The sequence below is a fragment of the Bacteroides sp. RTP21281st1_H5_RTP21281_210402 genome (assembly GCF_040918965.1).
GTDB lineage: Bacteria > Bacteroidota > Bacteroidia > Bacteroidales > Bacteroidaceae > Bacteroides > Bacteroides congonensis.
The window spans coordinates 230,687-288,357 of the sequence record NZ_JBCOWR010000004.1 but is presented as its reverse complement, the minus strand read 5'-3'; the positions used below and the strand labels follow the sequence as shown (position 1 = coordinate 288,357).

The following is a 57,671-nucleotide window of genomic DNA, read 5'->3' as shown; positions in this document are numbered from 1 at the left end:
TGAAATCCATCCTGCTCTCCTTTCCGAAGAACTTAAAGAAGAATTATCCGTTCTCCCTAAAGGTTTATTGCACCTGGAAGCCGGCATTCAGAGCTTAAAAGAGTCTGTCCTGCAACAAAGCCGGCGCATCGGAAAGTTATCCGATGCCCTTGAAGGATTAAAATATCTCTGCTCTCTAAAAAACATGGAGACGCATGCCGACCTGATAGCCGGACTCCCACTCTATCACTTATCCGAGATATTCGAAGATGTCCACACCTTGGCAGAATATGGTGCAGGAGAAATCCAACTGGAATCTCTGAAGCTACTTCCCGGCACTGAAATGCGAAGAAGAGCAGAAGAATTAGGCATCCAATACTCACCGCTTCCACCGTACGAAGTACTGCAAACCCGTGAAATATCCGTAGATGAGTTACAGACAGCACATTATCTGTCCCGCCTTTTAGACGGATTCTACAATACTCCTACCTGGCAAAGCATTACCCGGACACTCATTTTGGAGAATCCTTCTTTCTTACATGAATTCCTCAACCATTTGGTGCAAACAGATGTTATCGACACTCCTTTAAGTTTAGAAAGAAGAGGATTGATTCTATACGATTTTTGTAAAAGTCAATACCCCGATTACTTGACGCAAGTCAGCATCGCATGGATAGAAGCAGGAATGTCCTTAAAGAAAGCCCCCGCCGAAAGAGTAAGAACCAAACGGCAAGTCCCTCCCGAAAGTTGGGAAGTTATATACGGTTCATACCGTGAGAATCTACGTTTATGCTTCCTTCCTACTGACGAAGAAGGGCACGGTTACTGGTTCGGTTTTGAATCGGAGATTCAAAAGATACAACCGGTATTCAAAGCAACAACTTAATAAAAAGCCACCCTCAAAACCCAAAAACTGTCCAAATAAAAAAAAGAAAAGTATTCCCATATTTTGTGAAATAATTCCTATTCGCAAATCATTCAAAGCAGCATTTCCTGTTTTTCACCGTCCATACAATAAACTTTACTAGCACACACAGTATGGATGTCCGAAAATATCAGTTGATGATTGTCTGCCTGTCATTACTCCCTTTATCCGTAGCAGGACAAGAATGGAGTAAGCAGGACTCATTGAGATTACAACAAATACTAAACTCTGAACAGGAAATCAAAATAAACAGAAAGCTCATTGAAAACACAGAACAGAATATATATCCCCAAAAGTCCTTTATGGATTTTGACCCGACATTGCCAACTATTAAAAATTCGACCATCTTTTCAAAACCATCCATTAATACCTATAATATACTCCACAAGTCTGCCTCTACCTTTTTACCGACTTATTCTTTAATGAGAATAAATAGAAATCTCATCCTGCATAGCAAAAGTAACTTTGCAGAAAGCCCCAGTCACTTCCATATCCAAACTCTTATTGAATATAAGTTCTCACAAAAATGGTCTCTTAATATATACGGCTCACAAAACCTTAATACCCGAAAATACCGGGGACTCCCTTCCGAAGTAGAGCCCACCCAACTAGGCGGCAACGTTGTACTGAAAATAAATAAAAACTGGAAAATCAAAACCGGCATGCAATATCAATACAATGCCTTGCGAAAAAGATGGGAATGGATACCTCAAGTTAGTGTTTCATATGAATGGTAGATACAATAAATCTGTATAATATCTCATCTTCCCGTAAAGACAGAAAAGTTTTAGAAAGTAAGAAAGCATATCTTCCATTAATTCTCGTACCTTTGTAACACGATTAAAAAACATCTTATAATAATGAAGAATTTTATCAAGGGATTCCGGTTTACCCCTTCTAATTATCCGGCAGCAGTAGAAGAGAAAATACAAAAATACAGAAAGCAAGGTTATAAACTCCCTCCACGCAAAGTGCTTCGTACACCCGAGCAACTGGAAGGGATTCGTGAAAGTGCCAAAATCAATACAGCATTGTTGGATTATATCTCGGAGAATATTCGTGAAGGGATGTCTACTGAAGAGATTGATGTGATGGTTTACGACTTCACAACCGGACATGGAGCCATCCCCGCCCCGCTCAATTATGAAGGATTTCCCAAAAGCGTTTGTACAAGTATCAATGATGTAGTGTGTCACGGGATACCAAGTAAAAACGAAATCCTTAAAAGCGGTGACATTGTCAATGTAGATGTTTCTACGATTTACAATGGCTATTTCTCCGACGCGTCCCGCATGTTTATGATTGGCGAGGTAAGTCCCGAAATGCAAAAGCTGGTTCGGGTAACCAAAGAATGTATGGAAATAGGAATTGCTGCCGCACAGCCCTGGAAACAACTGGGCGATGTAGGCGCAGCGATTCAGGAACATGCCGAAAAGAATGGATATAGCGTTGTCCGTGACCTTTGCGGACACGGTGTGGGGATGAAGTTCCATGAAGAACCGGATGTAGAACATTTCGGACGCCGCGGCACAGGAATGATGATCGTACCCGGCATGACTTTTACCATCGAGCCGATGATAAACATGGGAACCTATGAAGTATTCATAGACGAAGCCGACGGATGGACTGTCTGCACCGACGACGGACTACCCTCAGCCCAATGGGAAAACATGATACTGATTACTGAAACTGGAAACGAAATTCTAACTTATTGATGGAACTGATTCTACTTATTGTAATTGCCGTATTAGTGACAGTCCTGCTAGTATTATCACTGACCAAAGGCAACAATCAAACTCAAGCGGAACAATTACAGATAGCTTTGCGCCAACAGATGCAGGAGAACCGGGAAGAACTGAACCGTAGCATCCGGGAACTTCGCATGGAAATGACGCAAACGCTCAACCAGAATATGCAGCAACTCCAGGATGTACTGCATAAAAACATGATGACCAGCGGAGAGTTGCAACGCCAGAAATTCGACACGATGGCACGCCAACAGGAAGCACTGATGAAATCTACCGAGAAACGCCTGGACGATATGCGCCTGATGGTAGAAGAAAAGCTGCAAAAGACACTGAACGAACGAATCGGCCAGTCGTTTGAAATCGTCCGTTCACAGCTTGAGAACGTACAAAAAGGACTCGGAGAAATGAAATCCCTGGCACAGGACGTCGGCGGACTGAAAAAAGTATTGAGCAACGTAAAAATGCGGGGAACATTCGGTGAAGTACAGCTCGGAGCATTACTCGAACAAATGATGAGCCCCGAACAGTATGACGCAAACGTCAAGACGAAAAAGAGTGGAACCGAATTCGTCGAATTTGCCATCAAACTTCCGGGAAAAGATGATGCCAACAGCACCGTTTACCTTCCGATTGACGCCAAATTTCCGAAAGACATATACGAGCAATATTATGATGCTTTCGAAGCGGGAGATGCCGCGCTGATGGAATCATCCGGCAAGCAGTTGGAAAGCACGATTAAAAAGATGGCCAAGGATATTCACGATAAATATGTGGATCCCCCTTTTACTACCGATTTCGCCATCATGTTCTTACCTTTTGAAAGCATTTACGCTGAGGTAATCCGAAGAACAAGTCTTGTAGAGACGCTTCAGAAAGAATATAAGATCGTAGTGACCGGACCGACGACACTAGGAGCTATCTTGAACAGCCTTCAAATGGGATTCCGAACTCTTGCCATCCAAAAGCGTACCGGCGAAGTTTGGACTGTATTAGGAGCCGTCAAAACGGAATTCGGCAAGTTCGGCGGATTGCTTGAGAAAGTACAGAAGAACCTGCAAAGCGCCGGAGACCAACTGGAAGAAGTAATGGGAAAACGGACACGCGCCATCGAACGGAAACTGCGGCAAGTAGAGCAGTTACCACATGAAGAAAGTCAGAAGATTCTGCCGATTGACGGAATAGATGATGAACTTACAGATGAATAGAATAATCAAAAATAACTCTGCATATTATTACAAGAGTTTCATATTTTAAACTAATAATCCCGCCATTCAAGCTTTATCCCCTTGACAGGAATAAAGGTAGAATGACGGGATTATTATATTTTATCAACGCCCCTGCCCCTTTGCAAGCACCACCCGGAGCACAATATAACCCAATAATCCGGAAAGTATGGAACCCGACAACACTCCAAACTTAGCCTGATTCAACAAGACCGGATAATCAGCACCGAAAGAAAGGTTGGCAATGAAAAGCGATACGGTAAAACCGATGCCGCCTAACAATGCAACTCCGGTAAGATTCATCCAGTTCATTCCCAATGGTCTGGGAGTCAGTCCTGTTCTGATAGCCAACCAGGTGAACGAATAAATACCGATGAATTTTCCCAATAACAATCCGGCTGCCACCGCAATACCCACGTTGCCGACCAACTCGCCACCCCCGCTAAACACAACGCCGGCATTGACAAAAGCAAAAAGCGGAAGAATCAGGTAATTGACCGCCCCATGCAGATTGTCTTCCAATGATTGCAACGGACTAATCACACGGTCGGAAGCCGACTCCACCTCTTTCAGTTTGGCAATCTGCTCATTAGTCAACACAATACTTCCCGACTCCATTGTCGGGAAGCCGGCTATTATACGACGGATATCTTCAATATACTTTCCTACGTTCAAACGAGGCTTTGCGGGAATAACAAAAGCCAGGATAACCCCGGAGATTGTACTATGAATACCCGATTGCAAAAATAAATACCAAATAACGCCCCCAATCACTAAAAAGAAAATCTTATTTGTCGCCCCCCATTTTCCAATAAAGTAAAGCAAAACATAAAGCAATGCAGCCACCAGAAGATAACCGTAAGAGACATGTGAACTATAAAAAATGGCAATCACCAGAATACCGCCAATATCATCAACAACCGCAAAAGCCGTCAGAAAGATTTTCAGACTCAGCGGAACACGATTCCCTAGCAAGCTCAACACACCCAATGAAAAAGCAATATCCGTCGCCATCGGAATGGCAAGTCCCCGTCCACCATCACTACCCGGCGGGCAAAACAGCATATAAATCAACACCGGAAACACCATACCGCCGCAAGCGGCAATAAAAGGCAATGACGCTTTGCGGAAAGAAGAAAGTTCGCCAACCAATAACTCCCGTTTGATCTCCAGTCCCACCAGCAAAAAGAAAATCGTCATCAATCCATCATTGATAAACTCAATCATCCGTAGATTTTCCCCGCCATGCGAAAGTAAATTAAAACTACCAATCTGCAAATGAAGCTCATGAGACAGAAACTCCTGATAAACCGGAGCCACAGAAGAGTTCGCAATGATGGCTGCCGAAATAGCAGCCAGAAATAGAAGAATACTCGCTGTGATATTCATGGATGAGAAATTCCGCATAGTCCGCAAAATAGTCATAACGAAATGTATTTATAATATTAGACTCGCAATATACGGATTTTTCTAATTAATATAGCTCCTCAAAGCCAGGTTTTTCACCCAAAGCACAAAGATTCCTGTCAAAATCAGGTTCAACACCAAAGTCAGCACAGAAATCACCAACGCAGGTCCTCCCAAATTGTATCCCAACGCAATGAAAATAATTCCGGCACCCACTTCCCCACGGGTAAACATTCCGATAGAAAGAGCCAGCCGTTCACTCAATTTCCGGTCACGATAAAAGAACATCGGGCAGAGTTTTCCTACATTCGACAACAAAGAGACAATCACCACATGAAACATAATCATTCCCCAAGACATCATCTCCTGCGAACCCGTTACGGAATGCGTGCCCGCATGAGTCTCCGCATAGTTCACCCCGATAAAATGAGGCATACTCATCCCCACCAGGAACATAAACAAGAAAGAGATTCCGGTTGACACCTTCCGTTCCACGGGCGTATCATGCTCCCTATGTTTCATAATCATACCCAGGACAAAAGCCGGCAACAGCACTTCAATATGGATACTACCCTCTTCTCCATACAATTCCTTGCTGCCCAGATAAAGAATCTGCGTAGCCAGGAATATGATAACCGAATAAAAGAGAATAGCCTTCCAGTCCTGGCGCCAGTCATATTTATTCAACTTCTGCCAGCCGACAGCCAACAACATAAACACGACCACCACCACAATAATCAATTGCCAGCGCAATCCGATCATCATTATCTGAAGAGGAATCATCAGGATAATCGTATCCAAATCATCAAAGATAGCCAGCACTTGAATCTTCTTATAAATCCAACTGGACTTCAGCCCGATAGCAGCCAGCATCGTAAATAAGATACCCGCCGATGTCGGCGCCGCAAAACGGCTCAACAACAGATTCTCCTTCCACGCTTCCCAACTATTCCAATAATCGGGCGGCAACAATATAAACACATAATAAATGGCAATCATAAACCACGGCAGGGCTGCCGTCGCCATCGCTATGAAATAATCCTGAGCATAGCTTTTCCACCGAACCTTGTCGAGAACAAACTCCCGGCCCACATTAATCATTATAAAACTAAGACACACATAAAGCAGTACATTCGAAATGGATTTAACGGCTCCATAACCTTGCCCTGCCAGTACCGGCAGGAATTGTGAAAGAATGAGCCCCAACATAAGGAAGCCCGAAAAAGACAGAACTTTTCTCATATTTATAGTCGTTTGTTTTTTAAAAGTGATTGCCAAGGAAAGCTCTGCGGACAGAAGGCGATCACCCTGGTGTATTAAAAAACTAACCGCAAGTCAATTTGTTCAGGATATACTCTGAAAAAACTGCTTGCGGCAATATTCTTAATCCAGTTTCAGTACAGCGAGGAAGGCTTTTTGAGGAACCTCCACGTTACCGATTTGTTTCATTCGTTTCTTACCTCTTTTCTGCTTTTCAAGCAGTTTACGTTTACGGCTGACGTCACCACCGTAACATTTTGCAGTCACATCCTTACGAACTGCCTTAATCGTTTCACGGGAAATAATCTTCGCACCGATAGCTGCCTGAATGGCAATATCAAATTGCTGGCGGGGAATCAGTTCCTTCAACTTCTCACACATCCGTCTGCCCATGTCATAGGCATTGTCAATATGCGTCAGCGTAGAAAGCGCGTCCACAGGCTCGCCGTTCAGAAGAATATCGAGCTTCACCAACTTGGAAGTGCGGAAACCGTTCGGATGATAATCAAACGAAGCATACCCTTTGGAAATACTCTTCAGCCTATCATAAAAGTCGATCACAATCTCACCCAAAGGTATATTATAATATATCTCCACACGATTACCGGAAATATACTCCTGCTTGATAAGCTCACCCCGTTTACCCAGGCAAAGCGTCATGATAGGGCCTATATAATCGGTCGTCGTAATGATGGAAGCCTTGATATACGGTTCCTCGATATGATCTATCATCGTCGGATCGGGCATACCGCCCGGATTGTGCACTTCCTTCATATTGCCCTGCTTGTCAAATATATGATAGGATACATTCGGCACCGTAGTAATCACATTCATGTCAAACTCACGATCCAACCGTTCCTGCACAATCTCCATATGAAGCAATCCGAGGAAACCACAACGGAAACCAAAGCCCAAAGCCAACGAAGACTCCGGCTGGAACGTCAAGGAAGCATCATTCAACTGCAACTTTTCCAAAGACGCACGAAGGTCTTCAAAGTCTTCCGCCTCAATCGGGTAAACTCCCGCAAACACCATCGGCTTCACTTCCTCAAAACCGGCAATAGCCTTGTCGCACGGACGGGCGATATGCGTAATGGTATCTCCCACTTTCACCTCCTTGGAAGTTTTGATACCCGAAATAATATATCCTACGTCTCCCGTACGAAGCTCGTTACGAGGAACCAAATCCATTTTCAGCACCCCTACCTCGTCGGCATCATATTCCTTGCCCGTATTGAAGAATTTCACCTTGTCACCCTTGCGGATTATACCGTTTTCAATCTTGAAATAAGCGATAATTCCACGGAAAGAGTTGAACACAGAGTCGAAAATCAATGCCTGCAACGGAGCATCTTCGTCTCCTTCGGGATGAGGGATACGTTCGATAACAGCCGCAAGGATCTCTTCCACACCCATACCGGTTTTACCCGATGCACGAATCACCTCCTCACGCTTGCAGCCCAGCAATTCCACGATCTCATCTTCCACCTCTTCCGGGTTGGCACTCACCATATCACATTTATTGATAACCGGAATAATTTCAAGATCGTGCTCGATAGCCATATACAAGTTGGAAATGGTCTGTGCCTGTACACCCTGCGACGCATCGACAATCAGCAATGCACCTTCACAAGCCGCAATGGAACGGGACACCTCGTATGAGAAATCCACGTGTCCCGGAGTGTCGATCAGGTTAAGGACATACTTCTCGCCCTTATAGATATATTCCATCTGAATAGCATGACTCTTGATGGTAATCCCTCTCTCCTTCTCCAGATCCATATTGTCAAGCATCTGTCCCGAAGTCACCTGAATAGTCTTGGTAAACTCCAGCAGGCGGTCGGCGAGCGTTGACTTACCGTGGTCAATATGAGCAATAATACAAAAATTGCGTATATTCTTCATTCGAATTCTTATTATTTTATCTTTTTGGTGTGCAAAGATACGTAAATGGCGGAATAAAAAAAAATGCGTTGATAACATTCTGACAATGTACCAACGCATTTTTTTATTGCTTAAGTGAGTTACTCGCTTAGATCAATTTGATGAAGAGTTCACCTTCAACTTCTTCCACAGAGACTTTGTCTTCTCTCAATAACCAGCCAAGTCCGAGGAACAGGTCTTTGTCAACCAACTTAGTTGCTTTCTTCAGTTGCTTGGCAGTCATTCCTTCTGTTTCATTCAGTGCATTCCAGATATTTCCTGCGATTACACCTGCTTTTTCTTTCAACATTTGCTTTGAAATTTTAGTTAGACATGCTTAAAATCATCCGTGCCATAAAGACTTTCAGATTTTATTTCGGGGACAAAGATAGTTATTTTTATGTTATATAACACTTTATTGAATGTTTTTTTATTGATTTTGTAATAAAAAAGCATTTTTCCGCTCATTTCGGATGCTTTTCGAGGTATTCACACCAGATTCTTGCCGCTTCTTCCACCATTTTCGCGCAAGGGCGCTTGCTATAATATTGAGCAGTACGCTCTTCCGGAACGGTAGAAACCGGTTCTTTTTTCTTTAATCCCAACAATTCGCCGCAAATCAGCGAACCGTTGCGTTTCTTGAACTCAGCCGCCAGTTCCTGCACTACCGCATAGTTGGCAGTCTTGCCTTCCCGGTCGGTTGCTTCCGTCGCCCCTGTCTCCAAGCCTGCAACCAGAAACATTCCGCAGGCCGCCCCGCAAGTTTCACGCATCCGGCCTATCCCCCCACCGAAGGACGCACCCATGCGCAAAGCCTGTTCCTGTGTGAATCCGTACATATCCGCAAAGGCAGCCACTACCGACTGCGAACAATTATATCCGCTCTTAAAAAGCTCCACCGCTTTTTCTATTCTGTCTTCCATACTATTTATCGCTTTTTATTTTCATGCAAAAATATAAAAAAGTATCTTTGTTAGCGGAAATTACACCAAGATTAAAATCTAAATTTGAAAATATGGGCAAATCAATATCATATAAGGAATCGACGGCCATAGCCATCCAGGCTATGATGAGTTCCGCACGTAAGGACGAATACGCCGACAGGAAAAGAAAAATCAATTTTCCCCAAAACAGAAAAAAGCGTGAGGTCACACTCAAGGATATACGCAAGTGGAACAAAAGAAGGACATATAAAGAAGATACAGGAATCACTGTGGACGCAATGATGGAGTCAGCCATCAAAGATCCTTATGTGGATTTAAATCCGCCATCCAAATACTAAAGGATAAAACAAGGTGCCTACCTCCGCGAATTTCACGCCTGAGGAGACACCTGTAAGTCAAATATTGCCAATTTCAGCTCAACGTTCGATTTCCAGCACCATCGGACAGTGATCGGAATGCACAGCATCATTCAGAATCCGTGCACTCTTCAGCAAAGGACGTACCGGTTCGCTCGTCATGCAGTAATCTATCCGCCAACCCTTATTCTTGGCACGCGAATTAAAGCGGTAGCTCCACCACGTATATTCCTGCTTTTCGGGATAAAGCAACCGGAAAGAATCAATAAATCCCGCAGAAAGGAAACGGGTCATCCATTCCCGTTCTTCAGGAAGGAAACCACTGTTCTTCGCATTCCTCACAGGATCGTGAATATCAATCGGTTCATGGCAAATATTATAATCCCCGCAAAGAATCAGGTTCGGACGGGTTTTCCGCAACTCCGTCACATAGTTCTGAAAGTCTTCCAGCCACACCATCTTAAATGCCTGGCGTTCATCCCCGCTCGTTCCCGAAGGATGATACACGCTGACTACCGACAAATCTCCGAAGTCGGCACGGATAAAACGGCCTTCATTATCATAGGCTTCCATCCCCATCCCATATTCCACATGATCCGGTTCCTGCTTGGTAAGTATCGCCACTCCGCTATACCCTTTCTTCTGTGCCGAATACAAATAAGACTTGTACCCCAGTGCTTCAAACACCTCTGCCGGATATTGATCCGGTTGTAGTTTTGTCTCTTGCAGACAAAGAACATCGGGATTCTCCTGCGCCAGCCATTCCGCGAAACCCTTGGAAACAGCAGCACGTAGCCCGTTCACGTTATAAGTAATAATCTTCATTGTCACATATTTATTAATTCATGTTCATTTTATGAGAATAACAGCATGATATTCAGCACCGACACGATGATGGCAATGGTGTACAGCACAAAGGTGCTCCAACGGCTGTTCACATAATCCCCCATCACCTTCCGCGAAGAAGTCAACCCCACCTGCAAGAACACCGTGAAGGGCAACTGGATACTAAGTATCATCTGCGATATAATCAACCCCTTGAAAGGATCTCCGATAAAGAAAATCAGCAGCAAGGCAATCCCTAAAGACAGAAGAACACCGACTTGCGAGTGGCTGTCCTTGATATGATACGATTCACCGAAAATACCCGCGAAGATAGAACCTGCAGCCATCCCGCTTGTGATAGTCGACGAAATTCCCGCCATCAACAGCGCCAACGCGAATACAATAGCGGCATTGCTTCCCAATAACGGTTCGAGCAGCGATTTCGCCTGCTGCAATTCTTCCACCTGGATACCGCTCTTGAAGAACGTAGCAGCAGCCAGCAGAATCATCGCACTGTTAATCGCCCAACCGACAATCATCGAAAACAGCGTATCGAACAACTCATATTTCAGTACCTTCTTGATGGACGCATCGTCTTTCTTATTATACTCATGGCTCTGTATCACTTCCGAATGAAGGAACAGGTTATGCGGCATCACCACCGCACCCAATACACTCATAATAATCAGCATACTTCCTTTCGGAAACGACGGAGTCACCCATCCCGCTGCCGCAGCCGGCCAGTCTATCTCCACCAGAAACAACTCATAAATAAACGAAAGCCCGATAACGGAAACGAACGCAATGATGGAACGTTCTATCTTCTTATAAGAATTGGTGAAAAGCATGATAGAGACAAAAAGCGTTGTCAATACAGCCCCCCATATGATGGGAATATCCAACAGCATTTCCAAAGCAATGGCACCACCCAGAATCTCCGCCAGCGAAGTAGAGATGGAAGCCAGCACCGCCGTACCCAATATCGGACGGGATACCCATTTGGGAGTATATTTAGTGGCCGCTTCCGAAAGGCAAAGTCCGGTGACAATCCCCAGGTGGGCAACGTTGTGTTGAAGCACAATCAACATAATAGTGGACAAGGTAACCACCCAAAGCAATGAATACCCGAATTCGGAACCGGCAGCGAAATTAGACGCCCAGTTTCCCGGATCAATAAATCCTACCGTCACCAAAAGCCCCGGCCCGATATATCTGAACACATCCAGCCCGCCCAAATAACGTTTATGATCTTTGCGTTTTAAATCTTGAAAAATATTCTTCATTTCTTGCATAATAGTTTATCCAGTACAAATATACTTATAAATAACGACTGGAGTTCGATTTTGGTTCAAAATACCGACAAATAAGTAAATAAGATTCAGGCACGGATTTCACGGATTTCACGGTTCTAAATCAATCAAAACCGTGTTATCCGTGTAATCCGTGCCTGAATAAAAATCAAAAGGGAGTTTTTTGCCACTCCCTTCTGATATAACTATAAAAAAAGGAAACGTTGTCCGTTAATATCCCATCTCATGCAATGCACGACATAACTGGTCGGGACAAGACGTCGGTCTGCCACCGCAACGCACACCCTCAAGCTTGGTAATCACCTCTTCCACTTTCATGCCTTTTACCAGGCGCGAAATACCTTGCAGGTTGCCGTTGCATCCGCCCCAAAAGGCCACTTCCTTCACAACTCCATCTTCCACATTCAGTTCGATGTTCGTGCTGCAAGTGCCTTTGGTTTTATAAACATACTCCATACCGGCTTATTCTTCGCTTTCTTCAGGTTTCATGTTTGTATAAACAGTCTGCACGTCGTCAAACTCTTCCAGACGTTCAATCATCTTATCCAGAGTTTCGCGTTGTTCGGGAGTCACATCCTTCATATCGTTCGGGATATAAGTGAAGTCTCCACCGACATCTTCGAAACCACATTCTTCCAAGTGCTTCTGAATAGCTGCATAACTCTTGGGATCACCGTAGATAGTGATTGTACCTTCTTCTTCATCCTCGTCATATTCATCTTCCACATCATAGTCGATCAGGTCGAGAATCAGCTCTTCCATATCCAGTCCGTCTTTCTTCTTGAAAGTGAACATACACTTATGGTCAAAAAGGAATGCCAGGGAACCCATTGTACCCAGGTTACCGCCAAACTTGTTGAATACCGAACGGACGTCAGCCACCGTACGGGTAGTATTGTCTGTCAACGTATCCACAAAGACAGCAATTCCGTGAGGGCCGTATCCTTCGTAAGTCATACTCTTGTAGTCGCTCTGGTCTTTACCCATCGCGTTCTTGATAGCACGTTCGATATTATCCTTCGGCATATTCTCACGCTTACAAGTAGCGATTACCGAACGCAGCGTCGGGTTATTCTCAGGCTCCGGGCCGCCCGCCTTCACAGCGATAGCGATTTGCTTACCCAGTCTTGTAAATGTTTTAGCCATGTGGCCCCATCTTTTCAGTTTGGCGGCCTTTCTATATTCAAATGCTCTTCCCATTGGTTTATATTTTTATAATAACAATTCTAAGTTTATCTGATTATCTTAGTTTGGCACCCAGTTTATCTTCCAGGTTCTTCACCAGTTTCGACATGATCTTGTCAATCATCTTGTCGTTCAATGTCTGGTTCTCATCCTGAAGCAAGAAGCTCACTGCATAAGATTTCTTGCCTGCTTCCAGGTTCTTGCCTTCGTACACATCGAAAAGTTCCACTTCTTTCAGCAACTTCTTCTCCGTATCGTAAGCAATCTTCTCGATTTCGGCAAACTGTACATTCTTGTCAAGCAACAAAGCCAGGTCACGCTTCACAGCCGGGAACTTGGAAATTTCCTTGTAGCTGATCTTCACCGAACGGATAGCCTTCATAAGCTCCTTCCAGTTCAAGTCGGCGAAATAAACTTCATTATCGATATCGAATGCCTTCAGCAATTTCCTGGTCACTACACCGAAAGACGCAAGACGCTTGCCCCCCTTCGTGTTCACAGAAAGCGCAGCAGCAAAAACATCATCGGTCAGATTACCTACAACCAGATTATGCAAATCCAGTCCCAGACGTTTCAATATATTCTCCACATAAGCCTTCAATTCATAAACAGAACTGTTCTCGTCTGCATGCGCCCACGAGTTGGAAACCTTCTTGCCGGTTACCCACAATCCCAAGTGATAATCTTCCGAGTAAGGAGCCAATACCTTTTCCTCATTCTTCTTGTCTCCATCGAAATAATAGCAATTACCGAATTCGAAGAATTTCAGATCGGCATTCTTACGGTTCGCGTTGTGAGCGATGCTTTCCAGTCCACCGAACAACAAAGTCTGGCGCATAGCGTTCAAATCCGCGCTCAACGGGTTCAGCAGCATCACCAGGCGGTTTGACGGATACGTCTCCAAACCATCATAGTAAGCGGCACGGGTCAATGAGTTGTTCAGTATTTCATTGAATCCGCAGCCCACCAACTGTTCTGCCACCAGATTCTGCAATTTATTTGATTTGTCATGCTCACCTTTCGTAGTCAGACTGGATTTCAGTGTAGACGGAATCTCCACATTATTATATCCGTAGATACGGAGAATATCCTCAATCACGTCACAATCACGCTGCACATCCACCCGGTAAGGCGGAACAGCCAATGTCAGACCTTCAGCCGTTTCATTGGTGATTTTCATTTCCAGACTGGTCACAATGCTCTTGATTGTCTCTACCGGAATCACTTTGCCTATCAGTGAATTGACTTTGTCATACGCCAAGTCTACGATAAAATCCTGCGCGGGAGTAGTATATATATCCTTAATATCAGAAGAAATCGTACCGCCGGCCAGTTCTTTCACCATCATGGCAGCCAGTTTCAGGCAATAAATCACGCCGTTCGGATCGATACCACGCTCGAAACGGAAAGAAGCATCCGTGTTCAGACCATGACGTCGTGCAGTCTTACGCACCCATGTAGGATGGAAGTAAGCACTTTCGATGAATACATCCGTCGTAGCTTCCGTAGAACCGGAGTCCAGTCCGCCGAATACGCCGGCAATACACATGCCTTCCTCCTTATTGCAGATCATCAGGTCGCGTTCGTTCAGTTTGCGTTCCACTTCATCCAGTGTGACGAACGGAGTTCCTTCGGGCATTGTCTTTACAATCACCTCATTACCTTTTATCTTGGCGGCATCGAAGCAGTGCAAAGGCTGACCGAAAGCATGAACGATATAATTGGTAATATCCACTACATTATTAATAGGACGCACACCGATCAGTCGCAGTTTGTTCTGCAACCATTCCGGGCTTTCCTTCACCGTCACCCCTTTCACGGTAACTCCGGCATAGTGCGGACAAGCCTCGCTGTTTTCAACCTTCACTTCAATATTCAAGTCATGGTTTTCCACTTTGAAGTCATCCACTGACGGGCGTTGCAAAGTGGCCTGCTTACCGTTCTGAATCAGATAGGCATACAAGTCACGGGCTACCCCATAGTGTGAGCAGGCATCCGCGCGGTTGGGCGTGATGTCCACTTCAAGCACATAGTCGCTCTTGATATTATAATAATCCTTGGCGAGCGTACCCGGAACAGCAGTTTCCGGCAATACAATGATGCCCGCATGATCCGTACCGAGACCTATTTCGTCTTCAGCGCAAATCATACCGGTAGATTCCACACCACGGATTTTTGATTTCTTGATGGTAAAACATTCGTCACCGTCATAGAGTTTTGTTCCCAAAGTAGCTACCACCACTTTTTGTCCGGCAGCCACATTCGGAGCACCACAAACGATCTGCACCGGATCGCCTTCTCCCAGATTGACAGTAGTAATATGCAAATGGTCGGAATTCGGGTGTTCCACGCAAGTCAGCACTTCGCCGATCACAAGACCTTCCAAACCACCTTTAATGGTTTGCACTTCTTCCACACCACCTGTTTCCAAGCCGATAGAAGTCAACGCAGCCGCCGTTTCTTCGGGCGTCAAATCGAAGTTGACATACTCTTTCAGCCAGTTGTAAGAGATATTCATATCATTATTTTTTTATTGTTTCTCAAAAAGATTCGCAAAGTTAATAAGATTTTTCGGTTGACCGAAAAGGATTCAAAAGAAAATGCAAAAGGAGTGCTAGAATGGCAACGGCCCGTCCCCTCCTATCGGCGCGGCAAACGGATTCTCCGCCTGCGGAGCAAAGTCAGGCGCCGGCGGCGGTGGAACGGAACCCGCTCCTCCTGTATTCATTTTAGAACCCAGCATGGCACCGGCAGGCTCGCCCGGCATCGGGATAACCATGTCGTCTTCCGGATTCGAGAACCGGGTAAACTCACCCTTAAACCGGAGCAACACCTCGCCTACCGCACCATTACGGTGCTTGGCTATCACAATCTCCGCCATACCACGCAAGTCATTTCCCCTGTCATCCTGGAAGATCTTATAATATTCCGGACGGTGGATAAAGCACACCATATCGGCATCCTGCTCGATGGCTCCCGATTCACGAAGGTCACTCAACTGCGGACGCTTACCGTCGATACCTTCACGGCTTTCCACACCACGATTCAACTGCGACAGCGCGATAATCGGAATATTCAACTCCTTCGCCAATCCCTTCAACGAACGCGAAATGGTACTCACCTCTTCCTGACGGCTTCCGAATGCCATACCGCTCGCATTCATCAACTGAAGGTAGTCAATGATAATAATTCTCACCCCATGCTCACGCACCAGACGGCGTGCTTTCGTACGAAGCTCGAAAACCGACAAAGACGGGGTATCATCCACGTAAAGCGGCGCGTCCAGCAAGTCCTTCAGCTTGTAATCCAATTGCTGCCACTCGTAATTCGCCAACTGTCCGCTCTTGATTTTCTCACTCGGAATCTCGCAGACATTCGTAATCAAACGGTTCACCAACTGGACGTTACTCATTTCAAGAGAGAACAACGCCACCGGATTCCGATAATCAACAGCTATATTCTTCGCCATAGAAAGCACGAAAGCTGTCTTACCCATGGCAGGACGGGCAGCAATAATAATAAGGTCGGAATTCTGCCAGCCGGAAGTCATCTTGTCCAGTTTCGTGAAACCACTTTCAAGACCGCTCAAACCGTCGGTTCGTGCCGCAGCCTTCTGAATCAGCTTATAAGCTTCGTCAATCACCGGATTGATCTGCGTATAGTCTTTCTTCATGTTCTGCTGCGAAATCTCGAAAAGCTTGCCTTCCGCTTCCTGCATCAAGTCATCCACATCCAGCGTCTCGTCAAAAGCCTTGCTCTGGATATTGCTTGTAAATGTAATCAACTCACGCGCCAGTGACTTCTGCGCAATGATACGCGCATGGTATTCAATATGCGCCGAAGAAGCGACCTTACTACTCAACTGAGTAATATAAAACGGCCCCCCGACCTCATCCAAATCTCCCCGTTTGCTAAGCTGTTCCTTTACCGTCAGAATATCCACCGGTTTCTGGTTGACGGCAAGGTCGGTAATAGCTGCATAAATCAACTGGTGACGGTGCTCATAAAAAGATTCGGGACGGAGAATCTCGCTCACTAGCGAGTAGGCATCCTTCTCAATCATCAAAGCTCCCAACACAGCTTCTTCCAGCTCAGGCGCCTGAGGCTGGATACGACCATAATCATTTACCGGTTGCACTTTAGTAGACTTTGTATTGCGGGTATTTTTTCTCTGTTCGGCCATGAAGATATTTACTATTTTTCAATTTACTATTTACTATTTTGCGACCGGACAGACTCCTTTATAACAGAGTTCTTCCAGTCGGGACGACAAAGATAGAATATAATCACGAAGAATGAATAAGGAAAAATGAAGATTTTACTAACTTTGCTCCCGATTCACATTATCCAACTATGATTAATTGCAATGTGGAGCACTGTAAACACTAAATTGTAAATCGTAAAAAAGTACATATGATCGCTTTTCCGAATATCAAAATAAACCTGGGGCTCTCCATCACGGAGAAACGCCCGGACGGTTATCACAACCTTGAAACAGTTTTCTATCCGGTAGCCCTTGAGGATGCTCTCGAAATCCGCACTCTCCCCAAAGCAAGTCTCTCCGAAGCAGACAAGAAAATTACCCTCCACCAGTATGGAATGGAGATAGCCGGCACCCCGGAAGACAATCTGGTCGCAAAAGCCTATTCACTGCTGGACAAGGAATTTCACCTTCCCCCTGTCGAGATTCATCTATACAAGCATATTCCTTCAGGAGCCGGATTAGGTGGCGGCTCGTCAGACGCCGCCTTTATGCTGAAGTTACTCAACGAGCAGTTTCATTTGAATTTATCTGAAGAGCAACTGGAAATATACGCCGCCACCTTAGGAGCGGACTGTGCTTTCTTTATTAAGAACAAACCAGTCTACGCCGAAGGTATCGGCAACATCTTCTCGCCAATCGAACTTTCATTAAAAGGTTATCAGATTATGATTGTGAAGCCGGATGTTTTCGTTTCCACCCGCGAAGCCTTCGCGAACATTCATCCCCATCATCCCGAATATCCGGTCAAAGAGGTAATCCGTCGTCCGATCACGGAATGGAAGGATATATTAATCAACGACTTCGAGTCGAGCGTCTTTCCGCAGCATCCCGTTATCGGAGAAATCAAGCAAGAACTCTATAACCAAGGGGCAATCTATGCTTCCATGAGCGGTTCCGGTTCTTCCGTGTTCGGGCTGTTCGCACCGGATGCTGCGCTGCCGGAAATAAACTGGAAAAGTAACTCGTTTTGTTTTAAAGGCACGTTAGGCCAATAACCCTTTGCCGGAAATTATGTTCCGGCAAAGTTTCAGAAACCTAACATTGCAGCAGGATGTATATTCAGCACACGACAAAGCATGCGAGCTATTTTTAAAGTAGGTTCCGAGCGACCTGAAATATAATCATTCACACGTGAAGGGCTAACCCCTATTTCACTTGCAAGTTGCCTTTGCGTCATCCCCTTTTCTTCAAGGGACAGTTCTATCAACTCTGCTACAGTTGGTTTTTCTATAGGATAATGTTCCTTTTCATATGCAATCACTATATCAGACATAACAGAGAGTTCCACTACTCTCTTATCATTTACAGGAGTACTATCATCAACCAAAGGCAGGAGTTCCTCAACCCTTGCCAATGCAAATTCATATTGTTCCTTCGTTATTTTGGTCATATCTTTCATATTATATAGTTGAACAATCTATTTTATCATAATCTTCATGAGTACCCACCCAACGGATAAAAATATATCCCATCGTAAATTTAATAACCACTACCAACCGATAGTTGTTACCTCTGAATTTCTTATGTGATACTACTCTCATTTCTTATTCATTTGATACAAAAATACAAAATAGTTTTGAATCATAAAAGAATAAGGCATAAATGTTTTATAATTCAAAACACAAGTAAAATCTGAACAAAAAACGGTACCACGACTCACGTCGTAGTACCGTCACAACACAAACACAAAATAAAACACGACAAAACTACTATGCAATCACCTGTCTATACCGGGAGGTATAAGTACTGCTTATGTATATTCACATACTCACAACCAGCTTCAGGTCGATTTGCAATTATTAAACAAACCGCATGCACGGTTTGTTTAAACTTTTATGTTAATTAAAACATTTATCTCTTTTACTGAATACCTCTCTCACGGAGCTTCAGTTGCCAGTTCCATGCAGAACGTAAAGTATCTTCCAAAGTTTCTACGGCTTTCCAACCCAGTTCATTATTTGCAAAATCAGGGTTTGCCCAAACCTTTTCGATATCACCTGCACGGCGTCCGACTATCTGGTAATTCAATTTCACACCGGTAGCTTTTTCAAAGCCATTGATTAATTCCAAAACGGAAACACCACGTCCCGTACCGATATTGAATACTTCCACTTTTTCTTTCTGTCCCTTTTCCAGGATACGACGGATAGCGATTACGTGTGCTTTAGCCAAGTCAACAACGTTGATAAAGTCACGGATACAAGAGCCGTCAGGCGTATCATAATCATCACCAAACACGCTGAGTTTCTCACGGATACCCATAGCAGTCTGAGTCAGATAAGGAATCAGGTTTTGAGGAACGCCATTCGGCAGTTCACCCAGCAATGCGGTAGGATGCGCGCCAATCGGATTGAAATAACGCAGCATGATAGCATTGATCGGAGCTCCGGAAGCTACTGTATCGCGAATAATCTCTTCATTAATTTGTTTGGTATTTCCATAAGGCGATTCCGCTTTCTTGATCGGAGCCTTTTCCGTTACCGGCAGTTCATCCGGCTGACCGTATACTGTACAAGAAGAAGAGAACACGATACCTTCCACTCCATGTTTCGGCATCAGTTCAAGAAGGTTAATCAAAGAAACGAGGTTGTTGCGATAATAAAGCAACGGTTTCTCCACTGATTCTCCTACTGCTTTGCTCGCTGCAAAGTGAATGATAGCCTTAATTCCTTTATATTTAGTAAACACAGCATCCAGACCTTCCAAATCGAGACAATCCAATTTCTCGAAAACCGGACGAATACCGGATACCTTCTCTATATTGTCAACAACGTCGGCACTTGAATTTGATAAATTATCGATGATGATTACTTCATATCCACTGTTCTGTAGTTCTACTACGGTGTGAGAACCTATATATCCTGTTCCGCCCGTTACTAAAATTCTTTCTTTCATATTCTTTATAAATGGTTAGTTTTTCGGCTTTTTGTCGTTTGAGCTACAAATTTATGGAAATAAAATGGATTTGCAATAAATTGTCACGAAATTATTTATCAAAAAAACGATTTGGTACGATTCGGTGGTATTCAGGTATAAAAAAACAGCATTCAGGTACAAAAAAAGAATTGGAAACCCACAGCCTGTATGTCGACATACGCCGGAGTTTCCAATCCCATATTTAATTATCAACTGTAAGTCTTACACCACACCTGAGAATCCCATGAATGCCATAGCAAGCAGACCGGCGGTAATCAGGGCAATCGGAGTGCCTTGCATTCCTTTCGGAACTTTCACCAGGCTCATTTGCTCACGCAGTCCGGCAAAGAGTACCAGTGCCAGTCCGAAGCCGATAGCCGTAGAGAACGCATACACAACTCCTGTCAGCAAATCATAGTCCTTCTGAATCACCAGGATAGCCACACCAAGAATACAACAGTTGGTCGTAATCAGCGGCAGAAACACGCCCAATGCCTGATAAAGAGCCGGAGAAACCTTCTTCAGGATGATTTCCACCATCTGCACCAGTCCGGCAATCACCAGGATGAAAGTAATCGTCTGCAAGTATCCCAAACCGAAAACATCAAGGACAAACTTCTGAATCAGGAAGGTAACGATGGTAGCGATGGTCAGCACAAAAGCAACCGCAGCGCTCATACCCATCGCAGTTTCCACTTTCTTGGATACGCCGAGGAACGGACAGATACCCAGGAACTGCGACAACACGATGTTGTTTACAAAGATTGCCGAAATAAAAATCAATATATATTCCATATTCTTTTCTTATTTAATTGAGTTAGGCTTTCTTGAAACTGTTAATCAGCGCGATGAGGTATCCCAAAGCGATGAAAGCACCCGGAGCCAGTACAAATACCAACATTCCGTATTCTTCCGGCATGATTGTCAGGTCGAAAATCTTGCCTGTTCCCAGAAACTCGCGGACAGCACCCAGCAGAGTGAGGGCAATGGTAAAGCCCAATCCCATGCCGATACCGTCGAACATGGAAGCGACCGCGTTATTTTTTGCGGCGAAAGCCTCGGCACGTCCCAACACGATACAGTTCACCACAATCAATGGAATGAAAAGACCGAGCGTAGCATACAGTCCCGGCACATAAGCCTGCATCACCATCTGAAGCAACGTCACGAAAGACGCGATTACCACGATAAATGAAGGGATACGCACCATATCCGGAATCAGATTCTTAATCAGGGAGATCACCACGTTCGAGCAGATCAGCACGAACATCGTAGCCAGTCCCATGCCCATACCGTTGATAGCCGATGAAGTCGTACCCAACGTAGGACACATACCAAGCAGGAGCACAAACGTAGGATTCTCTTTGATAATCCCGTTCATCATTACTTTAAAGTTATTCATACTTGTCTCCTTTCTTATTTAGCACTGATAGAATCAGTAAGTTCAACTTTAATCGTAGCTCCCGTAGCCGCGTCTGCATCCGCATTTTCACCGGCAGCCTTCTGAGAAGCACCGGTGACACCGTTCACTTCCCCACCCTCTGCTTTATAAGCCTGGTAAGCCGCATTCACAGCATTCAGGAATGCGCGTGAACTGATTGTAGAAGCTGTGATGGCGTCCACCTGTCCACCGTCCTTGCTGACAGTCAGCGGAGCTTCACCCGGATTCATGCCCAGGATAGACTTCGCACTTTCTTCGTGCGACACTGCCTGCTCACCTTTGGCAGGGTCATAAGCGCCGAACCATTTGTCAGCTTTCGAACCCAGCCCCGGAGTTTCCGCATGAGCCAGCAGGGAGTAATTATAGATTTTACCTTCAGCATTAAAGCCTACCAGCACTTTCAGCTCACCGCCGAATCCCATAGATTTGGCTTCAACAGCCGTACCGACCAGCTCTTCGCCGTTCTTTGCCGGATAGACAATGAAGTCAACGAACTTCTTTCCGTCTTTCTCACCGAAAATAGTATCGCTTTCCACTACCGGATTATTGGTAAATTCGGGAAGAACCTTCTTCAAAGCCTCGTTCAGCGTCTTCGCGTTCGCTTCGGCGATAGGGCCTTTGGTCAGTTCGTTCACATAAGCCAGCAACGCTACGGAGACAGCAGTCACACCCGTAAGCACCAGCAACATATTCTTTAAAGATGATTGTAACTTTTTCATTTCTTCTTCGCTACCTCCCCAAAGCGTTTAGGTTTACAATAGGTGTTAATCAGCGGAGTGAACGCATTCATTATCAGGATGGCGAACGACATACCTTCGGGATAGGCACCGAACAGACGGATAACCACCGTCAGCAGACCGATACAAACACCATAAATCAACATTCCTTTTTTGCTCATCGGAGAAGTCACGTAATCCGTTGCCATAAAGACAGCGCCCAACATCAGACCTCCGGAGAGTAACTGCAACAGCGGAGAAACGTATTTCTCAGGATCCACCAGATGCATGATGCCGGCAAATACGAATACAGTCACCAAGATAGATACAGGAATATGCCAGGTGATAATCTTCTTCCACAGCATATAAACCAGTCCGATCAGCAACGCCAACGCACTGACCTCGCCGATACATCCGCCATTCTGCCCGATCAACAGGTTCAAAGCATCCGGTATCTGGCTCAGCGCAGAGGTATCGCCATGAATCGCCTGCTTCATCAACGCCAACGGAGTAGCTCCGGTGGTGGCGTCCGTATAAGCGGTCAACTGACCGACTACCGGCCAACTTGTCATCTGCACCGGGAAAGAGAGCAACAGGAACACACGTCCTGCCAACGCAGGGTTGAAAGGATTGCAACCCAGTCCGCCGAAAGACATCTTGCCCACACCGATAGCGAACAACGCACCGAGAATGATAATCCAGATCGGCAGATTGGAAGGTAAGTTAAATGCCAGCAACACACCTGTGATAACGGCAGAGCCGTCGCAGATAGTCGTGGTCGGTTTCTTCATTAAATATTTCCCGATCGCCCATTCGAAGAACAAACAAGCCGCAACGGAAGTAGCTGTAACAATCAGAGCACCCAGGCCGAAGAAATAGAGAGACACCAGAAAAGCCGGAACCAGTGCAATCAGCACGCCGTACATATTCTTCTTCACGCTGTCTCCGCCATGAACGTGGGGTGATAGTGATACGATTAATTTATTTTCCATATTCGTTATTTTTTAGCTTGACGTGCGCGAATCATAGCTCCTACCTTGCCTTTGCCCAGACGACAGTAGTCGAGCAACGGACGATTGGCGGGACAAGTGAACTGGCAGGAGCCACACTCGATGCAATCCATGATTCTTTCTTTTTCCATTGATTCAAAATCCCCGTTTTCGGACAAAGCTCCGAGCAAGTACGGCTCCAGCCCCATCGGACAAGCGCTCACGCACTTCGCGCAACGGATACAGGTCTGTTCCTCGCCACGCTTGGCTTCCTTCTGATTCATAATCAGGATACCGGAACTGCCCTTCGCAGTGGGAACTTCGATGTTCACCAGTGCCTTACCCATCATCGGGCCGCCACCGATTACTTTCCCCGTGTCTTCCGGCAGACCGCCGCAAGCGTCAATCAACTGCTTCATCGGCGTACCGATACGAGCCAGGAAGTTGGAAGGTTTCGCAACCGACTTTCCCGTCACGGTAATCACACGTTCAAATAACGGTTTATTCTTCTGGACAGCTTCATAAACAGCAAACGCCGTACCCACGTTCTGCACTACCGCTCCCGTAGAGATAGGCAGTGCGCCGCTGGCCACCTGACGTTTGGTAATCGCGTCGATCAGTTGTTTTTCACCTCCTTGCGGATATTGCACCTTCAAAGGCACAACCTCGATACCTGCATAACTGGAAGCTATTTTTGTCATCAGCTCGATAGCATCGGGCTTATTATTTTCGATTCCGATAAATGCCTTGTTTACTTTCACGGCTTTCATCAGGATAGAGACACCTACCATGATTTCTTCCGCATGTTCCAGCATGAGCTGATGGTCGGCAGTCAGATAGGGTTCGCACTCTACCGCGTTGATAATGACACATTCAGCCTTGAAAGAAGGAGGAGGACACAGTTTCACCTGCGTAGGGAAACAAGCACCGCCCAGACCTACGATTCCCGCATCGGCAATCTTCTTCACGATTTCTTCCGCCGGAAGTTCACATTTCTTCACCAGCGTCTTGCTGCGGTCGATTGTTTCTTCCCATTCATCACCTTCCACGTCAATGAAGATGGCAGGTTTCGCATAACCGCTGGCATCGACTATCGTATCAATCTTCGCCACTTTGCCACTGACTGAAGAGTGAATTGCTGCCGAAACAAAGCCGGCAGGTTCGGCAATCTTAGTGCCCACCTTTACCACATCACCTTTCGCGACAATCGGTTTTGCAGGCGCACCGATGTGCTGCCCCAGCAGAATAACTGCCTTTGCAGGAACTTCCGCCGTGATAATAGGTTGATGTGCCGACAATTTATTTTCGTGTGGATGAACTCCACCAATTGAAAATGTCTTTAACATACAATTCTGTATTTTATTCTGTTATTTATTCTGTTACTTTCGGAGCTTCTGTAGCCTTTGCAGCAGGAGTTTCCACTTTTGCAGCCGGTTTCGGAGCAGCCGTAGCCTCTTCCGTCTTCGGTTTACGCGGCGGGAAATTCAACTCGGTAATGGTGTTCTGCGGACAAACTTCCACACATTTGCGGCAAGATTTGCACTTGTTCGGATCGATGTAAGCCAGGTTGTTCTCCAGCGTGATAGCTTCGAACGGACAAGTCTTCACACACTTACCACAGCCGATACAGCTAACGGTACAAGCCTTGCGTGCCACGGCACCCTTGTCCTTATTCACACAAGAGATGTACACACGGCGCGACTTCTTACCCTGTGGACGAATCTCGATAATCGCTTTCGGACAAGCCTTCACACAAGCACCACAAGCCGTACATTTTGCTTCGTCCACTTCCGGAAGCCCTGTTTCGGGGTTCATGTGGATAGCATCGAACTGGCAGGCAGCCACACAGTCGCCACAACCCAGGCAGCCGTAGCTGCAACCGGTTTCTCCACCATACAGTGAAGCGGCGATAGCGCAACTCTTCGCACCATCGTACAGATTGGTACGCGGACGGTTGGCGCATGTTCCGTTACATCTCACTACTGCTACCATCGGTTCGGCTTCACCTGCCGCCAATCCGAGAATATCAGCAATTTGTGCCATGACAGGTTGTCCACCTACGGGACAGAACTTGCCATCCAGTGAGCCGGCTTTGACACAAGCGTCGGCAAATCCGCTACAACCGGGGTAGCCACATCCACCACAATTGGCCTGGGGCAAAACTTCCCCCACCTGGGCAATCCGCGGGTCTTCATACACGGCAAATTTCTTGGAAGCCACATAAAGAATAGCGGCCAGCACGAGCGCTATCGCTCCCAATGAAATCACTGCAATCAGAATCAAATTCATAATGTTTTTAGTTATTTATTGGTTTTATAGTAAATGAAAATTTTTGTTTCAGTCGCGTTTTATTGAGCCACAAAATGAAATAATAAGGTACGAGGACAGCCAAAGAAAGAAGAGCCGCATACAATTCATTCTCCATCAACGCCATAAAAAGGAATAGGGAAAATATCAGAAGTACGAAAGGGAGAACGAATGCCAACACCACTGCCATCATGCCCATCGACATTTCGCCGACTACCATCACCTTGTCCCCCACTTGCCAGGAAGCCGCAGTATCAATAATATCTATGATTTTGTCCTTACTATCCGCTGAGGTACAGTGCCCCTTTGCGCTACAAGCCGCACAAGCCGATGTCTGGACGATCCTCACCGACAGATGAGAACCCTGTATGTTTTCCACAATACCTAGATGCTTTATAGTATTATTCGTCATTTTGCAAACTCAACATTACAAATCGCGGCAAATTTAATCATTATTTGTGAACTACGAAGCATTCCCCATATTTTTTCTACATAATAAATTGTTATTTCTTCTGTTTGCGTTATCGCACACGGAAAAAGATATGACTACTATTTGATATGTTTGCAACAAAAAAGGCAGGCGGGAAAAAGTTTCCCGCCTGCAACTCTTTCACTTTATCTGTTTTTTCACTGTTCTCCCCGCTCCTCCTCTCTTCTCTTCCTGTACTCCAGACACAGCAACTTCCATTTATCCAAATACGCCTCGATTTCCTCCTCACTAAAGGAGTCAAAAAAGAAATCGACAACTTCTACGTAATGACTCAATCTGCCATCCAGCCCTTTTTTACATCATTGTAGGTAGAATGCCCGATACCTATTGCCTTATACACTTCAGGATTCTTCAAACCCAAACGGCCTTGCAACTCTGAAATACAAGCGCCCAAACTCTCATAACAAGCTTTTTCTTTTTTCATTCTTATTTATTGTTAAAAACACACCATAACGATTAATTATTTTAACTTTCATCCCATATGTCGGGATGATGTTTATTTCGTATTTGCTAATTTTACACCGTGTTTTAAAGCACATTCGTGTTTTTTTCGCAAAGGTAAAAATTTAAACTCATTACAGCAAAACAATATGCCAAACAACTACAGAATGTCCTATTTCATGCCACCCATCGCCCCCGTCAGGAATGAAGAAGGACGAATTGTCACCCCCGCCACCCTTCTCCCCTTCTGCGAAATCTCCGCGGAGCAAGTTTTCCAGATGATCACCTGCAACGAAGACCTCAGGCTCCTGACCGAACAAGTACGCAACACCCCGGATATGCGGACGGCAAAAGCAACGCTCCTGCCTTACGTGACTCCCTGCGGCACCTTCACCCGTCGCAACAGCAAGTGCTTCCTATCCCCCTCACGGCTGATAGTGATAGACGTAGACCACCTCGACTCCTACGAAGAAGCCGCCGGAATGCGCCGTACCTTGTTCGACGATCCCTTCCTCCGCCCCATACTTACGTATATCAGCCCCAGCGGCCGGGGCGTGAAAGCATTCGTCCCGACCGGCACGCCATTTCCGGCAGACGAGATACGGAATGTCACAGAAAGCATCCACAGAGCCATGCAATATGTCGAAATGGCCTACGCCCCGGCAACGGACATCACCGCCCGTGCAACTGCCAAAGGCGTAGACGGTTCAGGGAAAGACCTGGTAAGAGCCTGCTTCCTGAGCCACGACCCCGAAGCCTTATTCAGAAACATCTGATATGACTTATAAGTCATTGCCTGACCATATACGAATTTATATTTCTCAATTGTATAATTCCCAATCCAGGAAAAATGAACGACATTGAATCACTACGCCGCCTCACCGAGACAGTCGAAACGGCAGGAGCGGATATCGCCCCGACTTACATTGAGTACGTACAACTGGCATTTGCCATCGCCACAGATTGCGGCGAAGCCGGGCGCGACTATTTTCACCGTCTCTGCCGCATGTCCGCCAAATATCAGCGTGAACAAGCCGACAGGGTATTCTCCAACGCACTCACCACGAAACATGGCGACATACATCTGGGCACAGTGTTCCACCTCGCCGAAACAGCAGGAGTCACCATCCGCAAAGACGAAGTTATGAACAGCCCGGCGGGTACAAAAGGTACAGCAGGTACACCCCGCAATTTTCTCACACACACGTGCGCGCGTAATAAGGTAAGAAATGACGAAACTTGCGGAAACGGAGAAGAAGAACTATTGCCGGGCAGTGAACCGCAGCATCCGCTACCTACCTTCCCCGAAGCTGACTGGCCGGAGTTTCTGCAACGTATCATAAGCTATGGAAACACTGCGGCCCAACATGACATCATGCTATTAGGAGCATTGACAGCCTTAGGTTCTTCCATGGAACGGTATGTGCGTTGTTCTTATGGCGGTAAATACCAGTATCCCTGTATGCAATGTTTCGTCATCGCTCCTTCCGCTTCCGGCAAAAGCATCCTTTCCTATATCCGGTTGCTCGTAGAACCTATCCACGACCAGATTCGTACAGAAGTGGCCGTACAGATGAAAGCATATAAGAGAGAGAAAGCGGCTTATGAAGCAATGGGCAAAGAGCGTTCTAAAGTGGAAGCTCCGCAAATTCCTGCCAACAGGATGTTTCTCATTTCCGGTAATAATACCGGCACGGGTATCCTGCAAAATATCATGGATTCCGAAGGAACAGGACTTATCTGTGAAGCCGAAGCGGATACCCTTTCCACTGCCATAGGCTCGGATTACGGGCACTGGAGCGACACGCTCCGCAAAGCGTTCGACCACGACCGCTTGTCTTACAACCGCCGTACGGACCAGGAATACCGGGAAGTAAAAAAGAGCTTTCTTTCCGTCCTGATTTCCGGAACACCCTCACAAGTCAAAACTTTTATTCCGACGACAGAAGACGGTGCTTTCTCCCGTCAACTGTTCTACTACCTGCACGGCATCTGGAAATGGGTGAGCCAGTTTACAGAGGACAAGATAAATTTGGAAGAGGTATTTACCGCTATGGGATTGGAATGGAAAGGGAAACTGGATATGATAAAAGCACATGGAATTCACACACTCCAGCTCACGGTTGGACAGAAAGAAGAATTCGACGCACTCTTCTCCCACCTGTTCTCCCGTTCGAGCATAGCTAATGGCAGGGAGATGTACAGTTTCGTAGCCCGCCTGGCTGTCAATCTGTGTCGTATCATGGCGGAAGTAGCTGTATTGCGTGCTCTCGAAAGTCCGCAGTCTTATCAGTTCAAGGTATCCCCTGCTTCCAGCTTTACTCCCGACAAGGAGATTCCTACTGACAACATCAATGACGGTATTATTACCCGTTGGGACGTAACTATTACTCCCGAGGACTTTAAAGCTGTGCTTGCACTTGCTGAACCTCTCTACTGTCATGCCACGCATATCCTGTCTTTCCTTCCTGCCGTAGAAATCAGTCACCGTTCTAATGCCGACCGGGATTTCCTCTTCGAACAGTTGGGTGAAGAATTTACCCGCGCACAGTTGTTGGAACAGGCAGCTGCCATGGGAATCAAAGAAAACACTGCCCTCACCTGGTTGAAACGATTGACCAAAAGCGGAGTGTTTATCAGTATAGACGGAAAAGGAACTTACGCGCACGCACGTGTGCGTGTGTAAGGGAGCCCCGGAAAAGTGTACCTGCTGTACCTGCCCGTTATTAACAACGTAGCGATTGGTCTATACCAAAGCGGCGCTTTACGAGTGCTAAAGCTTAGCTTTACGTCCTCTAAAGCGCCGCTTTAGCAGTTGTAAAACGCTGCTCTCCTAAGGCTCGCCCAACGCATCCACAATCACCCTCACCTCCAACGGTGTGAAAGAACGATGTTCCGGTTGATAACCCAAATCATACAAGCGTTGTAAAAGTCCGGGACACCGTAGGATCCATTTCTTCATTTTCCGGTAAGCGGCAATATCGGTAAGTTCGGGAGAATAGAGTTGCGCCAGCTCCATGCGTCCATACGCACGTATTCTGAATTCTTTCATGATGGATAAGTTTCTGATTTACTGTCACAAAAGTAACAAAATATTTCCACATAACCAACGATTTCCCATTGAATAACCGACCCTAATTGCATATAACCGACAAGGTATGAGCATAACGGTACACAACCGATTTTCGGGTAGTCCGAGGTTGTATCTTTGTATCGTCGAAAGGGGAAAGAATCCCGGAGACACCATGTATAACCCTTTAATTTATTGTTTTATGATTCGTTACAAAATTTATCAGAACCAGCAGAAGAAAGGCTTGAATGCGGGAAAGTGGTTCGCCCGTGCGGTAAGCGATGAGACGTATGATTTGGGCAAGCTTGCCGAACATATGTCGAAGCACAATTCACCGTATTCCGGCGGTGTCATCAAGGGTGTGCTCACCGATATGGTGGACTGCATCAAGGAGTTGCTGCTCGACGGCAAATGTGTGAAAATTGACGACCTTGCCATTTTCGGTGTAGGTATCCGCAGCAAGGCTGCTGAAACGTTAGAAGAGTTCTCGCTAGAGAAGAATATCACCGGTATGAGACTCAAGGCACGTGCCACCGGCAATCTGTCAACGACCAACCTGAAGCTCGACAGCCAACTGAGACAGCAGGCGGAGTATCAGAAACCTACCACTTCCGGTGGCGGCGGTTCCGGTTCGGATTCCGGCAATACGCCTGAACCGAACCCGGATGATGGTGGAGAGACTCCGGATCCGGCAGCTTAACCCTTGTCCCTATCTCCTGTCTCTCCTATTTTCTGTGAGCCCTTCTTTTTTCGAAGGGCTCGCTAATATTAAATTATTTAATCTTAAAAAAATCGACTTATGAGCAATTCATCATCACGCCGCTCCGTATGGAGCCTGGTTCTCAAAATTATCATCACTGTAGCCACCGCCATCGGCGGTGTGTTCGGAGTGCAAAGCTGTATGTAGGCTAATGAGGACTATTACGCTAATTATCATTCATTGCAGTGCTACGCCGGAGGGGAAATCCCTCTCGGCGGAAGCCTGTCGTTCAGACCATATCCACCACCGGGGATTTCGTGACATCGGTTATCATTTCTATATCACACGTGACGGAGAGATTTATCGGGGACGGTCGCTTGAAAAGGTTGGGGCACACTGCCGGAACCATAACGCACATTCGGTAGGTATTTGCTACGAAGGCGGGCTGGATGCGGAAGGAAAGCCGAAGGATACTCGTACCTTAGAGCAAAAGGGCTCGTTGCTTGCTTTGTTGAGGGAGTTGCGGAGACAGTTTCCGAAAGCGTTGATTGTGGGGCATCGTGATTTGAATCCGATGAAGGGATGCCCGTGCTTTGATGCGGTAAAAGAGTATTTGCAGGTATAAATTAAAAAGACGAATGGCTGACAGAAGAAATTATTGTCAGCCATTCGTCTTATATTTTCTATAATAACCCTGAATTTATTCGTACTGCCAAATATCATCCATGGTAATGGGCACATAAGCACCATCTTTCATTTCTATGATAACAGAAGGTTCATGTACAATAAGAGTGTGCCACATTCCAACGGGGACTTGAACACCATAAACACCTTTCACGGGATTCAAATCATAACGACCGCATTCAACTCCTTTTTCGTTATAGAAAAGTTCGGTGACATGACCTCTAAGCAGAATTACGGTTTCACTAGTCGTTGTGTGACGATGAATGGGAACATGCGTTCCCGGTTGCAAGGCATTGAGCATACGTTGTGAAGTGTCTCCATCGCCATTACGCAAATCCAGATTGACACGACGTCTCTCATTGGTTTCAGCTTGAGACAGCAACTCATCAAGCAATTGGTCATTAATTTCCATCATTCCTTTCGTTAGCTTTAGCACGCAGATACTCTTCGTGCAAATGATAATACTTCTTTTTGAACAATATATAGGCTACACACAGCAATGCCAATACCACTACAAGATACAGATACTTGTTTACCGGCAGATAGATGGCCCCCAAAGAAATTACCAACTGCAAAGCCATGTAGATGGTAGACACTGTCACATGCTTAATATGCAGCTCATTAGCCATCAGTTGATAAGCATGTTTGCGATGGGGTTGACCTATATTCTCGTGTAGCATGATGCGGTGACAGATAGTAAGCACACTGTCCACACCATATACCATCAACAGCACTATAGCCCAATAGTTTCCGCTCTGTAAAATATAAGAGCCCAGGAAATAGAGCAGAATAAATGCAATGGAGACACTACCCACATCACCGGCAAAGCATTTTGCCCTGGTGCGGAAGTTGAACAGGCAGAACACCAATACACTCAACAAAGTCACAATAATGAAATTATTATCGGTGTATTCCTCCTGCATATTCAAGAGCAACAAGGGAATCAATACCGCCAATGAATAGCCACCGGTGATACCATTTATGCCGTCCATGAAGTTATACGCATTGATAATACCTGTACATACTATAAGTGCAATGATAACCACCCACCAATACTCAGGCAGTAAAATGCCCCACTGATAGAACATGAGCGTCATAGCGGCGAAATGTACAATCAGTCGAAATTTATTGGGTACCGAATGAATATCATCGGCAAAACTGATGCCACCCAACATGGTGATCCCCAACAGGAACCACGGACATGTGAAACCATAAAAGGCGGCATAAAGCCAGGCTCCAAACAAGAAAATAATACCACCGCCACGCAACACTATAGAACTGTGCGATGAACGCAAATTGGGTTTATCTATAATGTTACACTTATCAGCAATCTTGAAATATACTAATTCAAGAACAAGCAATAATACTGCTATCAACAGATATACGACCATACTTATTTTGTATTTGCAAATGATTTAATGGTTTGCGCAAGCCCTTCCTCGGCACGTATGGGCATTTTATCTATCCCCAACGCCTTTTTTATTTTGGCATTGCTCACCACATAGTTTTCGGTAAGTTTCGTCAAACGCTCCGAGTTCAGCGGCAGGTGCAAAACGTCTCCCACTTTTGCCATGCCGTTCATCAATCCCTTGGGCAGATGCCAGATGCGTGCCCTCTTGCCCAGCGCATTGCAAATGACTGCAATAAGCTCGTTCGTAGACAAAGACTCATCATCTCCCATATTGTAGATACCCGAAGCGACATCTTTGGTAAGCAAACCCTCGATGGCAAAGCAAAGATTGCCAATGGAAGTAAAACAGCGCCGGTTCTCAAATGCCCCCAACGACCAGGGTATCCCTTTTTTCACCACACCATAAAGCAGATTGAGATTTCCTTTGTTACCGGGACCGTGTATCATGCAGGGACGCAGGATATACACTTGCTTACCGGTTGCAGGATGAGACAAGATATACTCTTCAGCCTTAATCTTGGACTCACCGTAAGGCCCCACAGGATTAGGAACAATATCCTCAGTCAGAATGTCGCCCGGAACAAAATCGGCAGCAGCCTTTACAGACGAGAAGAAGATAAACTTTCCGGCCGATGACTGAAGGAACCAGTCATAGATTTTCTGTGTCAATCCAGTATTAATCTTGAAATAAATCTCCGGCCCCGATGTTTTCTTCAAATCGTGTGCTTTGCCGGCAAGATGGATAACAGCATCTATTTGTGGAATCTTATTCTCATCAAGGTCATTCCAGGAAAAGGTCTTGACTACACCCTCTTTTTCCGGAGCAACAATATCAAGGCCATAAATCTCATGATTCCGTCCCATGGCTTTTACAATATTACTTCCGACAAAGCCGTGGATTCCGGTTATAAGTATCTTCATATTATTTTATTTACCAAATCAACATATTGTTTTGTTACCTTTTCTTTTGTGTAATAGCGCTGTATCACATTATATCCGTTACGCCCCATTTTCTGAAGCTCTTCACGCGACACCGATGCCAGCCATTGCGCCATCTCATCTACCTTCTTATCAAAATCCTTCTCAGTTATGAGTTTTGCACAGTTATGATCCTTAGTGAAATTTACGATAGGTGTTTTGTCGCCGGAACATATAAGCAACGGTCTCTCACACGCCATAATGGTATAAACCTTAGACGGGAATCCCATCATCTCCATCTCGGGTGCCATAAAGATGAACTGCACGTCACTGTATGCCAATATACTTGGCATCAGATGGCGAGGTTGATAATCGAGTACATGTAACTTGTCCAATCCCTTCTCTATTTTCTGCTCTTCCAAATATGATCGCTGCACCCCCATACCTATCACAAAGTACTCCACATTCAAATCCTTTGTTTTTTCGACTAATGCCACTAGCGGACGCCAGTCTTGCGCATGTCCTATATTCCCGGCATAAAGCAACCTCAAAGAATCGGTTTTAGGAAAGATTTTCTCATCAAGAGGTTCTACATTAGTCGGGTTATAGAGGTCAGTATCTACGAAGTTGGGAATGATGTGCAACTTGCCCGGATCTTCAAAACGACCCACAATCGTATTATAGAAAACATCGTCAATGGTAGTGATCGCAGCAGACTTGTTGTAAATGCAACGTTCGACTTTCTTTAAACAAGCAATTATCGGTCCTGTTTTCTTTTTTAGGATATCGGGATAAATTTCCTGTACATTATATATAACTTTGCAGCCTTTTAGTTTACCGAGGATGAGATTGAGCATTCCTATGCTGAGAGGTGGCGAGGGCGACACTATTACACTAACATTGCGTATGCACAAACCAAGGATAAACGAAATGATATGCCAATAAACAAAACCAAGAATGCGTAATGCAGTGCTCTTGAACTTCTTCTGTGGCACATGTATCACTTTTATGCCATGAAAATTACTTTCCTTATAAATTCCGTGAATTTTCCATTTTAGCGGTTGCTTTGCCAATTGTTCCTTTACTACATTAAAGTGCGGCGTTGTGGAAAGTACTACCACTTCGTAACCTTCCTTTTGAAATCTAAGCGCGATATCGTTATAGAGATATGCAGTGGAAACGCCATCGGGGCTGAAGATAAGACTGTGAATTAAGACTTTCTTGCTCATTTATACAATTTTCTTTTTCAACTATTTCAGACAAGAATCATTATCAATAAATCAAAGGGAGTTATTCAATAACAGACTTCAAATCTATATTGTATTGTTCCTTAAGTAAATCAATCATTTTTTCCTTATCATCACCACAAACTTTCTTTATCTCATACACTTTGGCATCACATAATGCACGATACCACCAAGCCTGCATAAAGTGCCAAATAAATCCTTCTTTACCGTCCAAAAAGCCAAAACGAAAGATATAGCGATAAAGGAAATAAGCAAATGAACGCCAAAATAAAGGTTTCTTGGCATAGCTATGTTTACGTTTACGTTTAATCAATGCATCTGTTGTCAACTGCTTTTCCAGTCTTGCTGCTCCTGTCAAGTCGTATTCTATATCCAATAAATCCACCGCTTCACGAATAGCATAGTTGACATGCTTGTGTGCCCACCATGATAAATTATTAAGATTATCATCTGCAAATTCACCATTAAGTTCAATCATTCTGCCTCGAGTCAATTGGATATGTTCATCCATAAGCCTTGCTTCACATTCAGCTGCACCATATACGAACAATCTCATCTGCCTATACACAGGCATTCCTCTACGCAAAATACGCCCCATAAACACATGACGAAGCACTATAGAACATGCTGTCACATCATCAGGCAAACTAGGAATTTTCGTCATCATTTCAGCTTTGAGTTCATCAGTCAAATACTCATCAGCATCCATACGCAACACCCATTTACTTTTTATAGGAGCATTATCAAGTCCCCAATTAAACTGTTTTGAATAACTATTTTCCCATTTATGTTGTAACACTTGTACATTTTGATAATGCGAAGCTATTTCTATCGTTCTGTCTGTTGAGAAGCAGTCTATTATACAAATTTGCTTAACAATATCGCTTAAACTCTCGATACAACGCTTAATATGAAGTTCTTCATTAAATGTAAGAACTATGGCTGTAATATCTAACATTTTATATAGTTTATAGTCTATTTATTGAGAATCACTCATTGTATCCGTACGTTCTATATTCTTCATTAGGGATACGCTCTGAGTGTTTTTTATAGTTCCTTGCTGAAAGGACCGACTCCTTATTCATACTTAGCAGGTTTGGATCAGTTCAAAAAAATGTCCCCAATCGCTTTCTCGATTTTGTGGCAACGACTTATATCGTTTTTTATTCATACCATACTCTATTATGTTCTTTGCCCAACTCTCATAATCAAACACATCAATATATCTCACTCCCTCATAATCTTTCAACACCTCATGAGCATAATCTACATCAGCTGCCAAAACAGGAAGCCCAAAGGCTGCTGCCTCAAGCAAAGGCAACCCCAACGTTTCTATATAACTTGGAAATAATAAAGCATCAGCATTTTTATACAACTCCAACAATTCGTCATGCTTATATTTTCCATCAAATTGTATAATATCTTCTACTCCATACTTCTTAACTTCCGCTGCCCATACACAAGCATCAGCAGCAGTCGTTGTTAAATGAATTTCAACTGATTTATAAGTTTCTTTATAATTTTGCTTAAGTATTACAGCCGCCCGTATAAGCGTCAATAAGTTCTTATACCTTGGAACATCTCCAACAACCACACAAAGAAAATGAAATTTATTATTCTTGAATGCGTAAGGTTTCACATTCTCTACATCTATTCTTTCCACATCAGGAAAACACAAATGTATATTCTGCTCCGGTACTCCAAAGAACTCTACCATTCTACGCTTTATAAATGGTATCTGTACCACAAACTGAATATTCTTCGCCCATGTACGTTTTACAATGTGCGGAAAGATATATTTATACAAAAACTGAGAACGTTCTTGTGATTTAAACGGATTCCATACTCCAGGATACAACGGCATCGGTTGATGATAATATACTATTTGCTTACAACCCTTTATCTCTTTGTATCCATTATTCTGAAGTGAAACCAAGATATCAGGATTCACCCCTAGCTTTGCTATTTCACTTTGCAATAATTTACCTTCAAACAAAATTCGTTTCAGTTTAGACTGTAAGGGAAAAGATATGTATTCTACTCCTTCTATCACCACTTGCGGCAGTATAGGATTAACAAATACCCAATATTTATCATGTCCTATATATTTAGGCAAATGCGATAAGAATTGCTTATAAATAGTTATGCCCCCACCGGCTTGTAAAGTTGTGGCTATTACGAAAATATTCATACTACACTTGTTCTCTAAAATTTTTTATTACTCTTGCAGGGATTCCTGCCACTCTTACAAATGGTGGTACATCGTGAGTAACCACTGAATATGCTGCCACATGTGACTTCTCTCCAATTGTCTTACCAGGACATACCATTGCCTGTGTATCTATCAAAGCTCCTGGACCGATGATAATATCATCACACTTTCCTGGACCAGCAATGCAATCATATTGGACACCATAATCGTGATAACCTGTTACCACTATAGCACGAGATGCTACTTTAGAATACAGCTTCATCTCAATCTTACTACCTGCAGCACCAAAAATAAGTGCATCATGCCCAATCCAACAATTATCACCTATGATAAATTCAAACTGACCAAGTATCTTTGGTGAGAAAATTGAGACGTTTTTGCCCACTTGTGCACCAGCCCAACGCAGTAATCGCACTTTAAAGCTATTGAGACGTGAAGGAGGACAAATCTTTACAAATAAATTAAACAAATGAATCTTAACAGGATTTATTGCCATAATATATTCAGTTATCAACCATTAAAATATTCATAATCCGCACAATCCTATGCCATAGAACATGGTCCTTCTGCAATTTCCAATGTTTGCCCCTTTAGCATTGCATCACATAACTTATAAAGTTGCGTTGCTGCATTTTCCGGACTCCATACGTTATGGACTGTATTATAGGCCTCTAAGCTCATCCTTTCACATTCTACAGGATGCTTAATAAGCCACAAGACTTTCTCAAACAAATTATTCTTTTTTCTAAGATTAAAAGAGAAACCATTTACTCCGTCTTTTATAAGATATGGCGTAGAGCCGGTCTCTATAGAACTTACAGGACAACAGCCACATCCCATGGCCTCATTAAGAACTGCTCCCCAGCCTTCATTCCTATCACTGGTGAAACAGGCGATATGATGCGTCAGCATAGCCTGCTTTACATTATCATTAGGCATAGAACCCCATAAATGTACATACTCTCCTAATCCAAACTTTTGTATTTGTGCCTGAAGATGGTTAAACATATCGCCTGTTCCAATCAGGTTTATATAAAAATTAATTTTTTCCTGTCGTAACCGCAATGCTAATCTTATCATTGTTTCAGGATGCTTCCAATCTATCAAACGCCCCACCCACAGTATCTTTACAATGTCACAATTGCGTTTTTCACGTAATATAGTTTTTATATTAAGAGCAGGAACAGCCGTATAATATCCCCATTTATAACATTTCCCAATGAAAGAACGCATCAAATTAAAATCCCTAGCAGCATAGGCACTGCTACACAACACATAAAAAGGTTTACCATGACAATAAACATGGTAAAACCACTGCTGCTTAAGTAAACGAGGCGAGAGTAAATTCAAAAGTCCTTTCTTTAGCCAACGTTCACTGTACATAAAAGTAAGTTTCCCAGTACTCATACGCTCACGCAAATACATTAACGGAGCAGCACCATATATCATTACATCAGCATCACGAACTATTTGAAGAACTTTGTGTAAAGCAACCTCACCGTCAGCAATTCTAATAAGATAAGGCCGCTGAGAAAAATCATCCCCCCCTTTGCTATTATCACCATTAAAATCGCCAGTCTCTATAAACCAATAATTTCCACCAGTAAGACGGTACAGTTCATCTGCGATACTTATCTGATGAATATTTAGGACAACGGATACAAAAACTATAGTCATAGTGTACGTTCTGTTATATATTTACAATCTATATTCTGCCCCACTATCATCCAATATGTCATACTCAAAAAACCTCCTGCAGACAATACATACCCCTCAAACCATGCATGAGTAAACATAGCCACCAACAGCAACATCACAAACTGGGCATTGGGTGAATTATCTCGTTTTGAAGTCTTATAAGCATTTAGTAGCAATAAGGTATAGGCAAACATTCCCAACAGTCCCGTCATAGAGAGTACTGCCAAATGAGAAGTTCCAGGTTCCACTTGTCCAGTGACAGGATTATATTCGTCATTCCCATCCGGATCAACAGATACAAAACCAACTCCTAACAACGGTGATTTCATAAACTCATCTATTCGACAATCGAATTTACTCTGCCGAGAACTTAGAGCTCCACCTTGTTCTTTTCGTTGTTCTTGTTTATTTAAAACTCCTGCAAAAACTCTATCAGCAATGGGCATTGCCACCAAAGCAGATATACAAAGTATAATTATTATTCTTTTCTTACTTCCATTAACATTGCTTTTCATAAAGAACAATGAAAAAAGTATGGCAACCGCCACCCCCAATAGCGCAGAACGGCTGGCAGCCATTACTGCACTCATTGCAGAAAGAAAGAATAACATAATAAATATCTTTGAGTTATTATTTTGATAAATAACATAGAATGCTAACGCACTGATCATAGATATCGGTCCCAATGTCATAGAGTGATTGACAAGCCCACCGAATGTACCTCCATTTGAGGAATATTCAGCTAAACCTAATTGCCTCCCTACCTGCATGTAATTCACTCCCAAGAAAAAAGCAAAAAAAGAACCTATTGATAATATACACATATACATCAATACATATCTAAATACATAGCGTCTAAAGATAATCGCCCTTACTGACGATATACATGCCGAACATGCCAACGTTACTATAAGAAACTGTACAAAACGTAACTTTGAGTTAAAACAAGGTTCAATAGGCAATACCAACACATTAAACAAAAAGACTAAATACAAAAATACATATCGACCTTTAAATTGCACACTACCATCACACAAGCAATAAAGAATACTCACCAGACATAGTCCTATGTAGGGAAGATATGTATCCACAGATATAAAACCCATAATCTGTACCGATGCCATTGTAGCCCATAACAATGCAAGTCCCTTACAAAAGCGTCCCGCTTTCGGTGCATAAAAAACCTCTGTATGACCTATCTCTTTTATTGTATTTACCAATCCCATATATTAAAGATTCTTCTATGAATCATATTAAGCCTATAGCCTTTTCATAAGAAAATACAACTTTCTGTACCGTAAACGGCTCCCACGCTTCCCGAGGCGCAGGTTTACGTGGATTTTCAACTTGGTTAACAATGGCCTCTGCCATTGCTTTAGAATCATTTACAGGTACAAGAACTCCATATTGACCATTTTTTAGCAATTCAGGTGGACCATAAGGACAATTAGTTGAAATCACAGGAATATCTGTAGCCATCGCCTCTACCAAAACAACTGAAAAACTTTCCATTTCAGAAGATACAAGGAATGCATCAGCACACTTTATTTCAGATGGTAAACTACTGCTGTGCCCCGCCAACCGTATCCTGTCCTGCATATGATTTTCAGCAATCCACTTTTCATAATCCTGTTGTAAAGCACCCTTTCCAAAAAGCACCAATCGAACAGGTGTCTTTGCATTTGCCAAACGAATAGCTTCAAATATCATATAGTGTCCCTTAACTTTACAAAAAGCTCCGGCCGCAACCATTGTTGGCATAGCCTTATTCCTAAGCCAATCACAAGATGGTTCTTTTGTAAGTTTATCATAATAAGATTTATCCAGAACCGGATTATAAACAGCCTTTACTGTTCCTTCATTAAGCCCCATCAATCTCTCCAACAAAGCACATGATCCTTTTGATACGCTCATAAAACAATCGTATCTACTCCTTATTAATTTATTGATAATCCTTTTTGTTATGGAAATATTATCTGCTAGTTCTGGCAAGATGCTATTGTGTTCAACGTAACAGTAACGTGTTTTATGCCTTAATCCTATTGAAGCTAATGCAAGTGCACATAAATATGCAGAATTCATTACTACAACAGCATCTACGGTAGTAGTTCTTATATATGAATGTACGAAAGATATATTATAACGGGCTCTTCTACTTGGCATAACAAGAAACTTTACAGCAGAAGGCACTTCAAAAGGTGTATGTCCCGTATTTAACAATTCTTCATGAGCCTTTGAAACCAAAATATCAACCTCATAACCCTTTTCATAAAATCCTCTAGCCATTAGTGCTGTTACATACTGAGCACCTTGCTGAAAAAGATCTTGAATAATAAATGTTATTTTCATTTACTTATACAAATAATATTTACTTTATTTTACCAAGTAAAAGGAGCGAAAGCATCTTACTTGTTTCAATAAACTTCGTTAATAACAGTGTTCCAAACAAAACAATAACTGATATAATACCGACTACTGTCAATGACAGTAAGATGTTATGATCTGGGTTGAAGGAACTGGGAATCACAAAAAAATATGTAGGTAATAAAAAGAAATGAAATAAATAGATATCAATTGTTCTTGTAGCCACGTATTCAACCCATCTGTTATGCCTGTTTGCAAACCAGTATTGAAAAAAATAAAGCATTATGTTTATATATGAAAAAGCTATGACTAACCGACAAGCAGTATAACCAGTCCCCATATATACCCCTGCCATAATACCAACCAACGATATGGTAAATAACAAGTTACTTTGTTCCAATAAATTCTTTAACTTAGATATTTTATTAACAAAAATACCATAAACGAAAAATGGAACATAACGATAAAATTGTGGGATTGATAATGCGTTAGTAAATATATTATCCTGGAATAAAAATCTATAACACACTAACACTAAAATCACCCCTACAGACAAAAAAATAACTTTATTATAATTACCTAAATTACATCTCTGAAAGCATTTTTCTAAAAGACTACAAACCCAATAAAAAATATAAAGACAAAATAGTGTAAAACAAAACCAATAGCCATTATGCATAGATGACATAAAAAATGATTCAATTTCTCGCTCTTTTATAAAGGTATATAACATACCAACCATTAATGTTGGTAAAACAAGGGTTCTAAGCCTTTTAAGTACTCCTTTAACAGTAGGTATTCCTGAAAAGAAACCACTAATAAACATAAACATTGGCATGTTTACTACATCAATAAGCTTCCACATTAAATTATTAGCTTCATGAAAACTATAAAAAAAAACGTGTCCCACAATTACCATAAAGATGGACAATACTTTAAGGGCATCAAATGAATATAAGCGTGTCATTCCTAACAAATTAGACTGTTACAACTATTATGATTAAAGATTTTCAATAAGATTGCACCATTTTTCTACAATTATCTCTTTTGAAAATGTGATGGATTTTGCCATGGATGCATGAGACATTTTCTTATATTTATTCTCATCACTCATTAAGGAAACAAGTTTATCTGCATATTCTTTTTCATCAAACGGTTTTACCAAAATGCCATTAATATTGTCATCTATAATATCCGTTACCGAACTATAACTATTGAAGGCCATAGGAACAACTCCATGTTGCATAGCCTCTGTTAAAACCATACCAAAACCCTCGTATATTGATGTCATACAAAAAATTTTTGAACGTTGATAAAATAAAGCAGGATCTTGAAAACCATGGAACATAACGTGTTTTAATCCCATCTTAGCAGCCTGTATCTCCAATATAGTACGATCTTCACCATCACCAACAATATCGAGTTGCCAATCGGGAAATAAGTCCTCTACCTCATTCCATATCCTCAATAACTTATCAACACCTTTTACACAATTTCTTAAACGCCCTACAAACAATACATATTGCTGACCCGCTGTTTTCTTACACGATTCAAAAGTATTGAAGTTTGGAATTGCAAAAAGTTTTGTTCTATCGGCTTTGGGACAATAAAAACAAAAATCTTCAATAAAAGACGATGACAAAGTCACTATTCTGTCATAATTAGTATTTAAATCGCTGTATAATCTTTTTGTCAAACATACAGAGTGATAGTATTTCAACTTTAAAAACACATTATCGTAAAAAAATTGTTTTAATATGCCCCATCTAGTTTGCGTAAAATCTTTCGCAAACGCTAAATTATAATTATCTAATATAGCGCGAGTAGAATTGTGCTGAACTGCTATCAATTTTACTTTGCTTTTAAAATCCTCTCTATGCCTAAAAATTCCAAATCGACCTACTATGCCTCCCTCAGTTTGATCTATTATGCAATATATATTACGTTCTATAACCAATGTTTCCAAAAAACACCTATCATCCTTATTCCCTGGAAAATACAATATATCAGTAGGAGCATTGTATATTTTCCCAAGTCTATTTGAATATTTGCAAAGAAGAGTTACTTCATAACCGACATTTAATAAAGCTTTTGCCAACAAATCTGTAACCCGTTCCATCCCCCCTTGCTGAGGTAAAGGTTCATTAGAATTGTATAATAATATATGTTTTTTAGTTGTCATTAGCCCATTCACTCCATATTTTTAATCGATAACTATTATCTATACCATCAATCGTTTGCTTTGCATTTTCACTCATTCTTCTTAAATCAGACTCGTTTTTTGCAAGTTGCAGAACTCGTTTCGCCATCTCTTTTACATCAAATGGTGGTGTGAGCAAACCATTATATCCATTCTTTACATTAAGATCTGCATCTTTAAATGAATTCATTACTATCGGTACTACGCCTGCTGCCATAGCCTCAGTTATTACCATAGGAGTACCTTCATAATTAGATGTTAAAAGAAGAATCTTTGCGTTGGAATAATAGGGAGCTGAATCTGTTTGGCCAACAAATTCTATACGCTGTAATGCCCAATCCTGACTCATTTTTTTCAAACGCAATTCGTCGTCCCCTGAACCCACTATTACTATTCTCCAGTTTTTCAATTCATTCAGTATTAATGACCACACAGCTAATACCCTGTCTGCTCTTTTTGATGAATAATCCAATCGTCCAACAAAAATTATCAAATTTTCCTTTTTACAGAAGTCAGTTTCTGAAACATTTACCAAATTGGGATTTTGTACAGCAACTATTTTTTTAGACGGATTTATCCTCAAAAGGCTTTCCATTGAAATTTTCTGTTTGTCGGTAAGAACCACTACAGTATCGGAGTTTTCATACATATAGTGATATCTTTGACGCTTATTATGCAAAGCATTCCATTTGTTATATGGAGCTTTAATCCATTTAAGAACATTCATACAGACCTGCGCCAATGGTACTCCCTCCAATGGATAATTTAGTGTATGATAGAAGTTTTTAATGTCATCTAATACACTAAAATGAAGATGGCTTATTATTTTCACAGTGGCGGGAATATGTTCGTGCGAAAATATATAAATAGCTTCGGTACTAGCACCTTCGTTAAGAATCATATCTATCTTATTCTTTTTGATATAGTTTATAACAAAAGCGATATTAGCGGCTGTAGATGCATCATTTCCATCGGGTAAAAAAACACTTTTACGGCTTAATTTATCTTCAACAGGAATGGAAGCCATATAATTTACATTGTGTCCTACAGATAACAGATAATCAGCAATCATACACGTAACACGCTCAGTTCCTCCACGTTGCGGATTTAACTGCGGACCAAAATATATGAGGATATTCATTCGTTACGAGTAAATAAGTTTTGAAATACAACTATCCATTTTGGCCCCATAACACATACTATAAATGATTTCAATTTATCATTTATGGACAGATTCTTGTTGTGATACTTAAACCACATTCCAAAAGAAATCTGCTGAAAAAAATGTTGTTTAAAATAGATAGGCAAGTTATCAACATAATACTGCCTTATTATTGAGGTATAGCTCCATATTTGTCTTGTGTAACAATCCATTGTCATCGACCTCACAGATGAAAATGCCATGCAACACGACAAATATTTATTATAACTATTCAAAATAGAAAAGATCTTTGATATTTTTGGTACCGTTGTTGTAATGGATCCCTCCCTATATCGATAACCATAATCTCCGATGTTAGTTACTGTCATTTTACTAATAGCTGTAACCAACTGTGGTATTATGGCAATATCTTCACTAATTTCACCTTTTGGGAAACGTATATTCTCAAACACATTGCGACGGAAGACTTTGTCGCAACAACTAACATGAATCCATTGTTTCAGATATCCTGTTAACAACTCTTCTTTACCAACATAGTCTCTAAACGGATAATTGCGCTTATGTTCCTCACTAGACTTCCATTTGTAAACTAAATCAAATTGAACAGCATCTATCCTTTCATCACTCTCAAATATCTCTATTATTTTGCTATATATATCCGTTTTCAATAATACATCATCCGAATCAATAAAAGTTATATAGTCGCCATTACATCTGTCAAGTGCATAATTTCGTGCATCAGACAAACCGCCATTAGGCTTATCATAAATAGTCACACAAGTGTACTGCCGGGCAAAAGTCCTTATTACATCAAGTGAATTGTCAGTACTACCATCATTTACTGCTATTACTTCCAAGTTGGTATAATCTTGACTAACGATAGACCCTAAACACTCCTCTACAAACTCCTCCACATTATAAACAGGAACTATTACACTTAAAAGAGGTTTTACATTACAATTTTTCATATACTTTCTCCCCATTTTTTCTAATAATATATGCCGGAACTCCTGCAACTATTGTATTGGCAGGAACATCCTTTACCACAACAGCGTTGGCTCCTATAACTACATTATCCTCAACTTTCACACCACCCAGTATTTTGGCACCACATGTTACTGTTACGTTATCACCCAAAACCGGTGCTAAAGAACCCTTATATCCTATTGTCACTTGTTGATTGATGTGGCAATGTCTACCTATAGATTTTGCACAAATAATTGTCGCAAATCCATGCTGAATGAACAAACCACCACCAATAGAAGGAGTGTATATGTAAAGTGTTGATATTGGTGGAACCAAAAACTTTAATATGTTAACCAGCCCATGAACACGCCCCAATCTATAGTAAAACACAGTACGAAACTCAGGTCTATCTACAAAAAGTTTGCACATAACCCCAATATAATTACCACTAAGACCTGTTACCTCCTTGTAATGATCAATATCTTCTTCAATCAGTCTCTTCCGAGGACAGAGAAAATAAAAAAATATATGAAAAATGAATCTTAACTTTATCATAGGCCTGCTGCTTTTAAAAACTCATCAAATGATGAGAATTGTGCTTTATGAGTTTTAACATAATGTTCATAAGCTTCTTTCATCTGCCGCCTTATTGGAATCTCCGGATATTTGTCAACCTCATTTCCAGATACAAACAATGGAAACTCTTCAAAAAAATCAGAAGGAACCGGACGTCTTCCAAATCGTTCTTGAATACTACGGGCATAATCAAAAGCCTCCTCTACGCAACATTTCTTTCGTTTCTCAAAGTATTCATCAAGCGTACATATAACCTTACATGGGCATCCTGCAGCAACAGAATTGGCTGGTATTTTCCCCATTACCACACTGCCATATCCAATAATACAGTTATCCCCAATATCGCTTCCTCTAAGCACAGTTACATTTTGTCCGAACCACACATTATTACCAATCACCACTCTACCTGAATTAGGTACAAATTCTTTATATTTATTAAGAAAATTAAGAGTTGCATAATCATGAGTTAGAATAGTAAAATTCGTATGTAGAAAAGTACCTCCTCCGTGAATGGTTACCAATGAAGGTCGTGTAACATCTATCTTCAAAGTTTCAGGACTAAAAAGAAATACATCATCATCAATCTGCACACCTTTTTCACGTAATGTTCGAATCAGCATCTTGGGATTTTGCTTAATGGATTCGATGGCTACTTGCTTCTGCAATAAACGCCTAAACACTATGGCATAGGTCTTTAATTTGTTAAATAGTTGCATTATAAAGAGCTTTTTCTAGAAATTTCAATGATTCATTTCTGAATCTCTCTATCTTATCAGATATTTCAGAAGTATAAGAAAGATCTTTATTATCGTCCACAGGCTCAGAATATATTTGTTTAAAACGTTCTGCTCCCAACAAATCCAACAAATCTGTCACGCGTGAATCCCGTCCTATTCTGTCATCCACAACAGATATGAATGGAACTTTGAAATTCAATGAGAATATAGTCCCATGAAATGATGATGTTACCACAAAAGATGCATTGGCAAAATAACGTATAAAATCAACAGGAGATGCTGTATTAACCACCGTTGCACCATTTTTCCTCATATATTGGTCTATTTTACCATTCAAAACTATTATTCTACCTCCATACTGATGATGGCATTTTTTAATAATTTCAAAAATTTGCGGATATGGATTATAAGTATAATCAAGTACGTAAACAATAAAATACTTACTACTGTCACTTACATTTAATTGCTTCAACCATTGTTCTTTTGTTAAAAGCATTGTAGGATCACATACCAATGAAATTGTTTTTCCTGTAATTTTGGAAAGCAAACCAATAGTAGTTTTCTCTCTCACTGAAATTGAGGAATATTTCCCAAGTTCTGTTCTATAATACTCAACAAATTGTTCTGGAATTTCGGCAACTGCCATACTGGCAGCAAAAGAGATACGCGGATTTCCATTACGTGCAAACCCACACATAAACGTTGTATCATATCCTATATATGATGGATTCCATACTTGATCGCTACCTGTGAGATAAACATCATATAGGGGTGTGTTTTTGTCTATTTGATACCTATTCTTATAACTATTTTTTGAAATTTTGAGATGATCACTTATAAATTTTAAGAACTTTCCACGACGTATATCTTCATCTGTTGGTTTGGAAGCACGCAATCGCCTTTTTATAGCATCAATAATACGTGACTTTAGAGGCAATATAACAGGCTGCCCATCACTTTGCTCCAAATACATAAAATGTTCAGAATTGGGAAATTTGTAGTCTATAATCTCTGAACTATATCCCAAATTACCCACTGTTTGCTGAAGAGCATACGTTTGTAAGACCGAGCCAAAATTAAGCACTCGGTGCATTGTTATTATACCAACAGTTATATTTCGTTTATTCATTTTTTTAAAAGAGTTCGAATATAAAAAACAGGAATGAGCAATTGAGGAACCAATCGATTAATCATATCAATACATTTTATACTTAATGGGGTACGAAGCAAAAACAAATCAATATAATAAAGGTAAGTCTTTTTAGGTGATTTTTTCATTTGTCCTTCTGTTACCACCTCATATGGTTCTTCAACTAATTCAATAGAAGTCATTTCATTAAGGATTCGATCTCCCTTTGGGGTTAAAGCCAAAACTCCATTAACACCTGTATTATTTTTCTCATATTTTGTTCCCCACAAGTCACCTATGCGAATATCAGATGCTGAGGATGCCATTTTGTATTTACAATGAGAGTAACAAGCCTTCCCCAAACAATTATTAAGTAGAAACATCTTGTAAAACAGATCTCCTTTACTAAGATTAGACTCATATTGCATTGGAAAATTACTGCCAGTTGCTTCTATATTCTCGGCCATTATTACCCACGAATCGTGCCAACCATATTTTTTACTTCTCCAAGAGACATTACTTGGTTTTCCAATTTGTCTCTGAATACCTTTAAGATACTTACGCCACATTAAATTTGATGGCACTCCATGACAGAAAAAATCCATAAGAATGAAGTTATCCTCAATTCTTAAACGACGAATATATCTACGGATAGAATCTATTTGACAAGGAGTTCCAGTTATAAAATATTTTGATTTGCGATCTAATTTACGAAACCCCTCAATTGTAAAGCTCTGAAGATACTTAGAGCATTTACTCTCTTGTAATTCAAAAACAGTATTTGCAATATAATGTTCTACTATACCTTTTTTAGCATTGTATCTGGCACAGCAGGCTTTGTATCCATTTTCCACCAAGTACTTTGCTAGTTCATAACCTATACCACCCGATGAACATGTGTGTGTCACCTCGGGATTCTGACTCCAACCAGCATACGATTTAACTTCAAACTCATCTGTTTTAATAACATCATTGGAATTATAAGCACATACGTCAAGACACAATCCACATGATGTACATTTATCCATTTCTATTATGTACGGACTATAGAATCCATTTCTATTCAAGCGAATATTTATTATGTTCTGTGGACATACTTTGGAACACACGCCACATCCATAACAAAAGTACATCTCTGATATATTATTTTTTTTATTCATGCGTTATGAAATTTATTTATGAACTTCATAATGTATTCCTTGATCCACATACGTTCTCTACCATTTAATCCAAATATATAAATTGAAAGAATAACACAAAAGACAGATCCCGGAACTAATACAAAGAATCTCAACAATGAAGGAGACCAAAAATGAGCTATTATCAATGGAACTATCCATGAAAATATTGATACTTTTAAGCATGGAATCAGCACTTCAGTTATAAATACTCTCCATTGATAAGTTGTCAAAGCCGAAAGTGCCTTAAATCTAAGTACTATAGTACTAAAATATATTATTATAAATATTGGATACGAAAACCATACAGGAAAACCTAATTTATAACATACCCATGTCAAAGGAAATACTAAAGAAGTGAAAATTGTTACATCTATGGCATAACGCTTTATATTTCCTGTTGCCTGTATGAGTTTTAATAAAGTATTGCTTGATTGTAACGCAAGTGACTCGAACATTGAAAGTTGTACAAACAACACTACCATTGGAGGTACCTCAACTAACCATAAATGCAACAAAGTATCAGTCTCTATACAAACAGGCACTAAAAAGATGAACATGAGATACCATGTATATTTTGCCCCCTTATTTACTATTGAATAACAATAATCATAGTTACCCGCCGCATAAGATTTTGTTATTTGGGGACTAAATGCTGTTGTGAAATTAGACACAAAACCTTGTATAGCTCCATTCACAGTTGTAGCAATACCTCTTGTTGCATTAAATGCCACACCAAAGAATATGTTAATAAGCATATTAACTCCTTGAGTATTTAGCATCCAAGTTGTATTACTAAGAAGATTCCAACCAGAATATCCCGCCATTTCCTTAAACAATTTTCCATCTATTCTCCATTGATATTTCACCTCTTCAAACTTTCTGAAACAGAATATGGCATATATTATATTAGTGAGTATAGATGCACTTGTCCAAAGAATTGAGAATAAAATAAGCCTGTCCCCCCCATAATTACGTATCAGAAAACATACTCCCAATTTTATCGCTACTTCCAAAATACTCATATAAGCATAAACATCCATATGCTCATGGGCTATAATTAAAGAATTGAAAGGTACAGATACTAATATAACAAATGTAGAAACAATGGAACACTGTAATACCCAATTTGCAGCATATATACGCCCCTCAGGAATGTCTGCTGCTGTATTGAGAAACCACACACCTACTATTTCAAGAACAACAACAGCTATAATACCCATTACAATCTGTACGTTAGTAACAGTAGCAAAAACATTTCTCATCTTTTCCAACACACCTTCACCAAGAGAATAGGTAAGATAGCGACTAGATGAAGCAGCCATAGTACCTGTTATTAGTGCAGAAAAGCTTACAATTCCTCCAACGACATTATTAATACCATAATTATCAACGCCCAACGCATTGAGCATTACCCGACTAGTGTACAACCCCACAACCATCGTAATGAATGTACGGATGTATAGTAGCATCGTATTTTTAGCTATTCGTTTATTATTCGCTGAGGTATCTGACATTAAAAAAGCAAAGCATATTAGAATGTAACAAACTATTTACCTCTTTCTCCACACCATCTTATTAACCACACCAGTGTAGCTTTGAATAATCTTCACCACCTTGTTGGCAACATCCTCAACATACACAGGTACAGGTATCCCGTTATCACCCTCGGCATTCATAGCAATGGCAGTATCAACAGCCTGAAGGAGAGATTTTTCGTCTATGCCCGCAAGGATAAAACCAGCCTTGTCCAACGATTCGGGACGTTCGGTACTGGTGCGGATACAGACTGCCGGAAAAGGATGTCCCACACTGGTGAAGAAACTGCTTTCCTCGGGCAGGGTACCCGAATCACTGATTACAGCAGCAGCATTCATCTGCAGGCAGTTGTAGTCATGAAAACCGAGAGGTTCGTGGCGAATTACACGTTTATCCAACTGGAACCCGCTCTTCTCGATACGGTTGCGTGAACGGGGATGACAGCTATAAAGAATAGGCATGTCATACTTTTCAGCTATGGCATTGATAGCATTGAACAGTGAAAGAAAATTCTCCTCTGTATCTATGTTCTCCTCGCGATGAGCACTGAGCAGGATGTATTTGCCCTTCTCCAAACCGAGACGTTGATGAATGTCGCTGGCTTCTATGTCAGCAAGATTGGCATGCAATACCTCAGCCATGGGACTACCGGTAACATAGGTGCGTTCTTTGGGAAGACCGCACTCGTGAAGGTATCTTCTTGCATGCTCGCTGTATGCCAGATTCACATCACTGATGATATCGACAATACGTCGGTTGGTCTCCTCAGGCAAACATTCATCCTTACAACGGTTACCTGCCTCCATGTGGAAGATGGGAATATGAAGACGTTTTGCTGCGATAGCACTCAAACAAGAGTTGGTATCACCCAGGATGAGTAACGCATCAGGCTTGATTACATTCATTAATTTGTAGGAGCAGTTGATAATATTACCAACTGTTGAACCCAAGTCGTCACCTACGGCATCCATATAAACCTCAGGGTCGGCTAATTTCAAATCCTTGAAAAATACCCCGTTGAGGTTATAGTCATAGTTCTGACCGGTATGCGCCAAAACTGTATCAAAGTATTTGCGACACTTGGTGATAACTGCCGCAAGACGAATAATCTCAGGCCTTGTACCTACTATGATAAGAAGTTTCAGTTTGCCGTTATCCGCAAACTTTACGTCACTATAATCTGTTTTAATATCTGCCATAATGTATTTATTCTACGGGTAAGAAATAAGTGTCCGGACAATTGGAGTCAAATGCCTCGTTGGCCCACATGAGTGTCACCAGTTCACAAGTATCAGAGAGGTTTATGATATTGTGAGTATAGCCGGGCAACATGTGTACAGCTTCTATCTTATCACCGCTAACCTCAAAGTTCAACACTTCGTCAGTATCTATCCGGCGTTGCTGAATAAGAGCCCTGCCCGATACGACAATAAAGAACTCCCATTTTGTATGATGCCAATGCTGCCCCTTGGTAATACCGGGTTTACTGATGTTCACACTAAACTGGCCGCAGTTAACTGTCTTCAACAACTCGGTGAAACTGCCACGGTCATCCACGTTCATCTTCAACGGAAAGATTACCTTTTCTTTGGGTAAATAGCTAAGGAAGGTACTGTAAAGCTTCTTGGCGAATGAATTCTCGGGAATCTCGGGCATTACCAATGTTTGGGGCTGCGCCTTAAAGGATTCGAGTAACGAAACGATTTCACCAAGGGTTGCTTTGTGGGTGACAGGCACAGCACAGTAGCGCCCGTCAGCATTAAGGACAGTCTCCACACCGTCAAACTCACAATGATGTTCTTCACCTTGCAAAGCATTTATCATTTCTTTTACAAGGTCATCGATATAAAGAAGTTCAAGCTCTACACCGGGATCATTAACCTGTATGGCAAGGTCGTTGGCGATGTTGTTGCAGAATGTGGCAACCGCACTGTTATAATTGGGACGACACCATTTGCCAAAGAGATTCGGGAAACGATATACCAATACTCTGGCACCTGTTTCTCTACCATATTCAAAGAACAGTTCCTCACCCGCCAACTTGCTCTTACCGTAATCGCTGGTACCATAACGGCCAATCAGGGTTGCCTGGATGCTACTTGACAACATCACGGGGCAAGTGTTCTTGTGAGTCTTCAAACAGTCGAGCAATATTGATGCAAAGCCGAAGTTGCCGCTCATAAACTCGCTATTCTCCTTAGGGCGGTTTACACCTGCCAAATTGAAAACGAAGTCACAGTCAGAACAATAGGCATCCAATTCCTCCAGATTACTGTCTATATCATATTCATAAACAGCATCAATAACAAGACCGCCATAACAGCGGGCCTTTCCTTCCTTTATATTGTTGAGCTCGGCACAAAGATTTTTTCCTACGAAACCTTTGGCACCTGTTACAAGTATCTTCATTATTCGGAACGAATTTCTTTTGACTTTGCACGCTCTATTAAACCGAGATCTTCCTGGATGAAACGCAAGCGCATAAGCTGTTCCTTCATCCCCTCAATATCCAGACGTGCGGTATTGTGCGAGTGGTAATCCTCAATTGCTGAAACTTTCTCATTACCCTCCACAAAGAACTTGTCATAGTTGAGGTCACGACTGTCGCAAGGAATACGGTAGTAGTTGCCGCAATCAATAGCTTTTGCCATTTCCTCACGAGTAACCAAAGTCTCATAGAGTTTCTCACCGTGACGAGTCCCAATGACCTTAACCTCGGTTTCACCGTATTTAGGATCAATCCTGGAATAAATCTGCTTCAAAGCTTCGGCAAGCACATCCAATGTGGCGGCAGGAGCCTTCTGTACGAAAAGGTCACCATTATGACCATGGGTAAAGGCATAGATTACGAGATCTACCGCATCATCCAAAGTCATCATGAAACGGGTCATATTGGGATCTGTAATAGTTATGGATTTACCCAACATGATTTGTTCCACCCACAAAGGAATAACCGAACCACGTGATGCCATTACATTACCATAACGGGTACAACAGATAGTCGTCTGAGCACCTTCACCTAATTCCCGTCCCTTCGCAATAGCTACCTTTTCCATCAAAGCTTTGGAGATCCCCATGGCATTGATGGGATAAGCCGCCTTGTCAGTAGAAAGAACGACTACATTCTTTACGCCGTGGTCAATGGCTGAAAGTAGCACATTGCTTGTACCCATCACATTGGTCATGGCCGCTTCCATAGGGAAGAATTCGCAGGAAGGCACCTGTTTCAAAGCGGCGGCTGCAAACACATAGTCCACCCCACGCATCGCAACATCAACAGACTCACGGTTACGAACATTTCCAATATAAAACTTTACCTTTGATGCCTGTTCAGGATGCTGTGCCTGAAGATGGTGACGCATATCATCCTGTTTCTTTTCATCACGTGAAAAAATACGGATTTCCTTTATATCACTTGTGAGAAAACGACGGAGTACGGCATTACCGAATGAGCCTGTACCACCTGTGATTAACAGGACTTTGTCTTTAAACACTGACATATCTTTGATATTATTATTGATTAATTAGCCTTGTCTTTTTACTTTATGTTCCCCATACCCGTAGCCATAACCATAACGTTTACCATAGCCATAATACTTGCCATATTTACCATAACCATAGTAATAGCCGTATTTCTTCTTCTGAAGATCCAAACCATTGATGGCAATACAGAGATTAGGCAATTTATTATTTTCAGCGAGTTCATTGATCAAAGTAAACTCAGCCTTACGGGTGTAATCAGCACGGCATACATAAACAGATAAATCCGCTACACGTCCTATGAGCAAAGTATCTGTCACCATACCTACAGGAGCAGTATCCAATATCACATAGTCAAAATTCTTCTTCAGTATTTCAACAGCCTTCTCCAATCCGTCACGAGCCAACAACTCTGTCGGATTAGGCGGAACGGTTCCACCGGGAAGAATATATAAGTTCTTGTTTATATCAGAAGCCTGTACCAAATCCATCAGATTCGTTGTCGGATTAGTCAAAAACTGGGTAATACCATGCTCCTTTTTAGGGATATTAAATACTTTATTCAACCCCGGTTTACGAATATCAAGACCAACTATTACAACTTTCTTCCCTAATAAGGAAAGACTGATAGCCAAATTGGCGGATATAAAGGACTTGCCTTCACCACTAATGGTAGAAGTCACCAAAATTACATTCTTGCCATTTTCAAGCATAAACTGAAGATTGGTACGGACATTACGGAAAGTCTCGCTCATTAAATTATTCTGATTCTCAAATACAGCAATAGAACCGTTTTTCTCATCGGCTAACGGGACATCACCGATAACAGGGAGCGAAGTCAGTTTTTCAATATCTGCACGGCCTTCTATTTTAAATTTGGTCAGACCAATCAGATAAATGATACCTACCGGAATACCTATTCCGAATACCAAAGCCGCAAGATAAATCGTCATCCGCTTTGGGGAAATCGGAGCACCGTCTGCCTGTGCCTCGTCAATAATCTTGGCATTATTGGCTATGGCAGCTAGTACAATGGCATTCTCCTCACGCTTCTGAAGCAACATGAGGTAAAGCCCTGCCTTGATTTCCTGTTGGCGAGCAATACTCACAAACTGACGTTCCTGAGTGGGCGCGTCACTAATACGACGGGAATAACGACTCGCTTCACGGGCCAAATCAGCCCTAGTAATCTCAAGACCTTTCAGCGTTGCATCCAAGGTGGTTTGTATATTACCACGCATCGCACGGATACTGGCATTAAGATTTACAATTGCTGGATTACTTTCCGTTGATGTACGCAACAGACGGTTACGCTCAGCCACCATTTCATTATACCGGTCAATTGCACCTGCTACACCAGCATCCTGTAAACCGACATTTGCAGGCAACACCTCATATTCAGTACCTTGCAGATATCTTTGCAGGTCCGTGACAAGATTAATCTGAGTCTGATTTTCCACACGTTTCTTCTCATATTCCGCATTGCCGGTCAAGGCTATCTGGGCTTCACTTGTCAAATCCGTAATACCTGCGCTACGCTTAAAATTCTCCAAATCCCGCTCTGTACTACCTAGTTCTTTTGAGATGATACCTATACGTTCGTCGATAAACTCTGCCGTTCTCTGAGCCACCTCATTCTTGTCATTGTTGGCATTGATATTATACATTTCAAGCAACTTGTCTATATAGTCCTTACCACGTTGGGTACTGGAATTTTTAAGTGAAACGGTCACTACGGTAGTAGCTTTCGAAGTAGGAGTTATTAACAAGGAACCAGCGTATCCCTTCGCAACAGAAAAAGGTCTGTTAATATAAGCAGTAATATGACGTTCTTTTGTTACACTCTCCGGACGAAGTGATGACAAGGTATCATTATTTGCAAAAAAAGCAACCGTACCTTCATCGGTAGGGAGTACGGCAGGCAATTTCTCAAAACGTTTCCGGTACTCCTTTTTTCCAACCCAGATCTGTACATCCATCACGCCGGAAGGTTGCAAGGACATACCTACTTCCATTGTATGAGGAAGTTTATCCGCTTCCTGTGGAGTCAGGCTTACCAGAACTGGAGAAGTACGATACAGTTCCTTTTTTGGAAACCTGTCTTCGTCCATATAAGTCACGAACAATCCAAGAGAGCTGACCACCTCTCTCGCCAATGTCCTTGAACTTAGTACTTCAATCTCATTTTCTATATTACTTGATGAAGAGACAAAGCCGTTCATCCCCATCTTTTCCAGTTCGGAAGACATATTCGCACCACCACCTTTCTTTTCATCCTTGATCAGGACTGTGGCAGAAACATTATATACAGGTGTTGTCAGATGTAGATACCCCCATGCAACAGCAACACAAACTATTACTGAAACAACGAACCACGGCCAATGAATCAGATAACGGAAAAGGATTTCCTGAATATTGATCTGTTCTTCGGATTGTATCTTCGTTCTTTCTTTTCTTTCCTCAATCATATGATGTTATTATCTGAAGATTGTTACTAATAAACTCGCTAATGAAATCAAGATAGATGTAGCGGAGAACCAAATACTCGTACTGCTACTGATATCCGAATTACGAGCCTTCGCTTTGTTCGGAGTCACATATACAATATCGTTCTGCTGCAACCAATAGTAAGGAGAAAGAAGAGTTTCGGCCTTATTCAAATCCAATGTTATAATCTGTTGTTTACCGTCAGCACCTTCACGAATCAGTTTTACATTGTCACGAATTCCATAAATAGTCATGTCACCCGCCATGGCCAAGGCCTCCAACAGATTCACTTTTTCATTGCTGATAGTAAATGTACCAGGACTAGCGACTTCTCCTAACACGGAGATTTTATAGTTGACCATACGGGCGGTAACAAGCGGTGTTTCTTTGATATAAGGTTTCAGTTTCTCCACTATCATTTGCTCCACCTCCTTTTTGGTCAGCCCCCCAACTTTCAATATCCCCAATACAGGAAAATTGATATTACCCTCATTATCTACCAGATAAGTCTGTTGGGAGGATTGAGAAGTTCCCTGTGAGTTCCCGGAAGTCAAACCAACGGAACCAACCACTCCCAGGTTGAAAGGAGCTGCCAATTCAGGGTTCGTACATGACACCATGATAGTAAGCTGATCCTTAGGCATTATCCTGGCATCATACAGAGTTTCCTGTTGGGCAACCTGTCCCACAACTTCAGAGTCCTGCAGATAGGGGACTTTCTTGTATGACTGGCAGGAAGCAAGCAGAAAGAGTACAAACAGGCAGGAAAGTATTCCACCGACTTTTTTCTGCATACTTGCAGCAATGCAAAATGAATTGTTCATAATATATTCTAGTTTATTGTTCTTTATCCAATACCTCAAATCGCGGAGAATTCTTTGATTTGAACTCAGGAACCACTTTCTTCATCAGTCTGACCGTATCCATGATCTTAACCGCACGGGAAAGTCTCTCAAACTCTGTGTACGTATCAAGGATATCGGCATACTCATACCGACGGACTTTAGCTATCATAATCTTCTTGTTCTCAGTCGGAAGCGTATTTTCCTTATCACTCAATACTTCCTCATAAAGCTTCTCACCAGGGCGTAAGCCTGTGAATTCAATCTTGATATCCTCTCCCGGACGATAACCCGCCAGTTCAATCATACGGGTAGCCAAGTCGACTATTTTCACAGCCTTCCCCATCTCAAAGACAAAAATCTCATTACCCTCTCCCATCGTAGCAGCTTCCATTACCAAACGGCATGCCTCAGGAATGGTC

At 42.2% G+C, this 57,671-nt stretch carries 58 protein-coding genes and 1 pseudogene (2 of these 59 running past the window's edge); 11 read left to right on the top strand and 48 right to left on the bottom strand.

Translation table 11 applies throughout. From position 1 onward, the window contains the following. From AB5443_RS08345 to AB5443_RS08330, 4 genes are all read left to right on the top strand, one after another. On the top strand, nt 1-865 hold the 3' portion of the coding sequence (locus AB5443_RS08345; protein ID WP_368114162.1) for a DUF4080 domain-containing protein. 770 nt of this gene lie to the left of the window's left edge; the window shows 865 of its 1,635 coding nt (coding positions 771-1,635); the start codon falls outside the window, past its left edge; its stop codon occupies nt 863-865. Nucleotides 866-1,017: 152 nt separating this feature from the next. Continuing rightward, nucleotides 1,018-1,641, top strand: a complete 624-nt coding sequence (locus tag AB5443_RS08340) for a DUF4858 domain-containing protein (RefSeq protein WP_277131232.1) — start codon at nt 1,018-1,020, stop codon at nt 1,639-1,641. 123 nt (nt 1,642-1,764) lie between these two features. Next, complete coding sequence (gene map, locus AB5443_RS08335; protein ID WP_022139212.1) at nt 1,765-2,619, top strand: type I methionyl aminopeptidase; 855 nt, start codon at nt 1,765-1,767, stop codon at nt 2,617-2,619. Further along, a complete protein-coding gene (locus AB5443_RS08330) occupies nt 2,619-3,857 on the top strand; it encodes a DNA recombination protein RmuC (protein WP_022139213.1) in 1,239 nt (412 codons plus the stop codon). Before map ends, AB5443_RS08330 begins: the two co-directional genes overlap by 1 nt. Before the next feature lie 123 nt (nt 3,858-3,980). Here the strand turns inward: AB5443_RS08330 and nhaA are convergent, their stop codons facing one another. The 5 genes from nhaA to AB5443_RS08305 form a co-directional block, all read right to left on the bottom strand. Further along, nucleotides 3,981-5,300 carry a Na+/H+ antiporter NhaA gene (nhaA, locus tag AB5443_RS08325; RefSeq protein WP_368114163.1) on the bottom strand — a complete coding sequence of 440 codons (1,320 nt, stop codon included), beginning with the start codon at nt 5,298-5,300 and terminating at the stop codon, nt 3,981-3,983. Between the two features lie 45 nt (nt 5,301-5,345). Beyond that, nucleotides 5,346-6,524 carry a sodium:proton antiporter gene (locus AB5443_RS08320; RefSeq protein ID WP_368114164.1) on the bottom strand — a complete coding sequence of 393 codons (1,179 nt, stop codon included), beginning with the start codon at nt 6,522-6,524 and terminating at the stop codon, nt 5,346-5,348. Between the two features lie 141 nt (nt 6,525-6,665). Next, nucleotides 6,666-8,447 (bottom strand): translation elongation factor 4, encoded by a 1,782-nt coding sequence (lepA, locus tag AB5443_RS08315; RefSeq protein WP_022139216.1) that lies wholly within the window; start codon nt 8,445-8,447, stop codon nt 6,666-6,668. 127 nt (nt 8,448-8,574) lie between these two features. After that, the gene (locus AB5443_RS08310) at nt 8,575-8,775 is read right to left on the bottom strand and encodes a winged helix-turn-helix domain-containing protein (protein WP_044654713.1); all 201 of its coding nucleotides are present in this window, start codon (nt 8,773-8,775) and stop codon (nt 8,575-8,577) included. A 154-nt stretch (nt 8,776-8,929) separates the two neighbouring features. After that, entirely contained in the window at nt 8,930-9,388 is a 459-nt protein-coding gene (locus AB5443_RS08305) for a C-GCAxxG-C-C family protein (RefSeq protein WP_368114165.1), read from the bottom strand. Between the two features lie 92 nt (nt 9,389-9,480). Here AB5443_RS08305 and AB5443_RS08300 point away from each other — a divergent pair, with 92 nt between their 5' ends. After that, nucleotides 9,481-9,747: a hypothetical protein gene (locus AB5443_RS08300; RefSeq protein ID WP_368114166.1), complete on the top strand. Its 267-nt coding sequence runs from the start codon at nt 9,481-9,483 to the stop codon at nt 9,745-9,747. A gap of 78 nt (nt 9,748-9,825) precedes the next feature. Here the strand turns inward: AB5443_RS08300 and AB5443_RS08295 are convergent, their stop codons facing one another. From AB5443_RS08295 to dnaB, 6 genes are all read right to left on the bottom strand, one after another. Then, nucleotides 9,826-10,590 carry an exodeoxyribonuclease III gene (locus tag AB5443_RS08295; protein WP_022136684.1) on the bottom strand — a complete coding sequence of 255 codons (765 nt, stop codon included), beginning with the start codon at nt 10,588-10,590 and terminating at the stop codon, nt 9,826-9,828. A 29-nt stretch (nt 10,591-10,619) separates the two neighbouring features. Then, entirely contained in the window at nt 10,620-11,873 is a 1,254-nt protein-coding gene (locus AB5443_RS08290; protein WP_073345933.1) for an Nramp family divalent metal transporter, read from the bottom strand. A 237-nt stretch (nt 11,874-12,110) separates the two neighbouring features. After that, nucleotides 12,111-12,356: a TIGR03905 family TSCPD domain-containing protein gene (locus AB5443_RS08285; protein WP_022136686.1), complete on the bottom strand. Its 246-nt coding sequence runs from the start codon at nt 12,354-12,356 to the stop codon at nt 12,111-12,113. A gap of 6 nt (nt 12,357-12,362) precedes the next feature. Continuing rightward, complete coding sequence (locus AB5443_RS08280; RefSeq protein WP_022136687.1) at nt 12,363-13,100, bottom strand: YebC/PmpR family DNA-binding transcriptional regulator; 738 nt, start codon at nt 13,098-13,100, stop codon at nt 12,363-12,365. A 40-nt stretch (nt 13,101-13,140) separates the two neighbouring features. Then, nucleotides 13,141-15,603, bottom strand: a complete 2,463-nt coding sequence (gene pheT, locus AB5443_RS08275; RefSeq protein ID WP_368114167.1) for a phenylalanine--tRNA ligase subunit beta — start codon at nt 15,601-15,603, stop codon at nt 13,141-13,143. Between the two features lie 96 nt (nt 15,604-15,699). Beyond that, nucleotides 15,700-17,268 (bottom strand): replicative DNA helicase, encoded by a 1,569-nt coding sequence (gene dnaB, locus AB5443_RS08270; protein WP_022136689.1) that lies wholly within the window; start codon nt 17,266-17,268, stop codon nt 15,700-15,702. Nucleotides 17,269-17,498: 230 nt separating this feature from the next. Here dnaB and ispE point away from each other — a divergent pair, with 230 nt between their 5' ends. Next, entirely contained in the window at nt 17,499-18,344 is an 846-nt protein-coding gene (gene ispE / locus AB5443_RS08265) for a 4-(cytidine 5'-diphospho)-2-C-methyl-D-erythritol kinase (RefSeq protein WP_368114168.1), read from the top strand. Nucleotides 18,345-18,376: 32 nt separating this feature from the next. Here ispE and AB5443_RS08260 read toward each other — a convergent pair whose 3' ends face one another. The 11 genes and pseudogenes from AB5443_RS08260 to AB5443_RS08210 form a co-directional block, all read right to left on the bottom strand. Further along, nucleotides 18,377-18,739, bottom strand: coding sequence for a type II toxin-antitoxin system HigA family antitoxin (locus AB5443_RS08260; protein ID WP_195407883.1), 363 nt, complete (start codon nt 18,737-18,739; stop codon nt 18,377-18,379). Nucleotides 18,740-18,749: 10 nt separating this feature from the next. Then, nucleotides 18,750-18,863: pseudogene (locus AB5443_RS08255) on the bottom strand (type II toxin-antitoxin system HigB family toxin); the annotation flags it as partial. 346 nt (nt 18,864-19,209) lie between these two features. Then, nucleotides 19,210-20,244, bottom strand: coding sequence for a UDP-glucose 4-epimerase GalE (galE, locus tag AB5443_RS08250; RefSeq protein ID WP_022136693.1), 1,035 nt, complete (start codon nt 20,242-20,244; stop codon nt 19,210-19,212). A 243-nt stretch (nt 20,245-20,487) separates the two neighbouring features. Continuing rightward, entirely contained in the window at nt 20,488-21,060 is a 573-nt protein-coding gene (gene rsxA / locus AB5443_RS08245; RefSeq protein WP_004303570.1) for an electron transport complex subunit RsxA, read from the bottom strand. 22 nt (nt 21,061-21,082) lie between these two features. Then, nucleotides 21,083-21,667 carry an electron transport complex subunit RsxE gene (gene rsxE, locus AB5443_RS08240; protein WP_004295586.1) on the bottom strand — a complete coding sequence of 195 codons (585 nt, stop codon included), beginning with the start codon at nt 21,665-21,667 and terminating at the stop codon, nt 21,083-21,085. A gap of 14 nt (nt 21,668-21,681) precedes the next feature. Beyond that, a complete protein-coding gene (locus tag AB5443_RS08235; protein WP_195663232.1) occupies nt 21,682-22,425 on the bottom strand; it encodes an RnfABCDGE type electron transport complex subunit G in 744 nt (247 codons plus the stop codon). Beyond that, on the bottom strand, nt 22,422-23,414 hold the full coding sequence (locus tag AB5443_RS08230; protein ID WP_044653413.1) for an RnfABCDGE type electron transport complex subunit D: 993 nt from the start codon (nt 23,412-23,414) through the stop codon (nt 22,422-22,424). Before AB5443_RS08230 ends, AB5443_RS08235 begins: the two co-directional genes overlap by 4 nt. A gap of 5 nt (nt 23,415-23,419) precedes the next feature. Further along, a complete protein-coding gene (gene rsxC, locus AB5443_RS08225; RefSeq protein WP_044653412.1) occupies nt 23,420-24,757 on the bottom strand; it encodes an electron transport complex subunit RsxC in 1,338 nt (445 codons plus the stop codon). A 25-nt stretch (nt 24,758-24,782) separates the two neighbouring features. Continuing rightward, the gene (locus AB5443_RS08220) at nt 24,783-25,700 is read right to left on the bottom strand and encodes a Fe-S cluster domain-containing protein (protein ID WP_307995795.1); all 918 of its coding nucleotides are present in this window, start codon (nt 25,698-25,700) and stop codon (nt 24,783-24,785) included. A gap of 7 nt (nt 25,701-25,707) precedes the next feature. Beyond that, the gene (locus AB5443_RS08215) at nt 25,708-26,130 is read right to left on the bottom strand and encodes a SoxR reducing system RseC family protein (protein ID WP_175629154.1); all 423 of its coding nucleotides are present in this window, start codon (nt 26,128-26,130) and stop codon (nt 25,708-25,710) included. Between the two features lie 349 nt (nt 26,131-26,479). Then, the gene (locus tag AB5443_RS08210; RefSeq protein WP_168355346.1) at nt 26,480-26,632 is read right to left on the bottom strand and encodes a hypothetical protein; all 153 of its coding nucleotides are present in this window, start codon (nt 26,630-26,632) and stop codon (nt 26,480-26,482) included. A gap of 166 nt (nt 26,633-26,798) precedes the next feature. Here AB5443_RS08210 and AB5443_RS08205 point away from each other — a divergent pair, with 166 nt between their 5' ends. Then, a complete protein-coding gene (locus tag AB5443_RS08205) occupies nt 26,799-27,425 on the top strand; it encodes a BT4734/BF3469 family protein (protein ID WP_303004704.1) in 627 nt (208 codons plus the stop codon). 74 nt (nt 27,426-27,499) lie between these two features. Further along, entirely contained in the window at nt 27,500-29,335 is a 1,836-nt protein-coding gene (locus AB5443_RS08200) for a DUF3987 domain-containing protein (protein WP_368114169.1), read from the top strand. A 147-nt stretch (nt 29,336-29,482) separates the two neighbouring features. Here the strand turns inward: AB5443_RS08200 and AB5443_RS08195 are convergent, their stop codons facing one another. Then, complete coding sequence (locus AB5443_RS08195; RefSeq protein WP_044653407.1) at nt 29,483-29,701, bottom strand: DUF4248 domain-containing protein; 219 nt, start codon at nt 29,699-29,701, stop codon at nt 29,483-29,485. A gap of 220 nt (nt 29,702-29,921) precedes the next feature. Between AB5443_RS08195 and AB5443_RS08190 the strand changes: the two genes are divergently transcribed. The 3 genes from AB5443_RS08190 (at nt 29,922) to AB5443_RS08180 (ending at nt 31,044) form a co-directional block, all read left to right on the top strand. After that, a complete protein-coding gene (locus tag AB5443_RS08190; RefSeq protein ID WP_195663282.1) occupies nt 29,922-30,419 on the top strand; it encodes a DNA-binding protein in 498 nt (165 codons plus the stop codon). Between the two features lie 99 nt (nt 30,420-30,518). After that, nucleotides 30,519-30,626: a smalltalk protein gene (locus tag AB5443_RS08185; RefSeq protein WP_022136901.1), complete on the top strand. Its 108-nt coding sequence runs from the start codon at nt 30,519-30,521 to the stop codon at nt 30,624-30,626. 4 nt (nt 30,627-30,630) lie between these two features. Next, nucleotides 30,631-31,044 (top strand): N-acetylmuramoyl-L-alanine amidase, encoded by a 414-nt coding sequence (locus tag AB5443_RS08180; protein ID WP_022136902.1) that lies wholly within the window; start codon nt 30,631-30,633, stop codon nt 31,042-31,044. Nucleotides 31,045-31,119: 75 nt separating this feature from the next. On the opposite strand, the gene AB5443_RS08175 is transcribed toward AB5443_RS08180, so the two are convergent. The 25 genes from AB5443_RS08175 to AB5443_RS08055 form a co-directional block, all read right to left on the bottom strand. After that, nucleotides 31,120-31,515 (bottom strand): WbuC family cupin fold metalloprotein, encoded by a 396-nt coding sequence (locus AB5443_RS08175; protein WP_167967261.1) that lies wholly within the window; start codon nt 31,513-31,515, stop codon nt 31,120-31,122. Then, nucleotides 31,505-32,494, bottom strand: coding sequence for a glycosyltransferase family 4 protein (locus tag AB5443_RS08170; protein WP_368114170.1), 990 nt, complete (start codon nt 32,492-32,494; stop codon nt 31,505-31,507). The genes AB5443_RS08175 and AB5443_RS08170 overlap by 11 nt, the downstream gene beginning before the upstream one ends. A gap of 2 nt (nt 32,495-32,496) precedes the next feature. Continuing rightward, nucleotides 32,497-33,435 carry an NAD-dependent epimerase/dehydratase family protein gene (locus AB5443_RS08165; protein WP_277131310.1) on the bottom strand — a complete coding sequence of 313 codons (939 nt, stop codon included), beginning with the start codon at nt 33,433-33,435 and terminating at the stop codon, nt 32,497-32,499. Beyond that, nucleotides 33,432-34,661 carry a glycosyltransferase family 4 protein gene (locus AB5443_RS08160; RefSeq protein WP_044653403.1) on the bottom strand — a complete coding sequence of 410 codons (1,230 nt, stop codon included), beginning with the start codon at nt 34,659-34,661 and terminating at the stop codon, nt 33,432-33,434. Before AB5443_RS08160 ends, AB5443_RS08165 begins: the two co-directional genes overlap by 4 nt. A 61-nt stretch (nt 34,662-34,722) precedes the next feature. Continuing rightward, on the bottom strand, nt 34,723-35,637 hold the full coding sequence (locus AB5443_RS08155) for a glycosyltransferase family 2 protein (RefSeq protein ID WP_277131313.1): 915 nt from the start codon (nt 35,635-35,637) through the stop codon (nt 34,723-34,725). A 129-nt stretch (nt 35,638-35,766) separates the two neighbouring features. Beyond that, a complete protein-coding gene (locus AB5443_RS08150) occupies nt 35,767-36,870 on the bottom strand; it encodes a glycosyltransferase (RefSeq protein ID WP_277131315.1) in 1,104 nt (367 codons plus the stop codon). Between the two features lies 1 nt (nt 36,871). Beyond that, the gene (locus AB5443_RS08145; RefSeq protein WP_052662352.1) at nt 36,872-37,387 is read right to left on the bottom strand and encodes a hypothetical protein; all 516 of its coding nucleotides are present in this window, start codon (nt 37,385-37,387) and stop codon (nt 36,872-36,874) included. Nucleotides 37,388-37,434: 47 nt separating this feature from the next. Next, nucleotides 37,435-38,568, bottom strand: coding sequence for a glycosyltransferase family 4 protein (locus AB5443_RS08140; RefSeq protein ID WP_277131318.1), 1,134 nt, complete (start codon nt 38,566-38,568; stop codon nt 37,435-37,437). Further along, the gene (locus tag AB5443_RS08135) at nt 38,565-39,815 is read right to left on the bottom strand and encodes an O-antigen ligase (RefSeq protein WP_277131320.1); all 1,251 of its coding nucleotides are present in this window, start codon (nt 39,813-39,815) and stop codon (nt 38,565-38,567) included. Before AB5443_RS08135 ends, AB5443_RS08140 begins: the two co-directional genes overlap by 4 nt. 22 nt (nt 39,816-39,837) lie before the next feature. Next, the gene (locus AB5443_RS08130; protein ID WP_277131322.1) at nt 39,838-40,938 is read right to left on the bottom strand and encodes a glycosyltransferase; all 1,101 of its coding nucleotides are present in this window, start codon (nt 40,936-40,938) and stop codon (nt 39,838-39,840) included. Between the two features lie 19 nt (nt 40,939-40,957). Next, nucleotides 40,958-41,920, bottom strand: a complete 963-nt coding sequence (locus AB5443_RS08125) for an acyltransferase (protein WP_277131324.1) — start codon at nt 41,918-41,920, stop codon at nt 40,958-40,960. Nucleotides 41,921-41,953: 33 nt separating this feature from the next. Then, nucleotides 41,954-43,135 (bottom strand): glycosyltransferase, encoded by a 1,182-nt coding sequence (locus AB5443_RS08120; RefSeq protein ID WP_277131326.1) that lies wholly within the window; start codon nt 43,133-43,135, stop codon nt 41,954-41,956. Beyond that, on the bottom strand, nt 43,125-44,294 hold the full coding sequence (locus AB5443_RS08115) for a glycosyltransferase (RefSeq protein ID WP_277131328.1): 1,170 nt from the start codon (nt 44,292-44,294) through the stop codon (nt 43,125-43,127). The genes AB5443_RS08120 and AB5443_RS08115 overlap by 11 nt, the downstream gene beginning before the upstream one ends. After that, a complete protein-coding gene (locus AB5443_RS08110; RefSeq protein ID WP_277131330.1) occupies nt 44,291-45,283 on the bottom strand; it encodes a glycosyltransferase in 993 nt (330 codons plus the stop codon). The genes AB5443_RS08115 and AB5443_RS08110 overlap by 4 nt, the downstream gene beginning before the upstream one ends. Then, nucleotides 45,270-45,836, bottom strand: a complete 567-nt coding sequence (locus AB5443_RS08105; protein WP_277131333.1) for a serine O-acetyltransferase — start codon at nt 45,834-45,836, stop codon at nt 45,270-45,272. The genes AB5443_RS08110 and AB5443_RS08105 overlap by 14 nt, the downstream gene beginning before the upstream one ends. After that, on the bottom strand, nt 45,833-46,573 hold the full coding sequence (locus AB5443_RS08100) for an acyltransferase (RefSeq protein ID WP_279187284.1): 741 nt from the start codon (nt 46,571-46,573) through the stop codon (nt 45,833-45,835). The genes AB5443_RS08105 and AB5443_RS08100 overlap by 4 nt, the downstream gene beginning before the upstream one ends. Further along, the gene (locus AB5443_RS08095; RefSeq protein WP_277131339.1) at nt 46,560-47,723 is read right to left on the bottom strand and encodes a polysaccharide pyruvyl transferase family protein; all 1,164 of its coding nucleotides are present in this window, start codon (nt 47,721-47,723) and stop codon (nt 46,560-46,562) included. The genes AB5443_RS08100 and AB5443_RS08095 overlap by 14 nt, the downstream gene beginning before the upstream one ends. Continuing rightward, entirely contained in the window at nt 47,720-48,883 is a 1,164-nt protein-coding gene (locus tag AB5443_RS08090) for a Coenzyme F420 hydrogenase/dehydrogenase, beta subunit C-terminal domain (RefSeq protein WP_277131343.1), read from the bottom strand. Before AB5443_RS08090 ends, AB5443_RS08095 begins: the two co-directional genes overlap by 4 nt. Continuing rightward, nucleotides 48,880-50,313: a hypothetical protein gene (locus tag AB5443_RS08085; protein ID WP_277131345.1), complete on the bottom strand. Its 1,434-nt coding sequence runs from the start codon at nt 50,311-50,313 to the stop codon at nt 48,880-48,882. Before AB5443_RS08085 ends, AB5443_RS08090 begins: the two co-directional genes overlap by 4 nt. A gap of 141 nt (nt 50,314-50,454) precedes the next feature. Next, nucleotides 50,455-51,639: a UDP-N-acetyl glucosamine 2-epimerase gene (locus tag AB5443_RS08080; RefSeq protein ID WP_277131348.1), complete on the bottom strand. Its 1,185-nt coding sequence runs from the start codon at nt 51,637-51,639 to the stop codon at nt 50,455-50,457. 7 nt (nt 51,640-51,646) lie between these two features. Continuing rightward, a complete protein-coding gene (locus tag AB5443_RS08075) occupies nt 51,647-52,849 on the bottom strand; it encodes a capsular polysaccharide biosynthesis protein CapF (RefSeq protein ID WP_277131350.1) in 1,203 nt (400 codons plus the stop codon). After that, on the bottom strand, nt 52,849-53,940 hold the full coding sequence (locus AB5443_RS08070; RefSeq protein ID WP_044654156.1) for a polysaccharide biosynthesis protein: 1,092 nt from the start codon (nt 53,938-53,940) through the stop codon (nt 52,849-52,851). The genes AB5443_RS08075 and AB5443_RS08070 overlap by 1 nt, the downstream gene beginning before the upstream one ends. Before the next feature lie 24 nt (nt 53,941-53,964). Beyond that, nucleotides 53,965-56,388 carry a polysaccharide biosynthesis tyrosine autokinase gene (locus AB5443_RS08065; RefSeq protein WP_277131354.1) on the bottom strand — a complete coding sequence of 808 codons (2,424 nt, stop codon included), beginning with the start codon at nt 56,386-56,388 and terminating at the stop codon, nt 53,965-53,967. 9 nt (nt 56,389-56,397) lie between these two features. Further along, nucleotides 56,398-57,231: a polysaccharide biosynthesis/export family protein gene (locus AB5443_RS08060; RefSeq protein ID WP_044656586.1), complete on the bottom strand. Its 834-nt coding sequence runs from the start codon at nt 57,229-57,231 to the stop codon at nt 56,398-56,400. Between the two features lie 13 nt (nt 57,232-57,244). Beyond that, nucleotides 57,245-57,671, bottom strand: the final stretch of a protein-coding gene (locus AB5443_RS08055; RefSeq protein WP_277131357.1) for a nucleoside-diphosphate sugar epimerase/dehydratase. Its footprint extends 1,505 nt past the window's final position; the window shows 427 of its 1,932 coding nt (coding positions 1,506-1,932); the start codon falls outside the window, past its right edge; it ends in the stop codon at nt 57,245-57,247.

What these genes read in the sequence shown, in the direction of transcription:
- AB5443_RS08340 (WP_277131232.1), top strand. Translation starts at nt 1,018, where the DNA reads ATGGATGTCCGAAAATATCAGTTGATGATTGTCTGCCTGTCATTACTC.
- map (WP_022139212.1), top strand. Translation starts at nt 1,765, where the DNA reads ATGAAGAATTTTATCAAGGGATTCCGGTTTACCCCTTCTAATTATCCG.
- AB5443_RS08330 (WP_022139213.1), top strand. Translation starts at nt 2,619, where the DNA reads ATGGAACTGATTCTACTTATTGTAATTGCCGTATTAGTGACAGTCCTG.
- nhaA (WP_368114163.1), bottom strand. Translation starts at nt 5,300, where the DNA reads ATGACTATTTTGCGGACTATGCGGAATTTCTCATCCATGAATATCACA.
- AB5443_RS08320 (WP_368114164.1), bottom strand. Translation starts at nt 6,524, where the DNA reads ATGAGAAAAGTTCTGTCTTTTTCGGGCTTCCTTATGTTGGGGCTCATT.
- lepA (WP_022139216.1), bottom strand. Translation starts at nt 8,447, where the DNA reads ATGAAGAATATACGCAATTTTTGTATTATTGCTCATATTGACCACGGT.
- AB5443_RS08310 (WP_044654713.1), bottom strand. Translation starts at nt 8,775, where the DNA reads ATGTTGAAAGAAAAAGCAGGTGTAATCGCAGGAAATATCTGGAATGCA.
- AB5443_RS08305 (WP_368114165.1), bottom strand. Translation starts at nt 9,388, where the DNA reads ATGGAAGACAGAATAGAAAAAGCGGTGGAGCTTTTTAAGAGCGGATAT.
- AB5443_RS08300 (WP_368114166.1), top strand. Translation starts at nt 9,481, where the DNA reads ATGGGCAAATCAATATCATATAAGGAATCGACGGCCATAGCCATCCAG.
- AB5443_RS08295 (WP_022136684.1), bottom strand. Translation starts at nt 10,590, where the DNA reads ATGAAGATTATTACTTATAACGTGAACGGGCTACGTGCTGCTGTTTCC.
- AB5443_RS08290 (WP_073345933.1), bottom strand. Translation starts at nt 11,873, where the DNA reads ATGAAGAATATTTTTCAAGATTTAAAACGCAAAGATCATAAACGTTAT.
- AB5443_RS08285 (WP_022136686.1), bottom strand. Translation starts at nt 12,356, where the DNA reads ATGGAGTATGTTTATAAAACCAAAGGCACTTGCAGCACGAACATCGAA.
- AB5443_RS08280 (WP_022136687.1), bottom strand. Translation starts at nt 13,100, where the DNA reads ATGGGAAGAGCATTTGAATATAGAAAGGCCGCCAAACTGAAAAGATGG.
- pheT (WP_368114167.1), bottom strand. Translation starts at nt 15,603, where the DNA reads ATGAATATCTCTTACAACTGGCTGAAAGAGTATGTCAACTTCGATTTG.
- dnaB (WP_022136689.1), bottom strand. Translation starts at nt 17,268, where the DNA reads ATGGCCGAACAGAGAAAAAATACCCGCAATACAAAGTCTACTAAAGTG.
- ispE (WP_368114168.1), top strand. Translation starts at nt 17,499, where the DNA reads ATGATCGCTTTTCCGAATATCAAAATAAACCTGGGGCTCTCCATCACG.
- AB5443_RS08260 (WP_195407883.1), bottom strand. Translation starts at nt 18,739, where the DNA reads ATGACCAAAATAACGAAGGAACAATATGAATTTGCATTGGCAAGGGTT.
- galE (WP_022136693.1), bottom strand. Translation starts at nt 20,244, where the DNA reads ATGAAAGAAAGAATTTTAGTAACGGGCGGAACAGGATATATAGGTTCT.
- rsxA (WP_004303570.1), bottom strand. Translation starts at nt 21,060, where the DNA reads ATGGAATATATATTGATTTTTATTTCGGCAATCTTTGTAAACAACATC.
- rsxE (WP_004295586.1), bottom strand. Translation starts at nt 21,667, where the DNA reads ATGAATAACTTTAAAGTAATGATGAACGGGATTATCAAAGAGAATCCT.
- AB5443_RS08235 (WP_195663232.1), bottom strand. Translation starts at nt 22,425, where the DNA reads ATGAAAAAGTTACAATCATCTTTAAAGAATATGTTGCTGGTGCTTACG.
- AB5443_RS08230 (WP_044653413.1), bottom strand. Translation starts at nt 23,414, where the DNA reads ATGGAAAATAAATTAATCGTATCACTATCACCCCACGTTCATGGCGGA.
- rsxC (WP_044653412.1), bottom strand. Translation starts at nt 24,757, where the DNA reads ATGTTAAAGACATTTTCAATTGGTGGAGTTCATCCACACGAAAATAAA.
- AB5443_RS08220 (WP_307995795.1), bottom strand. Translation starts at nt 25,700, where the DNA reads ATGAATTTGATTCTGATTGCAGTGATTTCATTGGGAGCGATAGCGCTC.
- AB5443_RS08215 (WP_175629154.1), bottom strand. Translation starts at nt 26,130, where the DNA reads ATGACGAATAATACTATAAAGCATCTAGGTATTGTGGAAAACATACAG.
- AB5443_RS08210 (WP_168355346.1), bottom strand. Translation starts at nt 26,632, where the DNA reads ATGAAAAAAGAAAAAGCTTGTTATGAGAGTTTGGGCGCTTGTATTTCA.
- AB5443_RS08205 (WP_303004704.1), top strand. Translation starts at nt 26,799, where the DNA reads ATGCCAAACAACTACAGAATGTCCTATTTCATGCCACCCATCGCCCCC.
- AB5443_RS08200 (WP_368114169.1), top strand. Translation starts at nt 27,500, where the DNA reads ATGAACGACATTGAATCACTACGCCGCCTCACCGAGACAGTCGAAACG.
- AB5443_RS08195 (WP_044653407.1), bottom strand. Translation starts at nt 29,701, where the DNA reads ATGAAAGAATTCAGAATACGTGCGTATGGACGCATGGAGCTGGCGCAA.
- AB5443_RS08190 (WP_195663282.1), top strand. Translation starts at nt 29,922, where the DNA reads ATGATTCGTTACAAAATTTATCAGAACCAGCAGAAGAAAGGCTTGAAT.
- AB5443_RS08185 (WP_022136901.1), top strand. Translation starts at nt 30,519, where the DNA reads ATGAGCAATTCATCATCACGCCGCTCCGTATGGAGCCTGGTTCTCAAA.
- AB5443_RS08180 (WP_022136902.1), top strand. Translation starts at nt 30,631, where the DNA reads ATGAGGACTATTACGCTAATTATCATTCATTGCAGTGCTACGCCGGAG.
- AB5443_RS08175 (WP_167967261.1), bottom strand. Translation starts at nt 31,515, where the DNA reads ATGGAAATTAATGACCAATTGCTTGATGAGTTGCTGTCTCAAGCTGAA.
- AB5443_RS08170 (WP_368114170.1), bottom strand. Translation starts at nt 32,494, where the DNA reads ATGGTCGTATATCTGTTGATAGCAGTATTATTGCTTGTTCTTGAATTA.
- AB5443_RS08165 (WP_277131310.1), bottom strand. Translation starts at nt 33,435, where the DNA reads ATGAAGATACTTATAACCGGAATCCACGGCTTTGTCGGAAGTAATATT.
- AB5443_RS08160 (WP_044653403.1), bottom strand. Translation starts at nt 34,661, where the DNA reads ATGAGCAAGAAAGTCTTAATTCACAGTCTTATCTTCAGCCCCGATGGC.
- AB5443_RS08155 (WP_277131313.1), bottom strand. Translation starts at nt 35,637, where the DNA reads ATGTTAGATATTACAGCCATAGTTCTTACATTTAATGAAGAACTTCAT.
- AB5443_RS08150 (WP_277131315.1), bottom strand. Translation starts at nt 36,870, where the DNA reads ATGAATATTTTCGTAATAGCCACAACTTTACAAGCCGGTGGGGGCATA.
- AB5443_RS08145 (WP_052662352.1), bottom strand. Translation starts at nt 37,387, where the DNA reads ATGGCAATAAATCCTGTTAAGATTCATTTGTTTAATTTATTTGTAAAG.
- AB5443_RS08140 (WP_277131318.1), bottom strand. Translation starts at nt 38,568, where the DNA reads ATGACTATAGTTTTTGTATCCGTTGTCCTAAATATTCATCAGATAAGT.
- AB5443_RS08135 (WP_277131320.1), bottom strand. Translation starts at nt 39,815, where the DNA reads ATGGGATTGGTAAATACAATAAAAGAGATAGGTCATACAGAGGTTTTT.
- AB5443_RS08130 (WP_277131322.1), bottom strand. Translation starts at nt 40,938, where the DNA reads ATGAAAATAACATTTATTATTCAAGATCTTTTTCAGCAAGGTGCTCAG.
- AB5443_RS08125 (WP_277131324.1), bottom strand. Translation starts at nt 41,920, where the DNA reads ATGACACGCTTATATTCATTTGATGCCCTTAAAGTATTGTCCATCTTT.
- AB5443_RS08120 (WP_277131326.1), bottom strand. Translation starts at nt 43,135, where the DNA reads ATGACAACTAAAAAACATATATTATTATACAATTCTAATGAACCTTTA.
- AB5443_RS08115 (WP_277131328.1), bottom strand. Translation starts at nt 44,294, where the DNA reads ATGAATATCCTCATATATTTTGGTCCGCAGTTAAATCCGCAACGTGGA.
- AB5443_RS08110 (WP_277131330.1), bottom strand. Translation starts at nt 45,283, where the DNA reads ATGAAAAATTGTAATGTAAAACCTCTTTTAAGTGTAATAGTTCCTGTT.
- AB5443_RS08105 (WP_277131333.1), bottom strand. Translation starts at nt 45,836, where the DNA reads ATGATAAAGTTAAGATTCATTTTTCATATATTTTTTTATTTTCTCTGT.
- AB5443_RS08100 (WP_279187284.1), bottom strand. Translation starts at nt 46,573, where the DNA reads ATGCAACTATTTAACAAATTAAAGACCTATGCCATAGTGTTTAGGCGT.
- AB5443_RS08095 (WP_277131339.1), bottom strand. Translation starts at nt 47,723, where the DNA reads ATGAATAAACGAAATATAACTGTTGGTATAATAACAATGCACCGAGTG.
- AB5443_RS08090 (WP_277131343.1), bottom strand. Translation starts at nt 48,883, where the DNA reads ATGAATAAAAAAAATAATATATCAGAGATGTACTTTTGTTATGGATGT.
- AB5443_RS08085 (WP_277131345.1), bottom strand. Translation starts at nt 50,313, where the DNA reads ATGCTCAATGCGTTGGGCGTTGATAATTATGGTATTAATAATGTCGTT.
- AB5443_RS08080 (WP_277131348.1), bottom strand. Translation starts at nt 51,639, where the DNA reads ATGGCAGATATTAAAACAGATTATAGTGACGTAAAGTTTGCGGATAAC.
- AB5443_RS08075 (WP_277131350.1), bottom strand. Translation starts at nt 52,849, where the DNA reads ATGAAGATACTTGTAACAGGTGCCAAAGGTTTCGTAGGAAAAAATCTT.
- AB5443_RS08070 (WP_044654156.1), bottom strand. Translation starts at nt 53,940, where the DNA reads ATGTCAGTGTTTAAAGACAAAGTCCTGTTAATCACAGGTGGTACAGGC.
- AB5443_RS08065 (WP_277131354.1), bottom strand. Translation starts at nt 56,388, where the DNA reads ATGATTGAGGAAAGAAAAGAAAGAACGAAGATACAATCCGAAGAACAG.
- AB5443_RS08060 (WP_044656586.1), bottom strand. Translation starts at nt 57,231, where the DNA reads ATGAACAATTCATTTTGCATTGCTGCAAGTATGCAGAAAAAAGTCGGT.